Genomic DNA, 57,671 nt, shown 5'->3' with positions numbered 1-57,671 from the left:
GTGTGGTGTGTGTGGTGTGTGTGGTGTGTGTGGTGTGTGTGGTGTGTGTGGTGTGTGTGGTGTGTGTGGTGTGTGTGGTGTCTGGTGTGTGGTGTCTGGTGTGTGGTGTGTGGTGTCCACTGCCTGGTGCTTAATACCTAATGCCTTTCCATACAGCTTTGCACGATTATCCCTTTGGATCAGAATGCGGGGGTTGAAGGTTGGGGGGCCTAGGGGAAGGAATAACGAGAAAAGAGAAAAGAAAAAAAGAGGCAGCTCAAGTGAAGCTCAACTGGGATGTTCAGCTTGAAATAAGAACATATGTTTTGTATAATGAAAAAAAGAACTTATGTTCGTGGATTACGGATTCGGAGGCGAGCAGACATGGAAGTCCAAGCGGAAACGGAACATCAACCCTTTAGCCGTCGTTATCACAACGAGCAGGCCTGCATGGAGGCATTGATCACGATGAAGTGGCCGAACGGCTTCGTCTGCCCGCGTTGCGCCCATACCCGCTGCAGTCGTCTGACTTCCCGACGTGTCCCTTTGTTCGAGTGCGCCAGGTGTGCGCATCAAACGTCGGCTTTGGTGGGCACGATGTTTGAACGAACGCATCTCCCCCTGACCAAGTGGTTCCAGGCGCTGGAGTTGTTCCTGCTCCCCGACGGCATCTCGGCGATGCGGCTGAGCCAGGTGATCCAGGTCACCTACAAAACTGCCTGGGTAATGCTGCAAAAAATCCGCCATGCCCTCGGGGAGTTCAATTCCCGGGAGCTGCTCTGCGGAGACGTGAAGGTGAACAGCGATCTGTATGGGTGTAATCCGTCCCGGCCTCAGTTTCCTCATCCGCATGCTTCGGCGGTCGTAGCCGGGTGCACGGTCACGGAGTCGGGCGAGCCGGAGCAGGTCAAAATCCGCCTGGTGCCGCAGATGAGGGGAGATGGGCACGGAGCGAATCGTCACGAACTCGCTGTGTTCATCAACGAACAGGTAGATGTTCGTGCATCGGCGGTACAATCGTTCCCTCAAGCCTATCGGCTATATAGACCCTTGCGGAAAGTGGTGAGAGAGGCGTGGACATCGCTGAAAAGTACGTATGTAGCCTTGGGTCCGAAGCATCTGCAGGCGTATCTCAACGAGTACACCGGACGCCGCCGACTGCGCCTGTCCGAAGCGGAAGGAACAATGTGGAAGAAGTTACTATACATCGGTGTGGCGATTCCGGCGATTACCTACCGTCGGCTGATCGCGCGCCAACCGGATCAGCCTCTTGCGGCTGCGTCCTGATCACGATACATTTGAAGGGCTACGTGCAATCACCTCAAAAAAGGTAAAGTGTTTGAACGAGGAAAGGTGAGCGTAACAACAGGCATTTTTGTGCCTCGTTTGATCCGTTATTTACTTTAACGTGCCTAAAGTATATTTTCGGTTCCCGGATTTCTGTTTTCCTGTACCTGATCCAACGGGATAATCGTGCAAGGCTCCTGAAAAGCGAGTATCACATGTCTTGCCACGATCGGCTCGCGGCTTGATTGTCCAGCACTGGAAGGGAATTCGAATTCCTCAGAACCCAGTAGCTATAGCTACAAAGGTTTAACTGGATTTGGGCCCTGCGAAAGTTGTGTTATTAATGCCGTGGCAGCAGGTTTTCCAGCAGTGTGCGCAAATGGCGGTCCTCCCGGTACACCTCTTCCCCCGTATCCAGCTCCGTAATCCGGATATACCGGTAATCGGCTCCGCCATCCGCCGGCCTGAACACAAGCTCATCCGCAGAGTCCTGGCGAACCTCGTAGCCCATATGGCCGAGCATGGCAATAATCTGCTGCACGCTTGGCTGGCTGCCTTGCTCTACCAGAATCAATCCGCGCAGCTCCTTCGTCTCCTGCTCATGCACAACACGAAAATGAACGATACACTCCATTCTGCCCAGCCCCTTTATCCACGTTATTGCCCTGATTATTACCAGTTTACCCTACCCGATTCGGAATATTACGCCTCCGTCTACCAGGCTCTGCTGAAGCTGGAGCGTTGAAGACGGGGGAACGCCGGAATGTCAGACGCTGCGCGGTCCGCCGGAAACATATTTGCCGATGATGTTCTCGTACCGCCACCCATAACGGACGGACAGCTCAGCACCCATGTCGTTTTCCATTTCGTAGAGAACGATATCCTGGGCAAATTGATTCAGCAGCAGCTCTGTCATGACAGGATGCTCCGTGACAACAGCCTGCGCAGCTCCAATGTCTCCCCTCATGCCGAGCATGCACCAGCGGCGGTCAACGACAAACGAAAATTTGCGGCCCCCCGGTATTGGCTCCGTTTCGAAGGCGCTGCGCGGTAGCCATTGACCGAGCGCCGCTTCGCCGCTGTCACAGGCCCAGAGCACCTTGACTCCACGCTGCTCCGCCTGTTCCAGCATGTCGAGCACCAGCGCCACTTCTTCGCGCCTTACATCCACGACGATTTCATGTCTCGCCCCGCCGAGCTCACGCGCAAGGCTGGTCATCACATCCCTGTCCCCTTCCAGGTTATGGAACGGAGCCTGCTCACGCTCTTGCCGCGGCATCTTTCGTTCCACCGTCTGCAGCGATTCCTGCAGCCGGCCGGAAATGATGCGTGTCAACTCTTCCACCGGCAGCATGCTGTACCGGGCAGGCTCCCCTTCACCGACACGCAGGAAGCCCTGGCCTGCCAGCCTCTGCAGTGCCGCATATACATTGGAGCGGGAGGCTCCTGTCCTCTTGGATACCTCGTAGCCTGAAGCCGCTCCACCCTGTGCCAGCTCAACCATCACCTTGGCTTCCAGATCCGTAAAGCCGAGATTTTTCAAATGATGCAGCAATTGTTCCATACTTTCCGTCCCCCCATGCTGTCGAGAACCTGCCAGCTAGCATAGGGCTGCCGGCGCGGCTGCATTAAATCTGTTCCGCTCCGCATCGCGGACACCATTTGGAACCTTTCGGCAGCTCGGCCGTACAGATTTGGCATTTCACCAATCCCCTTGCCGAGTGAGTCTCCACAGACTCCTGTTCCTCATTTTGATTGTTGGATTTCCAGTAGCGGATACGCTCATCCAGCTCCTGCTGACGTTCATGCTCCTGTTCCTCGTGGCGGCGGCGCTCCCATTCCGCATCAAATTCCGCTTTTTCCTCCGGAGTGAAATCCGATTGCGTAAGATCATCCCCATCCAGCTCAGGCGTCTCGAACGGCTTCTTCTCCAATGGGTGCTCTGCCTCATGATCCGCATAACTGAAAATAGCGCTGTCCTTGAACTGGGGAGCCTGCTCACGCGCGGCGGCCGCTTGATGCGACGCGTTCTCGTCCACGAGCTTGCGTCCGCATTTCGGACAGAAGTTGGCATCCCGCGGCACAGAAGCGCCGCATTCGCACAGACGTTCATTTTTAAGCTCCGCGATGCGGCTGCGAATGCTGTCGATTTCTTCCTGCAGCTCATCACAGGTTCTCGACAGCTGGGTCATTTCGGTTTCAGCAACCGACATATCCCTGAGACGGTAGCCCTCGTAGAATACTTGGCCCATTTTCAAAAAATGTACATCCATTTCCTGCTGTATCGTGGCGATTTGTGAGTTCATTTTTTGGATTTCCACAGCATGCTGGGCTTTTTCAGTGGCTTTGTTGGCGCCGTCTTTAATCTTTTGCAACAGATTCATACAAATCCTCCTATCAGCTAATGGGGTGGTCGACAGACAGCTGCCGCAGCCTGATCTTAATTCCCATAAACAGCTAAATTTCTTTAGTTAAAATTATAGATTTTATAAATTTCTATAATCTACTATAATAGATAACTTTGCTGCTGGAAACTTCTTTGTGCCCAATAATGTCTCTTCCATGTCGGAAAAGAGTGAAGAAGCCTGTCGGGACAGGTCGATCTCCGGTATAATAGAGTTCTAAAAAAATGACTTCAAGGCAATCATGTCTATCATAACAAAAACGGATATCGACGTACATTCACAGAGATATTAGAATGAGTGAGGTTTCACCGTATGGATTCAAATACCAGTTTCTACCCCCGTCCTCTCGGGGTTTCATATCATCTGCCCCTCCCTGAGGCAGGGCTTGCTTCGACGGATACAAGCCTTCAGCTTGTCGGAGAGCATGAACCGGACGCCTTCTATTTCCGCTCCCTTGAACAGGCAGGCATTCTGCTGAACAGGCCGCAGCTTGAAGCCGTCCGTTACGGCCAGGGCCCGCTGCTGACCCTGGCCGGGGCCGGCTGTGGAAAGACGACCGTGCTGGCCGCCCGCGCCGGTTATCTGATGGCGGTACGCAACGTATCGCCTTCGTCCATTCTGCTGGTGACGTTCACCAGCAAAGCCGCTGCCGAGATGAAGGAACGGATCGCGGCCCTTCCCGGCATACGGCCGGCTGCAGCACGGGCGGTGCAGGCGCGCACCTTCCATTCCTTTGCCCTCGCCCTGCTCCGCCATCAAGGAGTGACGGAGGACATCTTCGGGGAGACCCAGGCCCAGCATACTGTCATGAAAATGCTGCTGCGCCAGCTTCGCCTCAGTGAGGCTTATCAGCCGGAAACCCTGCTGTCCGCATTATCGGCATGGAAAGCGGAAGGGCGCTCCGCCCTTGAGCTGCCAGAGAACAATCAGGAGGAAAGGGACGCGAAACAGGCTCTGCTTGCTTATGAGGACTGGAAGAAGGAACGTCAGAAGATGGATTTTGACGACATTATGCTGCGTGCATCCAGACTGCTGCACGATCCTGCGGTGCTTGTTCCGCTGCAGAAGCGGTTTGCCTATATTATGGTGGATGAGTTCCAGGACACCAATACGCTGCAATACGAGATGGTACGCAGGCTGGCCGCCAAGCACCGCAATCTGATGGTGGTGGGTGATGACGACCAGACGATCTACACGTTTAACGGGGCTCGCCAGGAATCCATACTGCAGTTTGACAAGGTCTATAAGGACGCCAAAGTCATTACGCTGAACATCAATTACCGCAGTGACGCAAGAATTCTGGGCCTCGGTTCCAGCATCGTGGCCAAAAACCGCAAGCGTCGTGCCAAGAGGCTTGTCTCCGCCGGCAGGCAAGGACTGGAGCCGCAATTCTTTACTCCGTCCAACCCGGAAGAAGAGGCCATTCACGTCGTGTCCCATCTGCTGCACCAGGTGGAGGAAGGAACTCTGCGCTACAGCGATATTGCCATTTTGCACCGCACGGCCAGCGGCAGCCGCTCCATCTTCGAGCAGCTGGTGATGCGGGATGTTCCCTTTATCCAGTATGGGGCCGGAACTGTTTTCTACGATCAGTCCCTGATCCGGCCTTTGATGGACCATCTGCGCCTGGCGCTTGACCCCCGCCGCATGGAATGCATACCGAGCACGCTCGGACCGCTTTATGTTCCGCGCGAAACCGGCATGGAGCATATCCAGAAGGAAGAGAAGCAGCAGCCCAAGAAGTACCCGCTGATTCACCTCGCCCGCTGGGAACGGCTGCGCGACTTCCAGCAGGAGCAGGTCAAGGAGCGTATCCGGCTGATCAAAAGCCTGACAGCAATGAAACCGTTGCTGGCGATTCAGGAGATGCGCAGGGTATTTTATGATAAATATTTGGAAAGCGGGGACCCCGGGACCTGGACACACTTTAAAGAAACACTACAGGAAAGCCTTGAGGAGCTGGAGACTGCCGCACGCCGCTTTGATACGGTGGAGGAATTTGTCGCTTTTGCGGACGAGCTGTCCGCACGCCACCGAGATATGGAATCGCTGCGCACTGCGGCCGATGGCGACGCTGTCAGCCTGATGACCATCCACCGGGCCAAAGGGCTGGAGTTCCCCTGCGTCTACCTGATCGGCGCCAGCGAGGGCATTCTTCCCCACAGCACCGCTCTAGGCAAGGAGCCCCCGGAGGATCTGCTGACCTCTGTCACACCCGGCGCCCAGGCCGATCCGGAGCAGCTCCTGGAGGAAGAACGGCGGCTGGCGTATGTGGCAGTTACAAGGGCGAAACAGATGCTGTACATCACATCACCTGCCGCCAATCACGGCAAGCCTGCCGCACTGTCGCGCTTTTTGCTGGAAGCTTATGGCGTGAAGCCATCCGCCCCCTCCGGGGACCCGCATGCCCAGCGCCCCGGTACTCACGCCAGATCCGGCACCCAGGGACGTGATCAGCATAACAAGGCACGAATGATCACCGTCCCGGTGTGGAACTGCTCCTCTTCCGGCTGCAGCGCATGGATCAGAAAGGACATCAAGCATACCGGCTACGGGCGGAAAGAAGTATCAACAGCTGCTGAGACTCCCCCTTTATGCCCATTATGTTCTTCACCCATGCAGGAGGGAACACGCAGCGTGCCGGCACGCTGACCGGTTATGCTCGTGTGCGGAGTCCGCAGAAGAATGCACGTCTGGGCCAAATGAATGAGAAAGAGCGAGTATTGATGGCAAGCGGCCACCGATACTCGCTCTTTTTACATAAATAGCTACATTAAAAATGTGCCGATAACCAGCGAAACGCCGATGATAATCGAGCGAAGCAGTTGGGCCAGGGCCATATTGCCTCCTGCAATTTCTTCGCAAATTTTCGTACGCGGCGTCACCCAGTCGAAAACAATATACACCAGGGACAGGATCACGATGCCAATGACCGACCAGATCAGCATATCCACCCAGGAATGAGTGCTGAAGGACACCATGCCGACAATAATGCACAGGCCCAGCATTTTGCTGCCCATGTAGATGCCTGCCGCTTCATTGCCACGCGCCATTTCCTCGTTATCGTTATAACGGGTGATTTTACTGAATACAAAATAACCGGCAACCAGCACAACAAATAAAAGAACGATGCCGATCCCCAAATTAACCATGGATAATCCGAATTGATTCAAGTGTTCTCCTCCTCCTCTTCATCTGGCTCAACCGCCGCCGCGCAGTAATAGGCCATATCTCCAGTGACCTTCTCCCCGATCCTTGGCAGCACCCCCGCAAATCTGCCTCCTGCAACAAAAATGCCTGTCAGAAGATGTCCCTTGTAAAGCCCTTCCTCCGTAGCGGCTGCGGCTTCCTGCATCGGCCAAAAGCGCTGATAAATCTTGGGCTGTTCATTGTAATAAGCTGCTGTTGCAGCCGCTTCAGCCACCTCTTCAGCTGTTAAAGCCTTCTTTTCAACCGGGGAACGTTCCTCCGCAGCCGCTTCGCCAGAGGCATTCATCAGCTGTGTTCCCTTGCCTTCCCGTCCCCACATGCCTTTGGCCGCATAGGCGGTTCCGGTCTGCTCAAAAGGCGAGGCATCAAAATAAGTTGGCAGCAGGTATGTACGGATGATTTCCTGCTCCCTGTCATCGAATAGCTGGAACCCGCAAAACTGCAGGGTTTGCTCATTCCGTTCATACAGCGACCAGACCGTGGCCATAAAGCCTTTACTCTGGCTGATCATGTGCTGAGGCGGGTTCATCAGGCCGAGCTTGCCCTGCTCCACCAAACGAATGAGCTCATACCCGACTTCAAGACCGCTTTCCTGCTCCCGGTCATGAATTAAATATTCCAGCGGATACAAACGGTACAGGATGCGGATCGGCTCCTCCCGGTGAAACAGTCCTTCCTCCGGAATGATCTCCAGCTCCTCAAGCGGCGCATAAGCTGCGGCAAAACCAGCCTCCTCGCACATCCTCATCAGATAGTGAGTGTTCATGCGGTCCTCGAGATGCCAGTCATAACATGTAAAGAAGACTTTTCCATCCAGACCTTGTTGCCTGTAAAATCCGATCAGCGCCGACAGCGTCTCTTGCAGCCTTATGTTCATCTCTTGAGAGGGGGCTGTCAAACCCGGAACTGCTGCCAATCGCGCCAGTTCACCTTCGAGATAAGCCGCCTCCGGAATACCTGTCGGGGTATCCGTATTGTTTTCGATACATTTCATGCCCTGCTCGCCAATAATCCAATCCTGGCGGGTAATGCCGCCACAGGGAACAGGCATGCGCGCCGCGCGCAGCAGACCGGGATGCATGCCCAGGGGGTCGGTCAGATAACTGTCCGGCATATACTCCTGCACAAATGCCAGCACTTTACGATAAATGGCATCAACCGCTTCCGATGCATAGATTAGCTCATCCATTTCCCTGCGCCCGTACACAGTTAATGCGGGCAGGCAATACTGCTTGCCATACATCCGGTGATAAGGAATTTGTCCGGCAATCCTGCCGGTAAACAAGTCATCATGCCGGATGGACAGCTGTAAAATCCGGCGCATTCCTCAACCTCCCGAAAAAAAGCCGCTGACAGCGCCGCCGCTGCCGAAGCCGCTGTGTGACGAGCCTGATTTGTAGGAGGAGCCGCTTTTTGGGGAGCCTCCATAGTAGGAGCCACCATAATACGAACCGCCATTTGAATTGGAATTACAGGCGTTCGAATTATAATGATCCGGGTCATTGCAGTCATCATCATTACCGCAGCCTGTCAGTGCAGCCGGGACGACCAGCATCAGGGCGAAGGCCGCCATTTTCACCCTGGAGCCCGGCTTGGCAGCGTGGCCTTCGTCCCTATTGGTTGTCAGGCTTTCGGCCCGGACGAAAGGCAGCCCGCTCGCACCTGCGCCGGGGTCTGACTGCACCTCCATCTTGAACTCCTCACGCATCATAGATCGACCTCCTCCAGGAAGAAATGCACGCTGTTGCGCCCAGTATCCAGCACGGAAAATAAATATTGATAAGTTCTGCCGTCCAGCACGGTATAGTGGTCCAGCAGTCGCTGCGCCAGCTCCAGCGTGAATACCGAAGCTTCATTTCGCTCCATAGGATGGAAGCCGTGTCCGTTCCATAACCAGTATGTGGGCTTTACTATCGACGATACGGATCGTTCTCCGGATACGACATCTGTAATCGCTGAAGCATATGGCTCAGACACCTGCTCCTTAAACGGCGTCACATAGATGGAATGAGCCAGGTTGTCTTCATTTTCATGAGAGGTATGTCCCCACAAGCGCCCGTTCAGGTATGTTGCATCCACAAGCTTTCTTAAGAAAAGCTCATCGCCTGATACGGATTCATGCGCCAAACTGCGGACCTCCCTCTTTTTTTCCTCAGACCATTCCCGGTACATAAGTGAATAATAAATAGCTGTTCCCTTCCTTTCTTCATTTGCAGTGTCTGCTTGCTTCGTCACAGACCGATACAGACGCGCGCATCAGCAACTGTTGATTATGGCATTATTTACAACTATACGCGATTTGCTGCCCCGCAGGTTCATTCTGGAAAAAAATTGCGCAAAAAAACCGCCTTCAGCCGAAGACGGTTCTTGAAACGGGCGGACAGGCAGCATCAATCCGTACCATTACAGCTTGATATTGACCTCATCAAAGTACTCTTCCAGGGTCAGTTGCTTGCTTGCCGCATCCTTCGCCAGATCGATGCCGATGTAACGGATGTGCCACGGTTCATATATGTAACCGGTGATATCTTGCTTCCCTTTCGGATAACGAATGACAAAGCCGTATTCCGGAGCATGCTTTGCCAGCCATTTGCCTTCCTTGGAGCTGCCGAAGGACTGCTCCAAGGCGTTGCCTACACTCGGGCTGGAAACGTCGATGGCAAGGCCTGTCTGATGCTCGCTCATGCCGGGAACGGCACTGACTTTTGACGCATACTCCAAACCCTTGGTTTTTACATTGTTATTGTAGATCGTTTTCTGCCGCGCATAGGAACGATAGCCGGACACCGCGCGCAGCTTGATGCCGTCCTGCTTCGCAGCCGCGAACAGCTGTTTCAGCGCCCCTGCCGCTTTCTTGCGCATATGCCGCTTTTCATGCGGGCCGTCGAAGGAAAACGGAACATCCGGCACCACCAGATCGGAAGGCTCATACCCTTTGGGCAGGCTGCGCTGTTTATTGACGATCACCGTCTGGGCGGTGGCATTGGTAACGACCGCGACTCCATTCACTTTTTTGGCGGTCGTCTGCAGCGAGCTTGCAGCCCGCTCCGCCAGAACCGGATCGGCGGTTTCCGCACCCTGCTTGTTGTCATCAGCATCCTTACTGCTGTCATCGGCACCGGCCTTCCCTTCACCAACAGTGTTCGGGGCCGACTGGTCCGTATCTGCTTCCTTCTCCCCGGCGGATGTGTCCGGCTGTGCAGGCTTCACAGTCTGGCCGTCAGCGGCCGGGGGATTAGCTTGCGGGCTGTCCTGAGCTCCCACGCCGCCCGTTCCGCAGCCTGCCAGCAGCAGGCCCGGCAGCAGCAGCGCCGGAAACAGCAGCTTTGTTCCATATAATAGGGTTTCTTTATTTCGTTTCATAGCGTTTCTCCGTTCCTTATCATGTAAATTAGACAACCAGCTTCCATTTTACACGAAAAGGGCGACAGGATGAAACACTCATGAAGGCTCTTCACGCACATCTCCGCTTCACTGCTCAGGTATACGGCCTTATACGGCGTTATTCGTTGTTTTTAGACAAATACACCTCTCTGGCGCGGGCGGCAGCCTTCTCCCGGATCAGCTCCAGCGCCTGTGCAGCGCGTGGCAAACCGGGCAGCAGCTTCGCCGCATCAGGCCCGCCGCCGCCTGCTCCAAGCTCCTGCGGCAGTTTGACCTCAAACGAATGGAAGCCCGGCCCGGGCCTGTGCAGCGTGCCCTCCGCGGCCGCCCCGGCGATCCATTCGTTGATGGCCGCGCCACCACGTGAGCTGGTGCTACGAGCGCCGGCTCCCGCTGTGGCCGCAGCGGAGGAGGCCCCCTCCGGCTCCTGCGGCCATGCAGCGAAGACCCCGCGCAACAGCTCTTCCCGCGGCAGGCCCGCCAGCTCCAGCCGCTGCAGCGGCGAAGCGGCCAGCGTCTGCGCCACGGCGGCCGCGTGCCGGCAGGCCGCGTCTCCGCAGGAGCATGTCTCAGCCTTCACAGGCGGCAGACCGTGCGCGGCCAGCAAGGGACTGTCCTCGCCCTGGAGCAGCTTGTACAGCTCCAGCGGACAGTCCCTGAGCTCTGCCAGCAGCTCTTCCTTCCGCTCCGCTGTAAGGAGCGAAGCGGTCCCGGCAACCCGGCATGCGGCTGATGCAGCCGAATCCGGGCCATTGCCGCCCGCAGGCATGACCTCCGCTTCCCAGTGCCCTGCGGATATTTGCAGCTTGACTTGCATAACGCGCCCCCTTATACCCAGATGTCGTTTTGCAGGGAAATCAGTCCGCGCAGCTCTTCGTCCGACATTTCCGTCAGCCAGTTCTCGCCGGAGCCGACAACCTGCTCGGAGAGCGCCTTTTTGCTCTCTATCAATTCATCGATCCGCTCCTCCAGCGTCCCTTGGCAGATCAGCTTGTGCACCTGCACGTTCCGGCTCTGCCCGATGCGGAAGACACGATCTGTAGCCTGGTTTTCCACCGCCGGATTCCACCAGCGGTCATAATGCACCACATGGCTGGCCCGGGTCAGATTCAAGCCCACGCCGCCGGCACGCAGGGACAGCACGAACAAATCGGGACCGTCGCCATTCTGAAAGCGCTGAACCATTTCGTCCCGCTGTGCTTTGGGCAGCCCGCCGTACAGGAAGAACGGCTTTTGTCCACATACACGCTCCAGCCGGGATACGAGCAGCTCCCCCATCCCTACATACTGCGTGAAGATGAGCGCGGCTTCGCCATTCTCCCGGATCGCCTCCACCAGCTCCAGCAGCCGCTGCATTTTGCCGGAGGACTCCGGCTTGGCCAGATCGTTCCGCCCCGGAGCCAGCAGCGCAGGATGATCGCAAATCTGCTTCAGCTTGGTCAGCGAAGACAGCACAAGACCTTTGCGGGCGATGCCGATCTGTCCGTCAATGCGGCCCATCAGCTGATCCACCACGCCCCGGTACATACCGGCCTGCTCAGGCGTCAGCGCACAGTATGATTTAAGCTCAAGCTTCTCCGGCAGATCCTTGCGGATGTCGGGATCACTCTTGAGCCTGCGCAGCATAAAGGGTGACACCAGCCGGTGCAGCTCACGCACCGCCACCCCTCGCTCCTCCCCGGCCATCGTATAACGATGACGGAAGGATGAAGCAGTCCCGAGATATCCGGGATTCAAAAACTGGAATATCGACCACAGCTCGCTCAGTCTGTTCTCGACAGGTGTGCCCGTCATGGCAATACGGTGCGGGGCGGACAGCTTCATGACGCTCTGTGACTGCTTGGTGCGGGCATTTTTAATATACTGCGCTTCATCAAGCACAATCGACGACCAGGTGATCGACGACAGATCCGGCCCATCCCGGCCTGCCAGATGATAGGTCGTCAGCACAATGTCATGCATTCGCGCCTGCTCCTGAAAATCCGTCCCATGCACCCGCTGCCCTCCGTGATGGATATAGAGCGACAGGTCGGGGGCAAACCGCTGCAGCTCACGATGCCAGTTGCCCAGCAGGGAAGTGGGGCAGACAATCAGGGCGGGCCCGTTCTCTGTGCGGATTTTCCTGTAATCCAGCAGACAGGTAATCACCTGCACGGTTTTGCCAAGCCCCATATCATCCGCAAGGCACACCCCGAAGCCCAGGTCACGCATCGCCGCCAGCCACTGGTAACCCCGTTCCTGGTAAGGACGGAGCTGCCCGTGCAGCTCGGCAGGCACAGGACGCGGTCTGACGGAACGCAGACTCCCGCCCTCGGCAAGCGAGGCCAGCAGGCCGAAAGACTGCGTTCCGTAGATGGACAGCCCTTTCCATACGGCTTCGCCCGCCGTATCCTGCTCTGCTGCCAGGTGCAGCCACTCGGAGAAGGACATCTCGCCCTCCTCCTGTTTCTTCATAAAACGAAGCACCTGCCGGATTTCCTTCGGGTCCACCTCGACCCATTCGCCACGCAGCTTGACATAAGGCAGATTAGCGGCAGCAATAGCCTCAAGCTCCTCCACGGACAGCTTCGCTCCACCCAGGACCGCCTCCGCGTCAAAAGCGACGACCTGGCCCATGCCCAGCGGTGAGGAAGGTCCTTCCGCCTGTCCTGCTTCTCTCATCCGCAGCCTGAGTCCGGCCCGGCGTCGTCCTTCACGGCTCCAGCGTGAGGGCATCTGCACGGTAGCCCCGCTTTTTTGCAGCCGCGGAATCACCTCTGCAAGGAAATGGAAGAAATCCTCCGGCTCCAGCAGAAAGCCTTCCGGACGGGATTGCCGCAAGGCCTCCCGAATGTGCGCTGACAGCTCGGATGCCCGGCCCAGCACCATGAGGAGCTGTACATGGACATCACGGTACACGACGTCCCCGCGCATCAGGTCCCGCTCCGGATAGGACCAAATGGCCCCTGCAGGCAGCCGCATGCCCGGCTCAACGTCGCTTTCGATCCAGAAGGACACACGCCATTCCTTCAGCTCCTCCAGCGGGGGCTCCAGCCGCAGACATAACCGCAGACTGCCCTTCTCCGGCTCCTTCTCTTCCCGTTCAATATATGGAATCGCTGCGCCCGGCAGCGAAGAGACCTGTTTCGTCAGGTCTTCCAGCTCAACTGCTGTGCCCTGCACCGGCAGGGGGCGCGAGCCTGTGAGCAGACTGTTCCACCACAGCTCTGCCAGCGGGGATCTGCCACGGCGGTAATCCGCCCGGTATTTGCCGAGCTCCCGCTCTGCCTGAGCGATGGCGGCTGTCGTCTCCGCATGGATCACCGCGGACATAAAGGAATGCAGTACTGTACAGGCAGCCTCCTCGCGCGATCCCGGCTCACTCCCGGCAAAAGCGGCCGGCGCCGCCAGGCCGACGGCCGGCATGGCCATGGCCAGCTCACGGAACCGGGCGATGTTCTCTTCCCCTTTCAACCACGGAAGCCATACCCCCACTGCGGTCTCCTTTCCACCGCGCCGTCTTGCCCCGCTCTGCTGCGGCTCCCTCAAGCCGGGGACGATCTCTCCCCGCTGCATCAGTTCCAGCGCAAACAGCGCTGCTTTCTGCCAATATCTGATCTCCTCGCCTAGACGGACGCCGGCAGCCGCGCAATCCCGCTCGTTCAGCCGCAGCAGCAAGGCAGCCGTCTCTTTCTGGTCAATCGCAAGCCCCTCCAGCATCCGGCCCAGCATGGCCCGCCGCTTGCCTCCATTGACCGGCTCCTGCCGCGATGGGCCGGCCAGGCGCAGCTCCGCCAGCCGAAGGGCAGCCTGACGGAAGGGCTGTGAGCCGTCCTTCAGCTTCATTTTGCGTATAATACTGCTCCATGCGTCTACACGTGGTTCCGACGTTTCACCGGAAAAACAAAAAAACACATCTCCAAGCCAAATTCCATATAGCGGTTGATCCATGTCTGTCTCCCGTCCAGCCTTTCGAATTGTTACCTTCCATCATATACGAAAACCCAATCTTTTCAAAACCCTTTTGTAAAAAGTTAACGTCACGGGACATTATCCCACCTCTGTCCGTCTGCGACAAAAAGCCGCGACCCAAGAGCCGCGGCTTCCTTTATGCTGTGCACCAATTATATTCCAACCATTACTTCGCCTTCAGATTATTCCATGTGTTCTGGAACTCTTCCAGCAGCTGCGCCTTATCCAGCTTGCCCGCAGCGTACGCCTGCATGGAGCTTCCGAATTCCTGGGCCGCCCCTTCAGGATAGTTGCTGAAGTTCCAGTTCATGACCTTGTTTTGCGTGCTGTAGTTCACGACCTCTGCCCCCAAATCGCCCATATCCTCGGGTGACGCTTCAATACTCTTCAGCGCAGGAATAAACTTGAACTCCTTGGTGATATAACGCTTGCCCTCTGCGGACGTGGCCAGCCAATTCAGGAATTCCTTGGCCTCGTCCTTCACCTGCGAATTTTTATTGACAACCCAGTTGTTGGCGACACCGACGAACAATTTGTCGTTACGGGCTGAATCATCATTAATCGGCATCGGCAGAATGCCCAGATTCAGATCGGGGCTGATGCCGTCAATCTGCACCTGCGTCCAGTTGCCCTGCTGCATCATGGCTGCCTGACCGGTGGCAAAGTTCGTTACCTGTGTGTTGTAGTCTGTCGTCAGCGGATTTTCGTTACCGTATTTCAACGTCAGGTCAAACAGCTTGAACCACTCTTCAAAGACGGGATTGCCTGCAAATTGCTGCGAGCCGTCATTCAGGCCGGCAACGAACGCCGCCGGATCGTCCTGGTTGGCAAAGGCTACATTCAGCAAATGGTTGCCGAACACCCACCATTCCTGATACCCGTTGGAGAACGGGGTAATTCCGGCTGCCTGCAGCTTCTGCGCCACAGCCTCCAGCTCCGTCAGCGTCGTCGGTATCTCAGCAATGCCTGCCTTGGCAAACAAATCCTTGTTATAAATAAATCCGTAGCCCTCCAGATTCATCGGCTGTCCATACAGCTTGCCGTCCTTGGTCATCGGTTCCTTGGCGACATCTACGACGTCAGCAACCCACGGCTGGTCGGACAAATCCTCCAGATATTCAAGCCAGGTGTCCAGCTCCCGGTATCCGCCTACGTTAAAAATATCCGGCTGCTCGCCTGCCGCAAATTTGGCCTTCAGGGCTGCGCCGTAATCGCTCCCCCCGCCGACGGTCTGAATGTCCAGCTTGATGCCGGGATGGGACGCTTCATACTCTTCCTTGAGTTTATTCAGCGCTTCGGCAATTTCCACTTTGAACTGGAAAATATGAATTGTTTTTTCTCCGCCCCCGCCGCTTCCACCATCTGTCGCGTTGCCGCCTCCCTGCTGGCCCCCACCGCAGCCAGTCAGCATCAGAGCCATGGCCATAACGAGCATGAACACCATTGTACCGATTTTTTTCATATGCCAAATCCTCCTTGAATGTGTCTTGATGAAAACGCTTGCTTTTTTTATGATAACAGAAAGAATTATTTTCAGCCCTTCACCGATCCTGCAGTAATGCCGTGGATAATGTATTTTTGCATGAGCAGGAAAAACACGATCACCGGCAAGATGCCAAGCACGAGGGCGGGCAGGGCCAGATCCCACTGCTTCGTATACTGGCCGAAGAACGCATAGGTTGCGATCGGAATGGTACGCAGATCCGCGCTCTGCAGCACCAGTGAAGGCAGGAGGTAATCGTTCCAGATCCAGAGCGTGTTCAGGATGATGACCGTAACGAGCATCGGCTTCATAAGCGGGTACACGATGCGGAAGAACACCCCGTAAGGGTTGCAGCCGTCGACACGGGCGGCCTCCTCGATCTCCACGGGAACCGACTTGACGAAGCCGTGAAAAAGGAAGATGGACATCGGAGCGCCAAAGCCGAGATAACAGATTACCAAGCCCCATATGCTGTTCATCATGCCAAGGCTGCTTGTCACCTTGACGAGCGGAATCATGACGGATTGGAACGGAATCACCATCGCCGCCACGAAGAGGGCGAACAGAATCCGGTTATACCGCGAGTTGTGCCGTACCATCCGGTAAGCGGCCATGGAGCTGATCAGGACAAGCAGCAGATTGCTGAGCACTGTAACCAGCAGCGAGTTCCAGAACACTTGCGGAAAACGGGTAATGCTCCAGGCCCGTGCATAGTTATTCCATTCAATCGCCTTCGGCCATGCTGCTGAGTCCATCAGCAGATCCCCGAATGTTTTGACAGAATTCACAGCCAGAAAATAAAAGGGGATCAGGAACAGCAGCCCTGCCGCGATCATGATCAATTCGACGGCAAACGTGACCGGTCGGTAGCTTTTGCCCATATGCATCAGGCCTCCACCTCCCTGCTTTTGGTAAGACGGACCTGCAGGCTTGTGACCAGGGCGACAATGATGAAAAAGATGAACGCCTTGGCCGTGCCCAGCCCGTAACGGTTGTTCACGAACGCTTCATTGTAAATGTTCAGCGCGACGGATTCCGTTGATCCGAATGGGCCGCCCTTGGTCAGGGACAGATTGAGATCGAACATTTTGAAGGACCAGGATATGGCCAGAAAAAGACACACCGTCACCGCAGGCATGATGAGCGGGATCATAATTTGCCGCAGCACCTGCATCCTGCTTGCCCCATCAATGGAGGCCGCCTCCAGAATATCCTGCGGCACATGGGTCAGGGATGAGATGTAAATGACCATCAAATAACCCGCCGTCTGCCATATAAATACAATGATAATACCCCAGAAGGCGGTGGCCTCATCTCCGAGCCACGGCAGCTTGAAGAAGGAAAGACCTGTGGCGGCGCCTAGGGACGAAAACCCTTTCACAAATATGAACTGCCAAATAAAACCGAGTAAAAGACCACCGATGACGTTAGGCATAAAAAAGATGGTACGCAGCACATTGCGTGATTTCAGCGGTTTGGTCAGGAAATAAGCCAGGATAAAACCCAGCACATTGCTCAGCACGACCCCCGCCACGGTGAAGCGTACGGTGAACCAGAAGGCGGTGCGGAATTTCGCGTCCTCCAGCAGAATCCGCCGGAAGTTGTCGAGTCCTACCCAGCCCGCCTGGTTGGAGACACCGTTCCAATCCGTGAACGAATAGTACATTCCCAGCAGAAAAGGGATGACAATGATGATGGCAAAAAACAGTGTGGAGGGTCCCACAAATACAAGCTGCTGCTGCAGCTGTGATATTTTGGCCCGGTGCATTCGCATCTCCCCTTTTGTGTATGGCTTGCCGCAAGCTTATTATGAATGACCGTCGCATGGATGAATATGGAGAATCCTGCTCCCTTAGGGGGAAAATATTGACTTCCTACGCCGCCTTCGGGAACAAAGACGCAATCACTACTGCTGAAAGGGGAATACAACCGTGAAGTTCCGCAGCATCCGTTTCCGGCTCAGCGCCTTCATGCTTGCAGCAGTCGCTATTCCGCTGCTGCTGTCGATGACCATCACCTTCCTGGTGACCAAGCAATCGCTGCGGGAGCAGACGACCGGGGAGAATGAACGGCTTATTTTCCAGGGAGCCGCAAACCTTGAAAACTACCTGCAGAGCGTGAACAAGGCTTCCATTGCCGTGTACAAGGACCCACATTTTCTCACGAATCTCACCCGGATTCCGAACGATTACCGGGCGGCCGCTGAACTCTATACGTCGCTGGATACGATCCGCAACACCGTGCCGGGAATCGTCAGCGTATATATGCATTCTTATGAGGCTGGCCAGTCCACACTTGTCACGGGCAGCGCACCCAAGCGTGGGCAGCGGGAGCACTCTTATACCGAAGACGTACCTTACCGGAGCAACGCCCTGTATATTGAAGCATCCCATCCCGTCCATCTTTACGGCTTTTCTTCCCCGGGACCCGCTTACGGAAAGGATGTGAAGGTGTTTACACTTCACCGCTCGATTCAGAATATCCCCTCCCCGCGCAGGCTGGCCGATCTCTCCATTGACGTCAGTCTGGATACAGTCCGCAGCATCTGCGGGGAGCTGTACCAGGGAGGAAGCGAGCAGTTGTATCTGCTGGATGCCACCGGTGTCGTGATTTATAGCAGCAATGAGACGCTGATCGGACAGAAGCTGGAAAACTCGGACCTCATCAGCGGAATCAACGGCGAGCAGAAGCAGGGGTATTTTGAAGCCGATGAGGCTATGCATGTATACCGGAAGCTGAATGCGGAGCTGTCCGGCTGGACGCTGGTCAAGCAGATTCCGTACGAAACGCTGTATGCGCGCGCAACACGCCTGACCGAGATCAATGCGGGCATTACAGGTGCCGCGCTCTCTGTTGCCATCATCGGCACGCTGCTGATCTCCATCCGGATTACACAGCCAATCAGGCAGTTGCTGCGGTATATGGAGAAAATTCAGGCAGGGCAGCTGGATGTTGACATCCAGGTAACGAGCCGGGATGAAATCGGGATGGTCTTCCGCCGCTTCCGCCGGATGATGGATACCGTCAATAACCTTATTCTGCGGGAATACCGGCTGGAGCTGGCCAACAAAACCAATCAGCTGAAGGCGCTGCAGGCGCAGATCAATCCCCATTTTCTATACAACACCCTGCAGTCTGTCGGCACGCTGGCATTACAGCATGAGGTGCCGCGCATCTACTCCCTGCTCTCCTCCCTCTCCAGGATTATGCGCTACAGCATGAAGGACAGCACGCTTGTTCATCTGAAGGACGAAGCCGAGCATATACGGATGTATCTTGATCTGCAAAAGGAACGGTTCGACGACCAGTTTGACGTGATCTTCGACTGGGAGCCAGGGGTGCTGGAGGAGCAGGTGCCCAAAATGATTCTGCAGCCGATTGTGGAAAATTACTTCAAGCACGGGATGGACGCCCGCCTCGGCAGAACGTTGCTGCGGATTTCCGGAACCCGGCCGGCCCCAGGCCGACTGCGCCTGATGATTGAAAACACCGGCCTATCCATACCGCACGACAGGCTGGAGCAGCTGCGGAGCCTGCTGTCCTGCAAGCCGGACGCTGCTGTGCCGGAGGAATTGGCCGCTCCGGATAAGTCTGTCGGGCTGCGCAACGTTCTGCTGCGGGTCCGCTTGCATTCAGGAGAAGCGGGCCGCATGGACATCACGAATATTGAGCCGCATGGCGTTCGGGTTATTCTGGACATCAAGACAGAGGAGCGTGAGTGAATATGAAAGCCTTGATCGTGGATGATGAAAAGCACGGAAGAGCCGCCATCCGGCTCCTGGCCGATTGGCAGGCGCACGGCATCACCGAGGTGCTCGAAGCGGAGGACGGTGGCCGGGCGATTCAGCTGGCAGAAGCAGAGCAGCCTCAGATTGTCATCACCGATATACGTATGCCCGGACATGACGGCACCGAGCTGATGGATTGGCTGCAGGCCCATGCGCCGCATACGAAGGTGCTGGTCGTCAGCGGACACGATGATTTCCGGTTCGTCCGCCACACCATCCGCTGCGGCGGCACCGACTACATTCTCAAGCCTGTCGAGCAGGACGAGATTAACGAAGCTTTGTCCAAAGCGGTGGCGGCCTGGGAGGCGGAAGAACAGCAGCGGAACCGTCTGACTCTGCAGGCCATTGAGGTTAATCAGATGCGGCCGCACTATGCCGACAAGCTGCTGACCGAGCTCGTGCAAGCCTCCGCAGGCTCCATCGACGCCCTGCCCCGTCTGGCGGAGGAGCTGCGTTTGCCGCCGCAGGATGCCGCCGTATGCTGTGCCGCCGTGCTCAGCCTGGCTCATCTGGATGAGGCTGTTCTGGCTAAATACCGTTCGAGGCGGCAGCTCCTGTTATTCACCATCCTGAATATCTGCAGTGAAATTCTGGCCCGGTCCGATGCAGGGATTGCCTTCAGACATCTGGAGAACACGGATGAAGTCGTCATCCTGTATTGGGGCGAACCGGAGAGGATCGGGGAGCGGCTGAACGCTATGAATACGGGATTTTGTATGGCGCTCGGCAGGCGGATGCATTTTGGCATCGGGTCAGCCGTCCCTTTCCCACAGGGTGTGACCGCCTCGTATCAAGCGGCCCGCCAGGCCTTGTGGCGGCGCAGGCTTATTCATGCGGCAGATGGTCATCAGGCAGACGGTCATCAGGCAGACGGTAATCAGGCGGCGGACGGTCTTCATGCGGCGGACAGTTTACACTATGCGGAGAGATGCACCGAAGCGCAGTCCAGGGCGCTCCGGCTGACGGACGCGGAGGAGAAGCTGCGGCTAGTCGTGTTCAGCGGCAATCCGGACAGAATAGCCGCGGCCGCAGCGGAGTGGATCGAAGAAGCCGTCTCCCGGCTGCCGGATCTGACTGCCGAACAGATGCGGGGCTGGAACCGGGAGCTGGGCTGGATGCTCGGCCGCTGGCTGGACGACCGGCCGGAGGATACGGTCGGGGAAGATCCGGAGCAGACAGACGCGGCTGCGGCCGTCCTGCCTGTCGACGAGGAGGGCATGCTCTCCCTCCCCGTCTGGAAAAGCAGCTTCGCCAAGCGGCTGCAGGCCGCAGGCCGGGCACTTGCGCTCGCGCAGGCTCAAGCAGCGGAAAATCATATCATCCGCGACATTGCCGCATATCTGGATGTCCATTTTGCCGATGAAATTACCCTGCAGGATATTTCAAGCAGGTTCTATCTCAGCCGGGAATACATTTCCCGCAAGTTCAAGCAGGAGTTCGGCGTGAATCTGTCGGAATATCTGACCCGGCTCCGCATCCGCCAGGCCAAGCTGCTTCTGCTTGATCCCCGGCTGCGTCTGCAGCAGGTTGCAGAGATGGTCGGCTATCAGGACGAGAAATATTTCGGCAAGGTGTTCAAGAAACTGGAGGGCATGACACCGGGAGAATACAGGAAGACCGAGGGGCAAGCAAATCAGACATAGAGGCATCCGGCAGGTAATCAACAAGCTTAAAGCGATAGTCAGCCAGGGAGGCGTCGTAAGAGCAAGGCACTAGTCAGCAGTTAGGCGTAAGGCAACGGATAGGCGTGAAGGCAGCATTAGGCATAATTTACAGGCAGACGTGAGGCAGCTTATAAGCACGAGATAACAGGTAGGACTAAGTGGAAACTGACAGGGATAAGTGGATTCCAACGTTCTGGCGGACTGAGATGACGCTATTCACACAACTCAGCCTCTCCCGAGCTAGTTTGCGGACCGTAAAGCCCTTATCGACCCACTTTTCTTGCAAAACAGTGCAAATTTACTCTAATAGCGGCAGCTGTGTCCGCAACCAAGCAAAAAAACCGTTTTTTACTGAAATAAGGGCTCTTCAGTCCGGTTCAACTGCTCCCTATTCAGAAAAACGTCTATCGACGCACTTGCACAGAAGACAGACCACATCTAGCGAATGTTTTCTTACAATCTCAGGAAGTTTGTGCTTTGGGGCTCATACTTTCCGACATCTTATTTTAAAAAACGGCGGCTCCACATATTACCGAAGTGATTTTGGAACCGCCGCTTATGACATACATATTCAAGCTGCATATTTAAGCTACATATTCAAAAAGCCCGGCAGAGCATCAGCCATTCATTATGCAAACTGCTTTCACTATGCAGACTGCTTGTGCTCCTCCCGGCGTGCGAACCAGGTGGCCAGCAGAGAGCCGGAGATATTGTGCCATACACTGAAGATTGCGCTTGGTACGGCGGCAACCGGGTTAAAGTGCGCGGCAGCCAGAGCCGCGCCCAGACCGGAGTTCTGCATGCCTGTCTCCAGCGTAACGGCCTTGCGCTTCGCCAGATTCATGCCGAACAGCTTCGCGAACCAGAAGCCGAGCAGGTATCCCAGCCCGTTGTGCAAAATGACGACTGCGAAAATGAGTGGGCCAGTCTCAATAATTTTGGCCTTGCTGCCAGCCACTACAATAGCCACAATCAGCACGATGGCAATCGTCGATACGAGCGGCAGCGCCTTGACGCTCGCTTCAGCCTGTCTGCGGAAGAGCGCCTTCACAACGACGCCGAGCACAATCGGGATGATAACTACCATCAGGATGTCCTTGATGAGCGATCCGGCGTCAATATTCATCCAGCGGCCAGCCAGCAGGCTGATCATGGCAGGTGTAGCCAGCGGAGCAATCAAAGTCGATACGGACGCGATGGATACGCCAAGCGCCACATCCCCTTTGGCCAACAGTGTCATCACGTTGGAGGCGGTACCGCTCGGACAGCAGCCAACCAGAATGACGCCAACGGCGATATCCGGCGGCAACTGCAGCAGTACAGCCAGTCCAAACGCCAGCAGAGGCATGATCAGGTAGTGCCCCACAACACCGATCGCCACATCCAGCGGTCTGCGGAACACCTCGCGGAAGTCGGCCGAAGACAGGGTCAACCCCATACCAAACATGACGATGCCGAGGAAAATCTGTATATACCCCTTTAACCCCGTAAAAGCATCAGGAATGAAAAAACCGAGCAAAGCAAACAGGATCACCCAGACGGAAAATGTGCTCCCCACAAACTTGCTTATCTTTTCTACTGTGTTCACTACCTTACATCCCCTCTACACATTATGTTAGTTTAAATTTTTAATATGTATTGTACTACATATTTATACGGCATGACCACTAAAGCTCACAAAAGAGTCAATATCCAGCTGCTGAGCATAATGTGTGAAGTAGTATGGCGCTCTTCCCGCGGCGAGGCTTTGAATATGATGTGTAGTATATAACGTATATCGGAAAGAGGGGTACTCATGAGGCACCTTGTGAAATTGAACCCTGAACATAAGACAACCGGACAAATGATTACGGAACATCTGGAAAGAATAAATCAACGGATTAATCATCTGATTCAAGAGACAGAGAGAGCTTTGCATCAAACAAAAACGGACAGCGGGAACTGACCCGCTGTCCGTTTCGTTTATCTATGATATGTAGGATTTGTAGGATTAAGCCCTGGGATTTTGATTTTTCAAATCGTTTAAATACGATTGGGTTCTGCGAATGACTTCATTGGTACGGTCGTTGGATTTCTTAACCTGTTCACGGATGAGCTGCGAAGTGGCAGTTACCTTTTTGGCGGTTAATGCTTTCATAACAGGTACACCTCTTATCATTATTAGGATCGTTCATCATTATTAGGACCGTTCATCGTCATCCTGACCGGTGACCCCTGAAGCCTCAGTTCTCATGCTTTCAAATCTGACAACCAAATCCAGACTTAGCCAGATATGTTCAAATATCAGAGCCAATTCGATCTTAGCATATTCCTGACTGCTCATCAGCGCTTCCCGGCGTGTATCATCGAGCATAATACGAATCCCCCACGTACTGCCATCATGCAGAGTCACACACTGACTTGCTTCTCCTCTCTCTAAATCTATGTAAATTTCACCGTCTTCCATCGATTTGACAATCCCGTCCTGGTGATGATCTATAGGTATTGCTTTAATTTTACGGGAGTTTAAACCTTGGGAATGTTTATCCACGAACTCATCGTCATCCAATTTATAAATAATATAACAACAATCGAACGACAATGAATCCAGAAATTGAAGGTTAGGGTAGCGGACAAAGGAGGATAGGTTGTTTCTGATTTTATCCAGGAATGCACTGGTTTCCTCCACCCTATTCGCATAATAACCTATATCAGCCTGGGTATGTTTAAGCTCTTCGATGTGAAGCTTCAGAAGTTGGCTCAGTTCCATGATTTTCTCTTCGTTTTTGTTTTTCACCTCTAACAGCTCATCAATCCTGTCCTGATAGCTCTTTATCACTTTTTCGTCCAGGGAGGACTTCTTAAGTCTTTCTTTAAGCTTTGAAAATTTGAAATATTCATCCCGGATAAATGGAGATAATGCATCATACATAACTTTATGATTTTGCGCAAAAGACTGGATGTGAAATAATTCATTTTGCGGGGTAGCCATATACCGAATCGTTTCCCGCCGCACGAACATATAGATGGCTGCTGCTGTGATGACAATTCCCAAAGTTTTCTGTCCCCAGCCCAGGCTTTGCCATACGGTGTACCCAAAAACACCAGTTAAAACAACACCAATCATAGGGGTAATAATAACCTTCCAGTTCTTGAATGCCCTGAATCCAACCTTGAGCATATTTTTATGAAGCAGCCATTCATTGTATTCCTCATTCCGATGTGTGTCCTCAGCAGTATTCAAATAACCAAGCAGTTTATCCCATCTTTCGGACAGTAAATCCAGCTGCTCTTCCGGCGTTTTTCCCGAGTTATTCGTCATCGGCATCTCTATCCCTTTCAGATTGGGAATCAATTCCTTTTCCCTTAGAATATGAATATGCTCGGTATAGTAAAAAAATCAGCAAAAAAGCGTGCTGAATACAACGTATTTTCAGCACGCTTAAATATCTCCTTTTGTTAACCCGTTAGACTTTCTGCTGCCAATCCGCTACTTCCTGCCGTAATCCGCCTTGATTTCGCCCCATTCCCTGGTCTGCCACTTCAAAATTCGGTTCTGGTATGTATTGGTCCGCAGCCAATGCTCCGCCCGGTCCACAAGCTCCCAGATTTCCTTCGTCGATTCGTCGCGCTTCAGCGTGGTGGCCACTTGTTTTTGCCGCACCCACTTGAGTGCGTTGACCGAATCGCTGTAAATGGTCTTGTTGCTTCCTTGCTTCTTCAGATAAGCAAGAGCATGTACAATGGCCAAAAACTCGCCGAGATTGTTGGTTCCCTTAGATATAGGACCGCAGGAAAAAAGCACTTCACCGGTTCGCGTGTCCACTCCTTTGTACTCCACGGGTCCGGGGTTGCCCCTCGTGCCGACATCCACGGAAATGCTGTCATAATCGATCTCTTCCTGCGTACTGGCGGCAGCTCGCGGTGAGCGTGCGGCTGATGCGCCAGCGGTTTTGGGCGAGCCGCTCTTGGCGGACTGGCTGGACTGGCTGGACTGGCTCCCCCAATATCCCTTCCAGCCTCGCGCATACGCCTTCTCCGCCTCCGCCCTGGATTCGAACGCTTTATATTTGGCGCCAGCGACGCCGTTCACCTGGGACTGGCACTCCCCCCAGCTTCCGTAAATGCCCGTTTTTTTGCCAACCCATACCACATAATATTTTTGCTTTGCCATATGTCCTCCATTCTCCGGCAATCGCTTGCCCGAACAACCTTTGCATTTCGTATTTTACCGTTATAAACCTAAATTTCAAACTCTATCATATCCCGCTTTGTTGTCCGGCTCCAAGTAGGGATTAAAATATGGGGTCTGGGGTCTGGCGTTTGGTGTTTGGTGTTTGGTGTTTGGTGTTTGGTGTTTGGTGTTTGGTGTTTGGTGTTTGGTGTTTGGTGTTTGGTGCCTGATGCCTAATGCCTTTCCATGCAGCTTTGCACGATTATCCCTTTTAATCAGAATGCGGGGGGTGGAGGTTCGGGGGCCTGGGGTAAGGAATAACGAGAAAAGAGATAACAGGAAAGAGAAAAGAGATAAGAAAAAAAGTGGCAGCTCAAATGGGACGTCGGCTTGAAACAGGAACACATGTTTGGTATAATAAAAAAAGAACCTATGTTCGTGGATTACGGATTCGGAGGCGAGCAAACATGGAAGTCCAAGCGGAAACGGAACATCAACCCTTTAGCCGTCGTTATCACAACGAGCAGGCCTGCATGGAGGCATTGATCACGATGAAGTGGCCGAACGGCTTCGTCTGCCCGCGTTGCGCCCATACCCGCTGCAGTCGTCTGACTTCCCGACGTGTCCCTTTGTTCGAGTGCGCCAGGTGTGCGCATCAAACGTCGGCTTTGGTTGGCACGATTTTTGAACGAACTCATCTCCCCCTGACCAAGTGGTTCCAGGCGCTGGAGTTGTTCCTGCTGCCCGACGGTATCTCAGCGATGCGGCTGAGCCAGGTGATCCAGGTCACCTACAAGACCGCCTGGGTAATGCTTCACAAAATCCGCCATGCCATCGGAGAGTTCGACGCCCGGGAGCTGCTCTGCGGAGACGTGAAGGTGAACAGCGATCTGTATGGGTGTAATCCGTCCCGGCCTCAGTTTCCTCATCCGCATGCTTCGGCGGTCGTAGCGGGGTGCACGGTCACGGAGTCGGGCGAGCCGGAGCAGGTCAAAATCCGCCTGGTGCCGCAGATGAGGGGAGATGGGTACGGAGCGAATCGTCACGAACTCGCTGTGTTCATCAACGAACAGGTAGATGTTCGTGCATCGGCGGTACAATCGTTCCCTCAAGCCTATCGGCTGTATAGACCCTTGCGGAAAGTGGTAAGAGAGGCGTGGACATCGCTGAAGAGTACGTATGTAGCCTTAGGAACAAAGCATCTCCAGGCGTACCTCAACGAGTACACCGGCCGCCGCCAACTGCGCCTGTCCGAAGGGGAAGCAACGATGTGGCAGAAGTTGCTGTACATGGGCGTGGCGATTCCGGCGATTACCTACCGTCGGCTGATCGCGCGCCAACCGGATCAGCCTCTTGCGGCTGCGGCTGCGGCCTGATCGCAGGGCTTGAACGAGGAAAGGTGAGCATAACAACAGGCATTTTTGTGCCTCATTTGATCCGTTATTTTCTTTAACGTGCCTAAAGTATATTTTCGGTTCCCGGTTTTCTGTTTTTCTTAACCTGATTACCTGATTACCTGATTACCTGATCCAACGGGATAATCGTGCAAAGCCACTGAAAAGCGAGTATCACATGTCTTGCCACGATCGACGGGCGGCTTGACTGTCAAACCCTAGAAGGGGATTCGAACTCCTCAGAACCCAGCAGCTATAAAGGTTGAAGTGGATTTGGGCTCTGTGCAAGTTGAGTTAATAATCTTACTTTGTCACAAACTAGTCTCCTGTTTTGTCTTTATTTTTAGAGCCTGAGTTCAGCAGGCCAGAATCAACAAAACTTGGAGGCGAACAATCATGACCCAATTACGAGTAAATCACAGCAAGGTGCGGCCAGGCACTTATAAAGCTATGATGGCAATGGAAGAATACACAAGCGGGCTTTTTACAGACAAGGTGCTGTATGAGCTGCTCAAAATTCGTGTGTCCCAAATTAACGGCTGTGCCTTCTGTCTGGATATGCATGCGAAAGACCTGATGAAGCTTGGGGACTATGCGGACCATATTTTGCTGCTGTCGGTATGGCGGGAGGTTCCTTTATTTACGGAAAAAGAACGTGCCATGCTGGAATTGGCCGAAGCGGTGGCCCGCATTTCCGAGCAAGGGGTCCCAGTAGAGCTGTATAATAGGGTCAGAGAGCATTTTGACGAAGGGGAATATGTCGACCTGATCGCAGCGGTCAATACGATTAGCAGCTGGAACCGGCTCGCGATTGCCACCGGCATGTACCCAGGCTGCTTCAAATCCTAAAATATTTCGGCAAGGGGGCGCGCAAGTTGAAGGGCGGCAAACACCCGAATCAACAAAATACAGTAGCTGCAGCAGAGAAAGCGGCAGAGGTGGAGGAATGGTACCGAGAATACCGGGACTACGCCTTCGCCATCGCTTACCGTATGCTGGGAACGGCGGCGGACGCCGAAGATGTGGTGCAGGACTGTTTCGCCGCACTTCAACAGACGCTGCCGGAAGAGGTGCACAACTCCAAAGCTTATATCACGCGCATCACGGTCAACCGCTGCCTGAACCTGCTTCATTCCGCGCGCAAGCAGCGGGAGACGTATGTCGGCGAGTGGCTCCCCGAGCCGGTTGGCAGTGCCGCACCGGCAGACCAGCCTGAAGAATGGGCGGAACGCAGAAGCATGGTGTCCTATGCCTTCCTGGTGCTGCTGGAGCGCTTGAAGCCGCTGGAGCGGGCGGTGTTTGTCCTGCGTGAGGCTTTCCAGTATGAATATAAGGAAATTGCCGAACTACTCGGGCTGACGGACACGAATTGCCGTCAGTTGTACAGCCGTTCCCGCAAGCGCCTGGCGCAAGCCACCCCCTCGGATGCGGACAGCAGCAGCGCTGATGATATGCCTCTGCCGTCTATGACTCCTGTTGGCGATCTTGCCCGCAAGCGGATGCTGGACAGGTTCACTGCCGCTTTTATGAGCTATGACGTGCCTTCCATGCTGGAGCTGCTGGCCGAGCAGCCTGTCTTTATCTCGGATGGCGGCGGCATCGTGCATACGGTGATGCGTCCGATGACGGTGCGCAAGGGTGTGCTGGCCCTGCTCACCTCCCGCCGTGTATTGACAAGACTGCGGGAGACGGAGATATCCACCGTCATGCTGAACGGCGAAGAGCAGCTCGTGTTCCGGCATGATGGGCAGGTGGTTGCCGCGCTCTGCCTCGATTTTACAACAGAGGGTGAGCACATTCAGGGCGTGTACCTGATGGTCAACCCGCAAAAGCTCGGTTATATCCATTAAGCTCTGCCCAGCTTGCGGGGCGGGCGGGCGTCTGGACAAAGTAAAGGGTGCGTCCCTCACAACCGCAAAGGAGGAGGCCAACCATAGTTTTATGGGGCTCCTCCTCTGACTAGTTACTGCATTTTGCAAAACTTCGTACTGCGTATAAGCTTTACTCGCTCTTCAGCGCAATCGCTTCAATCTCCACAAGTGCATCCTTGGGCAGACGGGCCACCTCTACCGCGCTGCGAGCCGGGTAAGGCTGTTCGAAGAACGAGCTGTACACTTCATTCACACGCGCAAAATCGTTCATATCCTTCAGGAAAACCGTTGTTTTGACAATTTGGCTCATGCTGCTGCCGGCCTCTTCCAGAATGGCTTTGACATTGTTCAGCGACAAACGCGCCTGCTCTTCGACATCCTTGCCGAATTCCCCTGTCGCAGGGTTCAGGCCAAGCTGCCCTGATGTGAAAATAAAGCCGCCGACCTGCATGGCCTGGCTGTACGGTCCGATGGCGCCCGGCGCCTTGTCGGTTGAGACTGGTTTCATATGAACATTCTCCCTTCGCGGTCATATTACCGCTACATTATATCACAACAGCAAAAAGCACCGGAATTCCGGTGCTTTTTGCAACATGTTCTAGCCTGGCTTGTCCGGCAGGCTGCCCCTTAATAACCGCCTGCGCCGTGTGTCAATGTGGAGATCCCGCCTACCACCGAGAATACAAGAGGAGTCAGGGAGAGAAGGCCCACACTAAGCGAAAGTAACAAACAGGTTTTCGTTTTCCGCATTTTTACGCACTCCTTTGATCATATTTTCATATTCCCGCTGGTTTTCGACACGTGTGCAGCTTCTATATTCCTCAAATAATGTCACGCATTTAATAAAACCAGCTTTGTTATTCATTTTAATGGATGATGACAAACTTTGCAGGATAAATTTTACACCATTTTCAAAATTCGATCTTTGGAAATGATATAACGCCGTTTCATAACAAAAATTTACAAAACGTTCCATGCTGAACTGCTTGTGATAGTAGCTATTTGTTACATTTTGGCTGTCGGTATATGACTCAATTTGGCCCTTGAAGTGATGTAGAATCAGGTCGACATCCAGGTTGAATTCATTCGCAGCCCCCATAATTTTCTCCAACGCAGGCAAAATCTCATCCGGGTCATGCTCGATATGCCTGATGTATTCCCACATGACATTCGCTTTGCCAAGCATCAGTTCATAAGCAAGCATATTTGCCTTCGCCCATGTCTTAAAGCGCTGCACCTCCTGCAAGCCCGCAGGGCCGAGCCCCTTGAACCAGCTCAAATCAGCATACTTTTCCGTATACCTTTTGGCCTCGGCATATTTCTTCAGTTTGTCGTATACAGCAGCCTTCATCAGATACGCATATCCGTAGTACACGACGAGCGGGTATTTCGTTTTGCGCTCATTTTCATCATAGGCCTGTTTTTCATAATCATATGTATAGATACTTGTTGTAAAAGAGCTCAGTTCATCGGTCAGCTCAAGCACCCGCTCCCATTGGTTTAACGAGTAATACACGTTAATCAGCTGCAACAGCGCATCCAGTTGGTCGTCCTCCGGCAGCCTTTTGCGAAAAGGATCGAAACGGATGACCGCTCGCAGGCTCTCTTCCTGATCGGTCTCGGTATGAATATGAAACAACCGGTAATGGCTGACCGCCAGTCTTTCCGAGTGCTGGAACTGCTCGCTTTCCGCCACCGCCTCAAAGAACAGGGCCGCCTGCGCCATCTCCCCTTCTTTAAATAACTCCTCCCCTGCCGCAAAAATGACAGGAATGCTGCTTAGATCATCCAGGATAAGGGGAAGCGCTGCCACAATACAGTCGGTTCGCCCCAGACGGGCACAGCTTAGCAAATAAGCTTTGACACGGGACAGCTTCCACTTCTGATCAATCAGACATTCGTCCAAATATAACGGATACAGCCATCCGGCAGGATGACCCATAGCTTCCGTAATGGCATCCAGCGCCTTGAGTGAAAGAGGCTTCGGGTCGCGGTATCTCAAAATTGCGCTGAGTGTCCCTTTATTCAGTCCTGTGAGCCTGCTGAAGTCTTGAAGCGAACAGTTGGAGCGTTCCAAATATGACGTAATTTCTGAACGCAGCATATTCATATGTTCCAATAAAGTCCCCTCCCCGCTCAAAATCGCCTAGGATTCTTTGCCTCATCTTATACTAGGAAGTTAAATGCTCGAATATTGGAATGTTGAATGCTTGAATTTATTGAAATTATATGTAAAAATTATCCATAGGTCAATACTCTATTAGGCTATTTTTCTAGGTATTAAGTCTCTCAAGACAAAATTTCAGCGCAAATGTTGCAAAAAACACGAAAAAAAGAGCGAAGGAATGCTGTAGATTCCCTGCTCTTCTCGTCGTTTCCCGTCCACACGTTATACGGTTTTTTTCAATTTTCTTTTGGCATACCAGTAAATGTTGAGAAGATGATCCAGTTGCTGTGAAGTTTTCAGCACCCGTTCATCATTCCGGCCAAAAGCTGCGGCCGACTTCAACAGGGTCTCGCGCATGCCCTCGATCCTGTTCTCCATCTCGCGTAAATTCATTATTATACACTCCATTTCAAAATTTGTATAAGTCCAACTTCTGTACTTACTCTGATATCTCTAGTATGGCACCGGTTTATTTTTCATAGGGGCTCCTAAAAAAATTTTTTTTATTTCGACCGAATAAGCGATATAACGACCATTAGCAAAGAAATGTGCCGGATAAACATCCACACAAGAAGCATAAAGCCGGTGCCCGATCGCCAGGCACCAGCTTTGTAGTCCAAATCAGCTATTCTTTTCCTTATGTGCCTCTGCTTTGCGGCGTGCCCTGTGCCTGCGCACCTTCATCAGATTGCCGCACAGCTTGTCATCACAGTACCGTTTTGTCCTGCTGCGGGTATCGTCATAAAAGACCCACCGGCAGTCCGGATTATCACAGCAGCGGATGCGGGATATGTCCTGTTCTGAGAGCATACCGGCAAAGTCCGCCGCGACGTCCGCAAGCACCTGCCCCCAGCCGCTGCCGGCCGGCTCCAGCACCCTCCGCAGTGCCGGGCCGTCAGCCATCAGCCGGCGTACCACAGGCCCTCCAGCCATCACTTTATTTAAGTATTCGATGTCCGAACCCTCCAATAGCTCACCCGCTGCCAAATTCCCGGCATACCGGAGTAGCCGGTCGCGCAGCAGCCGCGCCCTTTCAAGCTCTTCCTGGTCCGCTTCGTTCACTGCATATTGCAATTTTGTTGTAAAAGACTGCCGCCATTGCGGCTGCTCCAAACGGTCCACAGAAGGTCCTCCGCTTTTCCAGTCCCGCCACATGCTGTTGGCGAAGTCCATCCACAGTGACTCCATGTATATCTCTCTCCTCATTTATGCATTCGATTATTATTTCTATGGATCCGATTATTATTTGTAACCACTAAATTATAAAATAGATAGTTACAAACAAGCTGATTTTGTATATAGTATGAGTGTAACCTTTATTTATAAGGTTTGCTAGTTACCACATTAAGATGACCATTCACAGGAAAGTAAGTGCTTTAGGACAAATCGTGCTGCTACGCAAGCTGCAAGGCTGCTGGAGGTAAGCAGAGCCAAACATAGACAGTCTCCAAAGTAAATTCTCAGGTTGAAGAATCGTTCCCTTTTTCTATTCACAAACACATAAAGGTCAAGAACAGAAGGCAACCTCGCTCCTGTTCTTGACCTTTTCCTAAAAATAGAAATAACGGAAGTCCATTTTGAATGGCGCCCGAACTTCCGTTATTTCCCGCTCACCTTCAACCGCTTGTTCAACCCTCCGGGGGAGGAAATCCGTGATTGCAACGTGTACAGCACCATGATCATAACGGCTACACCGGCCAGTACAAAGAAAATATTGCTGTACACATAAGCGTTATCCTTCAGGGCGAACGGATTCAAATGGAAGGATGAAGAGCCTACATCCAGCATTTTACCGATCACGCTGGTCGTCACCGCACCCGCAATGAAGTTGAGCAGGGAGAAGAGCCCCATGCCCACCCCCACCTGATCCTTGGTCAAGGTCCGTGAAATGGTATTCGACATGGCGATTTGCAGGAAGGTCTGCCCCAAATTGCCGAAGACCAGCAGGAACATGATCAGATAAGGGGACAAGCCCACGAATATGGACAGCGTGATAAAGCAGACCAGGATCAGCCCCACTGCCGTATACACAAGAAAGGCATTGCCTCGCTCATCAGCCAGTTTGCCGCCCTGCCGTCCCATGAAGGCCGAGATTATGGCCGCAGGGAACATGATCAACCCGATCATAGCCGGTGAAAGCTGATTCACCCCGCTCAAAAACTGCGGAGCCAGGAACGGGAGGCCAAAGTTCATTCCAGTCGCCAGGAAAGCGATGAATAAACCGTAGGAGTACAGCTTGTTTTTGAACAAAGCCGGCTGTATAAAAGGCTCCTCGGCAGTGCGTACCCGAATGATAAAGAGAATCAGCACTCCCGCCCCGATTAGAGCCAACAGCCAGTTCCCCATGGAAATGGCCATCAGCAGCAATGCTACCGTAACCCCCAGCAGCAGTCCCCCGATAAAATCGATCTTCTTCGCCGCGCCTGTCTGGTCATCAAGATATTTGCGGAAGAACGGCAGGACGAGCAGCGGCAGGACTGACAGCAGAAACAGAAACCGCCAGCTGGCAAACCCGGTAATTAACCCGGATACGATCGGCGCCAACGCCGTTCCCAGAGCCAAACCGGTGGCTACCGTGCCAAGCGCTCTTCCTCTCTTCTCAGGCGGAAAATAGCGTACCGGAACGATCATCGCCGTAGCCGGGATAACCGACGCCCCCGCAGCCTGAAGCACACGGGCCAAAATAATCATCCAGTAATGTGTGGCCACAAGCCCCACAATCGATCCCAAAGCAAAAAAGATGAGCCCAAAGGTTAGCAGATCCTTCAGCCGGTATTTATCAGCCAGCTTGCCGAATGCCACCGAGCCGATCGCGTACACGATCATGTATGCGGTAAGCAGCCAGCTTACCTGTGACGCGCTTACCCCGAATTCCTCCCGAATGATCGGCATCACCACATTAAACATGGTGGCGTTCATAACGGAGAACACGAGTGTGAACGCCAGCACCAGCATAAGCTTGTCGGCATTCGACCGTGCTTGTACATTATCCATTTTTCATATCCTTTCTTTAGCTGTACTGTTCATATATTAATCGTATTTCAAAAAGAGGCTATGCTTCGTAATATTAAAATTTAAAACAAGCATATGTCAATGATTATACTCCTCCAACGGCAAGTACAGAGAAAATGTGCTGCCCGCGCCTTCCTTGCTTTCCAGACGGATGAATCCGCCCAATAAGCGTGCCAGATCCCGGCTGATGGACAGCCCCAGGCCGGTTCCGCCATATTTGCGGCTGATGGATCCATCCGCCTGCTGAAAAGCTTCAAATATAGAATGCTGCTTGCCCTTCGAGATGCCGATGCCCGTATCGATCACCGACAGCACAAGCCACTCCCCTTCTCTTCCAGGTTCCGCCAGCCGTTCCGGGCGGGCTTCCAGCGTAATGCTTCCCGAATGGGTAAATTTGAACGCATTGGATAGCAGATTGCGCAGAATCTGCTGCACCCGCTGCGAATCCGAATACAGTTGGTGCGGCACTCCCTTCCCGTGTTGCAGCTTGAATTCCAGATTTTTGTTGCGAGCAGTCATCTCGAACTGCATGAACATGATCTGCAGCAGTTCCTCGACACTTGTGTAATCTTTCATAATTTCCATTTTGCCCGCCTCAACCTTGGACAGATCCAGGATGTCGTTAATGAGCTGCAACAGATCCTGACCGGAAGCATAAATAATGCTGCTGTACTGCTTCAGCTCCTCCTCGTCCAGTTCCTTCCCCTGTTCAGCAAGCATCTGTGCCAGGTTAATAATGCTGTTGAGCGGTGTACGTAGCTCATGCGACATCGTCGCCATAAACTCTGATTTATACTGTGATGCCGTCATGAGCTGCTGCGCCCGTTCTTCCAAGGCCAGCTTTGCTTTCTGCAGCTGCTCCTTCTGCTTCGACAGCTTCCGGTTGGCCTGAATGATCTGGGATTTCCGCCTTTGCTCAAGCTGGAAATCACGCAGAATGAAGGCGATTAGATAGCTTAGCGCAATCCCCAGCGGGAGTGTGAACGGTACAGCTTTCGTCAGATAGTAATAAAAAGGAGTGACATCAAAAATAGCAAGGTTGAGGACATTAACCAGATTGATGGCCAGTATGCTGACCGATGCCTTGATGATCAAACGGTAATCCGTCTTTCTCATCCAATAGTTGACCCCGGCCGCCAGCAAGCCAAGGATGGACAAGTTGACAAATCCCGCGACAGAAGCCTCGTTGAATCCGAAGACAAATAAGGCAAGGCCGGTTGCCACGCCGATGATAACAAGCGAGGAAGCGCGGGGATAGACCAGTGAGGCGATAATTAAAGGAACGAATCTTAAATCGAATACAACCTGGCCATCAAAGCTGAAGCCGAATACCGAGCAGATCCAGCCGCAGAATACGGTAAGCACTATAGAGGAAATATATTGTACTCTGGCCGATACTCTGCTCAGCACGTATTTAAAAGTAACATTAGCCAAATAAGCAACAGCGATCAGCATGCCGAGATTCATGAGGAACATTTTAGTAAACTCCATAACTTCACTCCCGCTGTAACATATTCTGTTGTTGACCAGGACTCACTGCTTGATATATCATAAACGAATTTTCCATCTTTCGACAACAAAAATACCAATTTTTCCAATAAAGTGCTCAGTAATTTGATAGAAAAAATAATGACTATTTACTTTATGTAACAAACTTGCTATAATAAAAAAGTGTTTTTTAACCCCATATGATTCCACGCAATAAGTAACTCCTAATCACCGTGAGGAGCATCTTCAAATTTTATCGATAACCCTAAGTGTAGAATTTTGAGCTTTTGCAGTTTGTTTTGCATTCACACTGGCGCGGTCATCGGAGCCGCAAGGATGGAAGAGAGGCAGGGCTTTCATCGTTTGGAAAACCATTTATGGAATCAGCTTCCCTAATTGCAGGGGTTAACTATACGGCAGCGCCACACAATGGTGTGTACGTACTGAGCGTTGTCATCAGCCTCCGGAGTATAACTCCGGGGGCTTTTCTAATGTATATAAAAGAATGGCCCTACCAAACTGCGGCAGGGCCCAAAAGCACTTGATGAAAAAGGGGTTAATACAGTCATTATAGGGCCCCAACCTTAAATTTATATGATATGAATCTTAAGATTACATTAATTTCCGGAAATCTCTCGACATTCGACATCCGCCATTCGAGACGGGGGTAGGCTAGTATTCCGTCCAATACCTTGTTCCGTCCTCCACGACAGCTGTCCTGCGGCTGCCTCTCTCCATTTGGGCAGGATGAGACTGGCGTAGCTCCGGACGTTCCCATGCCTCCAGTATGACGACATGCTGGGTCGAAGACCGATCATCCCATTGAATATATCTCTCTTGCTCCAGGTGCAGCAGACCGGGCGTGATATCACGCGGCTGCCGCCCCGTCCTGACCGATAACTCCGCCGCCGTTGGCATCCGCCTGTGCTGGGCAAAGAAGTTATACAGGATACGCAGCAGCTTGCGTTCAAAATCAGGCAGCATACGAAACTCCTCCTTTGCTGTCCGTTCCCAATAATCAGAACACTTGTTCTTATTATATACAAAATTATGCGTTTTATTCAAGCCCCCGGATAAAAAAAAGCCAACCAGAAATCTCTGATTGACCTAATCATACGAAAGCGCAAGCCTCCGGATGGAAATGTGTCTGTACTCAGTATGATTTGTCAGCCTCTGTCTTTCTCCTTGCGGCCGATAGAAATCATCCACCAGCCAATCAAGCCGATGCCGCCAAGCGCTAGAACTGATAAAAAGATAATGTACAGCAAATGGGACATTTGTTCTGACATCACACTCGCCTCCTTACCACTTTTATACCCACAGCGAAGCCTGCATTAAACACCGAGCAAAAAAAATATTGCTGGCTTTATTATTATTCTCATGCCGTACCTTTTATGTGAAAAAAAAGGACTCGTCCCGCAGCAGAAAAAATACTGCTCGGAACAGCCCTTCACCTCTTAAGAACTTCTATTCCTGCGCTTTAGCAACCACATCACTGCAGCAAGGATAAACAGCAGCGCTGTAATCGCCCATATCAGGAACACTGTAAGCCCCAAACCGATATTCGCATCCTGCCCCTTATAGCTAGCGGTTTGCACTAACAGCAGGGTGCAGAATAAAACAATCGGAGCAAGAATAATCAGACTGGCAACCCTTTTTTTGCCCGCAACAGCAACCACGCAGGCCGCCGCGGCAAGCAGCAAAAGCCAGTACAGCAAGATTTCCAACAACATGTTAACCTCCTAATGATAAGACCTTTTAAAAATGCGTCCGGCAGGTTCAGCCTAATTGTACCAAATCGGTCGGCAGGACACCAACAAACGCTGCCCAGTGTCACCAAAAAGTCAAACATGCGGCCATAAGAAAAACCTCTATTGACGTAATTCAAACTCAACTTTCGCAGAGCCCAAATCCACTTCAACCTTTGTAGCTATACCTAATCATCCGTGCTTGACAGTCAAGCTATCAGCGATCGTGGCAAGACATGTGATACTCGCTTTTCAGTGGCTTTGCACGATTATCCCGTTGGATCAGGTACAGAAAAACAGAAAACTGGGAACCAATGCCTCCATGCAGGCCTGCTTGTTGTAATAACGACGGCTAAAGGGTTGAAGTTCCGTTTCCGCTTGGACTTCCATGTCTGCTCGCCTCCGAATCCATAATCCACAAACATAAGTTCTTTTTATTATACCAAACACCACACACACCACCCTAGAAGACCGATGTCTCATCCGGCACCGGTCTTCTATGCAGAATTAATGAGCTTGCTTCTTCGTAAAGCTTCCCCCGGACACATCAGCCACATCCTCAACGGCGATGAAGGCTTTCGGGTCGATTTCACGCACGACGGTCTTCAGCGTGGATAATTCCACCCTGCTCACGACGCAGTAAATCACCTGAGTGTCTTCTTTGGTGAAGCCGCCTCTAGCGTACATGTAAGTGGTACTTCGTCCCAGCCGGGCCATAATCGCTTCGGCCACTTCTTCATAATCGTTCGTAATAATGGTAACCGACTTCGATTCATCCAGACCTTCAACGACAATATCCATCACCTTTGAGGCGATATAAAACGTAAAGATCGAATACATGGCCGCATCCCAGCCCAAAATGAAGCCAGCGGCGATAAAAATGATCACATTGATCCCCAGAATGACCTGTCCGACGGATGCGTTCGTTCTCCGTGAAATCAGAATGGCTACAATTTCAGCACCGTCTGTAGTCCCTCCTGCCCGCAACACCAGGCCGACGCCAATACCAAGCAGCAAAGCCCCGAAAAATACCGCCAGAAGCGGCTCCTTGGTAAAAGCCTCCACATGGTGCAATAATGTAGTTGTAGTGGACAGCACGATGATCCCGTACAGCGCGGAAATGGCAAAACCCTTGCCTACCTGCTTGTAGCCAATCGCCAGAAACGGCAGGTTGATAATAAACAGAAAGATCCCCAGAGGCAGGCTGGTCACATTTGTTAACATCAGCGAGATCCCTGTGATTCCCCCGTCAATGATTTCGTTCGGAACAAGAAATAACTCCAGCGCCACACCTGCCAGCACAGCACCTGCCGTGATATAAACAAATTTCAGCAACAGATCGACAGGTTTCATCTTTTTGCGAGTTTTCCCCATGAATCCAATCCTTTCTATGTAGTGAATTACCTATAATTTTAATAGTTAGATAATGTATAATCAACCTTTGACAGTAAGCCTTGATCCTGCCCTCAGTATATCCAGCGTAACGTCCTGAATTCATTCAGGTGACAACTATTGTCATAGTCAATGAGAAAAGGAGAAATCAAATGTCCAAATCGAAGCGGTTGATGGAATTAATGATGACGGTGAATCGAAAAAGGAAGTTTACCGTCAAGGAATTGGCTAACGAATTCGGGGTATCTGCGAGGACGATTCTGCGGGATCTGCAGGAGCTGAGCGAGTTGGGTGTTCCTTTATATTCGGAAGTGGGGCCTCATGGCGGCTATCAGGTGCTGAGGGAAAGAATACTGCCTCCCATCGCGTTTACAGAGCACGAGGCTGTCGCCATTTTTTTCGCCATTCATGCCCTGCGCCACTATGTGTCCCTTCCCTTTGAAACGGAATCCGCCTCTGTGCTGAACAAGTTCTACAATTATATGTCCGGCGACATCAGGGACCGGATCGATCAAATGAAGAACCGGGTTGATTTCGTAACGCCGGCAAGACAGGCGGATGCACCCTTTTTAGCTGTCCTGCTCGATGCTGCCATTCAGCAAAAGATCGTGGTTATAGATTATGAAGCAAAGGAAAGAAAATCCTGCCGGAAAATACAGCCCATCGGCATCTACGCCAACAATGGCTTATGGTATTGCCCTGCTTACTGCTTTCTGCGCAAAGATATGCGTGTGTTCCGCTGCGACAAAATTCAGGCTGCCGAGTGCGATGATTCCGGTACGCAACCTGTGGATCTTCGGCATATTCATCTGGGCAACAGATGGACGCTGGCGCGGCAGGAGGACGCTGGTGCAAGTCTGTATGCGGAGCTGAGCAAGGAAGGTGTACGGCGGTCGGAGACGGAATTGTGGCTGGCTGCTTCCCTGCTGCATGTGCGGGAAGACGGGAGCGGCTGGATTGAGGGTGAGGTTCCAAAATCAGAGATTCCCTACTTGGCCCGGTTGTTTATTGCTTGGGGAAATGAAGCGACGGTAAAAAGCCCTCCGGAACTGATCGAGTGTATGAAGCAGATGCTTGCTGAATTGCTAGCCAAATATGAAGCTTTATAAATGGCTCAATATAATAGTAGGAATTATTCATGTCCCCTCGTCCCCTTCGCATTCGGCCCAGCGTACGAGCGTCGAAAAAAAGGCCACCCCTCAAGTAACATTACTTGAAGGGCAGCCTTTTTAAACTTTGCTCTTATGCTTTCTTTCTTCTCAGCAGGAACAGGCCTGCAAGCAGGATAATGAATCCAACCAACAGATAGCCGTACATATTCGTTGCCGTTGCCGGCAGCTTGCTGCCATGGCCACCCCCGTTGCCGGAGTTTCCTCCGTTCGCCGAGTCACCCGAGGTGCCGGATTGTCCCGTGCCTCCAGTCCCACCTGATCCGCCGGATTGGCCGGAATCCGTGGAACCGGAATCAGAACCTCCCCAGCCCGGGTTGTTCGTGCCGCCATAAGAAGGACCATTGCCCGCTTCTCCTGGTACGCCGGAGTTGCTTCCGCTTCCGCCGCCAATGACGATGTCTTCAGACGGCTGATCCGGGTTGTTCAGGTTATCCCCGGTCACTTCAGCGGTGTTGCGGATCGTTTGGCCGTTCTGCCCTGCGATCAGCTTCGCCTGGAACACAACCGTATGCCAGTCCGTATCTGTCACGTCGCCGAATTGACCGCTTACGTTACCGTCAACATAATGCCCTTTATCGCTGTCCTGTGCATCCGTTACGGTAACGCCATCCACCTTCAGCGAGCCTGGCACATATTGCAGTTCAGTGCGCAGGACGTCGGAAATTTTCAGATTCGTGACCACACTGTCCGCGACAGTGTTACGCGTACGGATCGAGTACTCAATCACGTCACCGATCTGGATCGTGCCACCATTGAGGTCGTTCGCTGCTTTCTCGGATTCCATGACAGGAACTGTGTCGCCGACTGTAATCTCTTCACTTGGTTTGTCCGGGGTATTCACGTTACCCCCGGTTACTTCGCCAACGTTCTTGATCTTGTCGCCCTTTTCGCCCTTGACAACCTTCGCTTCGAATACCAGCGTATGCCAGTCGGTGTCCGTTACGGTGCCAAGGCTGCCTGTTACCGTGCCATCAACATATTTGCCTTTGTCGCTATCGTTGCTATCCGTTACCGTTGCGCCATCCACCTTCAGCGTACCAGGCACGTATTCCAGCTCTTCCGGCAGATCGTCGGAAATGACCATGTTCGTTACACTGCTGTTTGAAACGGTGTTGCGGGCGCGGATCGTATACTCGATCGTATCACCGACTTCGATGCTGCCCCCGTTCACATCTTTCGCCGATTTCTCGGATTCAAGTTTTGGAGAGCTAGAATCATTGTCGTCATCATCATCCGAGCCGCCACCGCCGCCACCTGAGCCTCCATCATCCGGATCTTGTGGATCAGTAGGAGGGTCTACTGGTGGTACTGGCGGGAGTTCAACCACAACCTTGTCGGTCGGTTCGCCCGGTTGATTAATGTTGTCTCCGGTTACTTTTCCGGTATTCTGGATCGTTTTGCCGCCTTGACCGTCCTGGATGACCGCCTTGAACTCCAGCGTATGCCAGTTCAGATCGTTGACATTGCCGAATGAACCGTATACTTCACCGGAGACGGAATGTCCGGCATCACCATCTTGCGCGTCCGACACAGACACGCCATCCACCTTCAAGCTATCCGGTACATACTGCAAGCCTGCAGGGAGCGTATCCGTGATTGTCAGATTTTCCAGGTACGTATCGTTGATTACGCCTCTCGTACGAATCGTGTAAGAGATGGTGTCCCCCACATCATACGTAGCCTTGCTTGCATCCACATTGGATGCGAACTTCTCCGATTCAATCTGCGGGTTCCGCGGGTAGACCTGAACTTCTTCTCTTGGTCTGTCCGGCGTGTCCACATTGTCGCCTCCTACAGCAGCAATGTTGATAATATCCTTACCGGCTTGTCCCGGTTGTACGGTGGCTTCAAACTGCACCGTATGCCAATTCTGGTCCGAGACATCGCCAAGCTGCCCGACAGCCTTACCACCGGCATAATGACCCTTGTCATCCCCTTCGGCATCCGTTACGGCTACGCCATCTACCGTCAGACTGCCTGGGACATATTTCAGCTCGGAAGGAATCGCATCGGAAATCTCCAGATTTTTCACGATGCTCTTAGCAACTGTATTGCGGGATTGAATCGTGTACCGCAGCGTATCTCCTACTTCAGGATGCTCTGCGTCCGTATTGCCGGCCGCTTTTTCCTGAAGGGTCATCGTTTTGCTGGATTCAAGCTTAGGGAAAATGACCGATGAGTCCGTTCCATTGGTTTCAGTCTGTTCTTTTTCCCCAGACAATAAGTTGTCATAGTCGATTTGTGCCTTGTTGTTAATGGATTTCACTGAATAATCCGAAAGCACTTTCACTTTGAATTGTACAGTGATTCCACCCGGCAATTGGCTGGCATTTTGCAGGTCCCCTAACTTAATGCTGACCTGTTTGCCTTCAAACTGGCCTTCATCCGTATCGGCCTCATCCGTAAGTTTCTTGGTTGTTGATCCATTAATCAGGACCATCGAGCCAGGGACATATTCCGTGCCTGCAGGGATCGCGTCGGTAACGACCGTATCCCCTGCGATGTCTCCGCCCTCATTTTTGGTATTGATCGTATACGTTAATTCCGTACCCACGCCAATTTCCCCTGGTGGATTAACGGTCTTGGTCGAGGTTACACACGGCTCTGTTCCCAGGAAGATATCATCCAGCAAATTCCCGAATGCAATCGCACCATTTGAAGTTGAAACTGCCTCAAAACCAAACCTTGTTAACGTCTGTCCCTCAGGGACTGTGTACTCTCCGGTATAATACGTCCATTTGTTAAATTCACTACTCATCTGTTCAATAACCGGCAGGCGATCCGTTGGAATATCAGGTGAACCTATGCGGACCTGCATCGTATCCGTCCCATATTCCCCGCGGTGAGCCAGCCTCCAATAAATGGTTTGGCCCGGTACGGTTGCAACATCCTGATATAACATCGCTGCTTCATGGGCATTCAATTCGGCAAATTGTGTTCCCTCAGCAGCAACAACAGGAATGGTTTGACCGTTCCCCCCCTGTACGGGGCCAAGTAACTCATTAGAGTTTTGCATGATTTGTATTCGATTATCAGATGCGTCAGTTTCCCAACCCGGGACCTCATCACCATAAAAATACATCCAATATTGCTCGGAACCTGGGGACCCTTTATCCCCTACATTTCTCGCTTTCGGCTGCTCAAAGCCTCCATTAATCATCGCAACCGGAGCAGGGCAGGCATTCCCTTCTGCCGCCTGGGTCACAGGAGTAAGAGCCGGTTGTGAAACAGGCAATATGCCGACAATCAGCATAAATACAGCAAATTTAACAAAAAGACGCTTCAACAGGCTTGTTCGCCTTGTGGAACGGGTATCGTGCAATGGTCTCCCCCCCAAAAATTGTTTATTCCAATCCACTAACTTTGACAATTAGACTATTACCTTCCCCAAAGCCGATGTCATGACATGATCGGTGCTGGATTCGACATTCGACCCTCCTTCACTCCAACATCTTTCAAATTTTAATGATTTCCCTGTTAATATAATCCATGCCCTAAAATTAGACAATAATTTTACAGCATCAAATTAAATTTGCATAAATGATCGAAAATAGCACGAATAATGATCTAACCCCTGTGGAATCAACCCTCTAAAATGCCTACTTCAATCACTTTGTTGGTTTCAATTAATACTACATATATAATAGAAGGAATTTTTCTCATCCCGGGTGAAATCCATCTATTTGAAGTGTTAGCCGTTTATCCACATGGTGCTAAATTCCTAAAAAACGACAGCTGCCCCTCAAATCATTTGCCTTGAGAGGCAGCTGTTTTTTCGCTGTATTGTTTTAAGCTTTCTTCCTTCTCAGCAGGAACAGGCCTGCAAGCAGAATGATGAGTCCAGCCAGCAGATAGCCGTACATATTCGTTGCCGTTGCCGGCAGCTTGCTGCCATGGCCATCCCCGTTGCCGGAGTTACCTCCATTCACCGAGTCACCGGACGTGTCGGATTGTCCTGTGCCTCCAGCTCCACCTGATCCGCCGGATTGGCCGGAGTCTGTGGAACCAGAATCAGAACCTCCCCAGCCCGGATTGTTCGTGCCGCCGTAAGAAGGACCATTGCCCGCTTCTCCTGGTACGCCGGAGTTGCTTCCGCTTCCGCCACCAACGACGATGTCTTCAGACGGCTGATCCGGGTTGTTCAGATTATCCCCGGTTACTTCAGCGGTATTGCGGATCGTCTGGCCATTCTGGCCTGCGATCAGCTTCGCCTGGAATACAACCGTATGCCAGTCCGTATTCGTTACGGTGCCAAGGCTACCTGTTACCGTGCCATCCACATACTTGCCTTTGTCGCTATCATTGCTATCCGTTACCGTTGCGCCATCCACTTTCAGCGTCCCCGGTACATATTCCAGCTCTTCCGGCAGGTCGTCGGAAATGACCATGTTCGTTACACTGCTGTTCGAAACGGTGTTGCGGGCACGGATTGTATACTCGATCGAATCACCAACTTCGATGCTGCCTCCATTTATATCCTTCGCCGATTTCTCGGATTCAAGTTTTGGAGAGCTAGAGTCATTGTCGTCGTCATCATCCGAGCCGCCACCGCCGCCACCTGAGCCTCCATCATCCGGATCTTGTGGATCTGTAGGAGGATCTACTGGTGGTGTTGGCGGTATTTCAACCACTACCTTATCGGTCGGTTCGCCCGGTTGATTAATGTTGTCTCCGGTTACTTTCCCGGTATTCTGGATCGTCTTGCCGCCCTGACCGTCCTGGATTACCGCCTGGAACTCCAGCGTATGCCAGCTCGTATCCTCGACATTGCCAAATGAACCATACACTTCACCAGATACGGAATGTCCGGCATCACCATCTTGCGCGTCTGACACAGACACGCCATCCACCTTCAAGCTGCCTGACACGTATTGCAGTCCCGCAGGAAGAGTATCGGTAATCGTCAGATTTTCCAGATAGGTATCGTTCACAACACCTCTCGCACGAATCGTGTAAGAAATGGTGTCTCCCACTTCATACGTTGCCTTGCTTGCATCCACATTCGATGCGAACTTCTCCGATTCAATTTGCGGATTGCGCGGATACACCTGTACTTCCTCTCTTGGGCGGTCCGGAGTATCCACATTGTCGCCTTCTACAGCAGCGATGTTGATAATATCCTTCCCGGCTTGGCCCGGTTTGACGACAGCTTGGAATGCCACTGTATGCGCATTCGTATCCGTGATATCTCCAAGTTTGCCAACAACCTCACCGCCGACATGATGACCAGCATCGTCGTCTTCACTATCGGTAACGGATTTGCCATCTACAGTCAAACTGCCTAGCACATACTCCAGCTCTGCCGGAACCATGTCTGAAATGGTGAGATTTTTCACCGTAGTACCCGCATTATCATTACGGGTCTGAATGGTGTACAGCAGCGTGTCTCCTACTTCAGGATGCTCCGTGTCGGTATTTCCGGATGCTTTTTCCTGAAGAGTTACCGTTTTATTGGATACCAGCATAGGAAACGTAATGGGTGTTGTCGTTAAATTGGTTTCCGTCTGCTCTTCTTCTTCTGTCAACAAGTTTTCGTAGTTGACTTGCGCCTTGTTGTTAACAGATTTCACTGCGTAATCATTCAGCACTTTCACCTTAAATTGCACAGTAACTCCATTGCCTAGCTTGCCGGTATTCGCCAGATCCCCAATTTTGATGTTAATCTGATTTCCGTCAAAATCACCTTCATCGGTATCGTTGGCATCCGTCAGATTTTTGGTCGCAGAACCATTATTCAAGACCATCGATCCAGGGACATATTCCGTTCCAGCCGGGATGGCATCCGTAATGGTTGCATCGGCCGCGATGTCCCCGCCTTCGTTCTTGACATTAATCGTATACGTCAGCTCACTGCCGGCTTTGACCTCACCCGGCGGATTAACCGTCTTGTTGGAGGTTACGCATGGCTCTGTTCCGAGGAAGATGTCATCGAGGAAGTTACCGTTGCCCAGGCCTCCGACGGCACTAACTGCCTCGAAACCAAAGCGTGTTACCGTTTGCCCTGCCGGAACCGTATAACTGCCCGTATAAGTTCCCCATGCCCTGTTTCCGTCACTCATTTGTTCTTGTACAACAGCATCGTATGGGTTAGCGGTAGCTGCTCCAATACGAAGCTGCATGGTGTCAACCCCGCTTCGCCCCATATGGGACAAGCGCCAGTGGATGGTTTGTCCAGGTACAGTTTTCACATCCTGGTATAACATACCGTTTTCAAAGGCATTTAATTCTGCCCATCTGTTACCCTCAGGTGGTGCGGGATAGCTTTTTGTTCCCGCAGGAAGATTATCCTTCCAATTCCAGATCTCAATGGCTTTCTCACCAATGGCATCGTCCGTAGTCTTCCATGAAGGTACCTCGGCTTCCTTGAAATAGAAACCTCCTGCACCGTTGTTCGCAGTCCCTCTGGCGGGCCCTTCCTCAAAGCTGCCGTTCAGCAGCGCTACCGGAGCTGAGCAAGGGCTATCCGCCGCCTGGGTCGCAGGGGTCAGGGATGGTTGCGAAAAAGGCAACATGCCGAAGACCAGCATAAATACAGAAAATTTAATAAAAAGACGCTTGAATACGCTTGTTTGTCGTGCGGAGCGGGTATTCACCAATTGTCTCCCCCCAAATTGTTGTTATTCCAGATCACAGGTGCCCGGTTTGACAGTGTCGTTCCCTTCTCCCCAGCACCGGTCTTTTCTGATTTTGACAAGTACCCGGTTGTATGTATATGTTTGCTCTAGTTGTCCAACGGGTGAATAGCAAACAATCCTCCCTCCGGAAACAAGTTATACCAGATTGCCGGCAACTATAGCGCAACTTCGTCCCTCCTTTTCTCCGGCATCATATTTCAATTTTTAACCAATGTTCAGGGCATAGTATAATTCAGCAGGCAAATATAGACAATATTTTTGCCTAAACATGCGCAATTTGTCATAAGTCCCAGAACTAAAAAGCATCCCCAGAATGATACAAACGTCCCGAAAATCATCCTTACGTCTCACACCGCAGCAGACTTGACCTAAAATCCGCATGATAGACTTGCCATAGATACTACTTTTTGCGCTGGATTTGCTCAGGAAGAAAGAGTAAGATCGTATTGTGAAAATATAGAAAATAAAAGCACTATATTTCAGAATTTCAGATTTGCATTTTTATGTAAAACCCAGGAGGGAAGGCATATGCGCAAAGTCGCAGGTATTTTACTAGCAGTGGCTGGAGCGGGCCTGCTGGCTGTCGGGGGCATGCAATATGTCCAGCATCAAGCCAGCCTGAAAGAAGCGATGGCCGAAGCCAATGCGCTGGTCGGCCAGGGTATAAGTGTGTCGGAAGAGACACGGCTGACTAAAGTATCAAGCCCCACTCCCCTGATCGATAGAAGTGAATTTAAGCCGCAGCAGAATGACGTGATTGGATTGCTGGAAATCCCGAAGCTGAATGAAGACCTTCCAATTATTGAAGGCACAGATGAGGAGATGCTTGCGCGCGGAGTCGGGCATTACGGCACTACTGCGTTTCCTTCGGACAACGAACAGATTCTGCTGTCCGGTCATCGGGACACCGTGTTCCGTAATTTCGGTAAGCTGGCGGTCGGGGACCGTTTTATCGTCAAGCTGCCCTATGGTACATATGAATATGAGATCAAAAGCACCGATATTGTGGATAAAGACGATACAACCGTGATTCGCAAGATGGGCACCGAGGTGCTGGTGGTCTCCACCTGCTATCCGTTTCATTATGTAGGCAGTGCGCCTGAGCGATACATTTTGTATGCTTATCCGGTCGATCACGTGAATTCTTGAACCACAGCTCACAAGCATGGATATATACGTACATTGTAAATACGACGTGAATAATTTATAATACATCGTAAATAATACCAAATGGAAGGAGTGTTTAAAATGGGGCAAACCAATATCAACATTCGGATGGATGAAGACTTGAAAAAAGAAGCGGAATCCCTCTTTTCCGAGCTTGGGTTAAATATGACGACAGCAGTAAATATCTTCGTTCGCCAATCGCTTCGGCAAGGCGGAATCCCATTTGAGATTACCACACAATCCGATCCTTTTTATAACCCGGATAATATTAAAAGGTTAAAGGAATCCATACAGCAAATGGAGCAAGGAAAGACAGTGCGCAAGTCGATGAACGACACCCATTATGGTGATAAGTAACGTAATACTAAAAAAGCGAAGCGCCGCGACCCGTACATGGGTTCGGCGCTTCTTTCGCTTGACCCATCGGCGGTGGGCCACTGCTAATGAATCAATTTCCAGCACATTCTTATTCCGGCTTTGACAACAAAGAAATCGAACGAAATAGTCAATAAATCGAAATAATTGATCGTTAAAACGCGAAAAAAGTGCATTTATAATCACATTTAGGATAAAATGATTTTATGAATTTATTCATACTTGAAAGCGAGGCTTGAGCATGGCAAGAGCACCTTTTACACCTGATCCATTACCCTTAAGCAATGAGCAAATAGATCCATTGTTTTTTCTAAAGGAACTTATTGAAGCACATAAAAAAATTGCACAATATCAAGTTTTACTTCAGAACACCAAACTTCCATCACATTTATTGTTAAACCCAGTCATGCTTAATGAAGCAGTACAATCCACTAAAATTGAAGGGACCCAGGTAACTTTAGATGAGGTTTTGGAGGTTGAGACTCATAGCAGAAAAAATAACAAAGACGTACAGGAAGTTCTGAATTACTATCATGCTCTTCGCGAAAGTATGGATAGATTAAGTATATTACCGATATCAACAAGGTTGTTTAAATCAATGCACCTGACCCTCATGTCAAATGGTGTACGCGGAAGTAACCGTTCTCCTGGAGAATACAGAAAAATCCAGAACTTTATTGGTCCCGAAGGATGTACTATGGAAACAGCAACGTTCATCCCTCCCCAACCTCAATCGGTTGACAATTACATGAATAACCTTGAAATCTATATTAATGATCCACAAGATAAACTTGATGAACTCATCAGAATTGCCATTGTGCACGCCCAATTCGAAACCATACATCCGTTCCTCGATGGAAACGGAAGGATTGGTCGTATATTAATCCCTCTTTACTTGTTCAATAAAAAAGTTATTGATTACCCAAATTTCTTTTTAAGCGAGGCCCTGGAACGAGATAAACACAAGTACTATCGCTATTTAAATGATACAAGATACAAAGGCGATTGGAATCAATGGATTCAATTTTTCCTGGAAGCCATCATCCATCAGGCAGACAAGAATATCAAATTGATTAACGATGTGAATGAACTATATGACCGCGATCTTGATTTAGCCCAATCTTTAATTAACAGTAGTGGAATAAAAAAATTGGTTGATGCTATTTTCCAAAAACCCATCTTCACAGTTCCAACGATTTCGCTATCTTCAGAACTTTCAGAGGCAACTTGCAGGAGATATCTGTCCACTCTGGAAGCCAACAGAATCGTTTTTTCCGATGGAAAGCAAAGATTCAAAACCTATTATTACTACAGCCTGCTTGATAAATTGAGGTAATAGTTACCAACCTGGTTTGCAAGAACTTCCACTTCCTTCTTCAACTCGCCCTGGAGGACTTCTTACGGAAGTACTATACTAAGACACAAGCTCCTTTTCGGAAATGGAAGCAATACCCCGATGCTCTCCCAATACAAGCGTCGGGCTATTTAGTGCAGGGGGTGGTTTAGAGTGGCTTAAAGTTTTCGATGATAACTGTAGGTTGGGCCCTGATCATACAAGGGCCGTTTTCTACATAATCATACAGGTCGGAGGAAAAAGAGAAAAAAGAGTCCGATTATGCTCAGACTCCTTTACGATTAACACGATTAATATGTTCTTGTATACGGCGTGTGGCTTCACGTACAGCATCAGAGTCCTGCTCCTCCATCAGCTTGCGCCGACCTTCCCTCATAATGGAACCAAGCGTCTCTTCTGGCAAGTTGGAGGGGACAGCAACCAATCCCTGAAAAGGATCTTTAATTCGTGGCATAATATCATCTCCTTAACTATAGTATAACTCAATAAGGTGACTTGTAACAGATCGATTAATCCCGTAAACTCCACGATTCATATGTCTGGCGTTATATTTCGTTTCATAATGGTGCCTCAGACCGCTCTTTGGCGGAGTTGTTCTTGATCACTTCAATGGGAGATCGAATACAAATATTATAGAATATATGTTCGCTTTTTGAAAGCAACAATGTTATTGATCTACTTGCTTCAAGAACAACGAGACTTCAAGCCAAAGTGAAACTAAATTCCTCATCTTAACGAGGGATTTTTGTTTGGCTTTGGGAATAGAAGTTTATTCACCAAAAAAGCCCACTCGTTATTTGAAATGAGTGGGCTTCACTACAATTTTCGTTTATACTAAGACACAAGCTCCTTTTCGGAAATGGAAGCAATACCCCGATGCTCCCCCAATACAAGCGTCGGGCTATTTATTTAATGGGAGGGACAAAGAAGATGCCAGGACATAATGACGCCACGGAACTTTGGCTGCAAGCGCTTGAAACTGTTAAAAAGACTGTTGAACCTATTCAATTTCAAACTTGGTTTAAAGAGACCTCTGCAACGTTTGACGGCGAAATTTTCGTTATTATTTGCCCCACCTCTTTCGGGAAGGAATGGCTTTGTTCCCGCTATTCAAACGTCGTACTAAGCGCAGTTGAACTGGCGACCGGGAATAATGCAATAAAGATCTCGTTTCGATCGTTGAAGCGCCCAGTCGAGGCCATCGATAAGTCACATGTAACGCTAGTTGAAAGTACACCAGAAGACGTTGGTGCCTTACTGCAAAATATTAACAAAAAACTGGATGATCTAAAAAAAGACGTAGAAATTATCTTTCATAAAGTATCTCAACAGGAGTTAGAGATCAACCGTTTAAAACATGGCGGCTATTCCATCAGATTAAAAGAGTAGTACATGAATTGAATATGTCTATGTACAGCTTTGAGTAGGGGATGAATCTCGGTTAGGCGAAGCCTAAATGCACTTGTCTATTGTATGAGGCGCGTGCTTTCCTAGTCGAATGTTTGTGTGGTATGATGGGAATAAGCCTCTTCAGGCGGGGGGAACATTCACTTGATGTATACTTATCGTGAAGGCGGTGGATAATATGCATAAGAAGCGTCCATTCAAACGATATGAAGTGTCTCCCATCCTCCCCGGTCTTGACAGTGAAGATCGCCAAGAAGAAGTAAACCGGGCTATTGCAGAATATAAAGCAAATAGAGCTACGACTCGCTAATAAGCGGGTCTTTTTTTATGCTTCTCCCTACAAAATAAAATAACTCACTCTGGGGAGGTTATTTTATTTTGTACACACCTTCAGATAGTAACCGTTCAACATAAGGAACGCTTTGGCACTCATATAGCCCGTCCTCTTGTTACCGTCAGAGAATATTTCAACCGCCTTGCGTTGATCGCTCTCGCTTGGCTCCAGTAACAGGACTGCGGCTTCCAAAACTGTATCGCTCATGTCGATGCTTTTTATAGTACTGGCATCTACACCATAATAACTTTGCGACCACCATGCTCCCTTTGATTCCGGCGATCTCCTGATGAATCTGTGGTATGATAAATGGAAGAAGAAGAGATTTTCCTTAGTAGAAACGGGACGTGGTCCTGATGCTGGAAATAGCTCAGATCAGGGAGATGGTGGGTATATCTAATTATCCATGACTCCAAAGGAGATGATGGAAAGGTGGAAGTCTTTGTTCAGGAACGATTGAAGGGGATGGATTTGTTGGATCGCCCTTCTTTTCTTAAGTTCGAAGTTCTTGAGATGGATCGCGTGGTGGCCAAAGTAACGGTTAACTACATCAGTCAAAAAGTAGACCTTTGGCAGGACCGGGGAGTAGATCCGATTTTCTTGCCATTCCCTACTAAGGAAACTATAGATGTCCTTGATGTATTGGACTACCTTGAATCCAGATGCTTTCCAAGAACAAGACATCATGCTGACAAATTGCTGAAGACCCTGGGTCTTACGGAATACGATCCAGTCGAGATTGTTAAGAAAACTCACGGTGTGATTTATGACGACTACGTCTGGATCAGATTTGACGGAGAGGAGTTGACTTGTAAGGATGTCCATCCCCGCCATCCCCGTTATGCACGTAAGAACCCGTGAGATCGTCCAGTTCCCAACAAGCAGCAAGGGAGATCAGTTGAAGTGGCGTGCAGGAAGCTTGTGGGTAAAAGCCAATAAGTTTGGCTACGAAGGTCTTGCTGAATGGGTGAGCTACGAGTTAATGCGAAGATCGAATGTGAATGAAGAATTAATAGTTCCCTATCAGATTTGTAAAATTGTAGATGAAGAGGGGACGGAGTATGACGGCTGTTATTCAGAAAACTTCGTAAGCCCCGGGGAAACTCTGGTAACCTTGGACAGGTTGTTGTCGTCATATGGATATTCATTCAACAGAATCGTTGAAAAGTTAAGTACAGAACGTGCGGTAGAAGCGATCGCTGTAGTTGTGGAGTCTTTGACAGGGTTGAATGTTTTTCAATATCTGACAGACCAGTTGACCTTTGATGCAGTCGTGTTGAATGAAGACCGTCATATCAACAACATTGCCTTCATACATAGAGCCGATGGTTATCGACTTTGCCCGTACTTTGATCATGGCTTGAGTTTGCTGTCAGACTTGAATGATTACCCTGCGAGCATGCCTGCGGATGTTGCAATGAGAAATGTAAAGGCCAGACCCTTCAGCGTTTCATTTAGAAAACAAGCATTGTCAACAAGTTTAAAGTTCAACCGAGACGCTGTAGTGGAGTTTCTGGACACCCATGAATTGGGTAGAGCAGGGAGAGTTCTGCGATCACAAGTCAGGGTGTATTCAAATTTGTTTGTATGAATAAAATAGGATCCCCTCATATTAACTAGAGGCGAAAGACCAGAGAGATATCAAAAATATTCAATAGTACAACGGAAGGGATAGGCTTGGCGTTGCTGGCTTCTGGGGGGCAGCCCCCGGAGTTCCTCCGGCATGACTCGTTCATAGTGGACTCGTTGGATCAACAGCTTCAGAATCTCGTTCTGCTTCTCGGCTGGAAGGGATTTGAAATGCTCGAACGATCCGGGCTGGTGCGCCTTGAGATTCACCGGAGAGGGCTGCCTTAGCTGCCGGATTTGCTGCAGAAGCTGCGCTCTGGACTCCTGCAGCACGGGATGTTGTTTCACCCGGGTATGCACTCTCTTGAGTAGTTCATACGGCAATTCCCTTGCCAGCGCGGGCTGCACGAGCTCCTCTTGCTCCTCTTTGTTCTCTTGCAGATGTTGTTCGATCAGCATGAGGCGCTCCAGTAGATCCTTCAGAACGCTTGTCTTCCCTTGCTGCTGCAAAAGCTCAGCCACCTGTTGCCCCTTATGTCTCTGGAGCTGCAACAGTACTTCTTCATTCAGCAACTGCAGCCTCATGCCTTGATTGTTGCATTTCATACGACTGTCAGGCAGCAGTTTTTTGCAATGTCTGATGAATATAGCACCGCTTTTTGTCTTGATCAGCTCCAGCTTTTTGCCGCAAATCCCACAGAACAGCAGATCTTTGAGCAGGGTGTCTCCCATCTTGTCGGCCGGCCTCTCGCGGGTGAGAGTGGTCGCCCCCCCCCGATCCATTTTATCCCAATTCACTCGTTCCCACTCTTCTACTGGAATGATCGCGGGATGAGCATCTTCCGTGACGATCGTCTCCACGGTCTTATAGTGGTACACCTGGCCTTTCTTGATTCGCTGGCGATTACGGAACACCAGGGTTCCTTTGTACACTGGATTGCGCAGGATCTGCTGGATGCCTGTCGGCTGGAAGGGATGTAGATGTTGGGTTTTGAAGCCATCCCCGTTAAGTCTATCGGCAATCTTGCGGCAGCTCATGCCTTGGAGGTACAGCTTAAATATATAACGAACCATCCCGGCCTCAGGCTCGTAGATTTCCAGCTTGCGGGTGTCCGGGTTACGCCAGTAACCGTAAGCCGCCTGCCCGCTGACATGCTCGCCCCGCCGGGCCCGCTGCATTTTATTGACTTTCGTGCGGCGGCCGATCATCTCATATTCCATCGAGGCGTATAGGGTGCTGACATCATACAAGGTACGGGAGGCCTGTGAACCCGCCAGGTCAAAGACTTGCGTCGGCGTAATGATTTTCACATCATGCTCAATACATTCTTTTTTAATGATCTGGGAGATCAGCCCATTGCGGGACAGACGGTCCAGCGATACGGCAAAAATGGCCTGGTAACGCCCAAGGTTGCGGAGCAGCTTCTGTAACTGAGGGCGGGTCTCCAACTGATGCTTTCCCCCGCTCACGATTTCTTCGTACACCTCGAAGGTATAATCATGCTCGCGGCAAAATTCCTCCATCAGCTCACGGTGATTCTGAAGTGTGTCTTCGTTTTCCCCCTTGGACCGTGATATGCGCAGGTAGAGTGCGCCGAAGATCCCGGTATTCCCATCCATCATGTGTAGATCACTCCCATCCGCCTTCACCAATACTCAATCGTGTAGCTGAACGGTGATTTCAGGCGTTCACGATTGTTGGCAGACAGCGCCTTGATCTCTTCGGGCAGCCTCCTCTTGTAATCGATCCGCCGGATGAACTGCTTCAACGTCTGGTTCTGGTCTTCCGGTGTCTGGTTGGGGAACTGATCCAGCATATCCAGGATACCCTCCATCTCTTCCACCCCGGAGGACTCGAGCTTCTGAATCTGCTGCAGGACCTTCTCCTTCATTTCCTGCAAAGCATGCTCCAGACGCAGCAGTCTATTGGCCTGCACCCCGATCTCCTCGTCCCCGAAAATCCCTGTCCCGGCCAGCTCCTCCAGTTCGCTCTGCAGTTGCTGCACTTCTTCCATCTGCTGCTCCGTATGCTCACGATGCTTCCGGAATCCGGGGAGCAGGTGAAGCGCGTCTTGCTGCTGTATATGTAATAGTCCTTGCCGCAGCCGTTCCCGGTGCGCCTGGAGCTTGCACAGCACTTCTTCTTCGAGCAATATCAGCCTCATGCCATGATTTCCGCATTTCTCCCCGCTGTCCGGCAGCAGATATTCACAGGGTTTAATGAGATACTTCCCGTTTCGCTCCTTTGTCACAAACAGCTTTCCTCCACATATGCCACAATACAGCAGATCCTTCAGCATCGTGGTTCCTGTCTTGACCGTCGCTTTCTCGCGCAGCGCCGCCGCCTTGGCTCCGCGTTCCGCACGCTCCCGTTTCGCTTGCTCCCATTCGTCAGGGGCAATGATGGCCGGATGGGCATCGTCCGTGATGATGGTGTCCACCACCTTGAAGGTATACTCGCCATTTTCCTTCGTATACTTGCGGTCGTGCAGGACAAGACAGCCTTTGTAGACCGGGTTATTGATGATCGCTTTCACGGTTGAAGGCTGGAAGCTACGCTGTCGCTGCGTTTTATAACCTTCGCTATTGAGGATATCGGCAATCTTCTGCTTACCCAGACCCTCACTGTGAAGCTTGAAGATATATCGAACCACTTCGGCTTCCGGCTCATAGATTTCCAGCTTACTGGTGGTCTCGTTTCTCCTGTAACCAAAAGCAGGTTTCCCGCTGACATACTCCCCCCGCCGGGCACGCTGCATTCTATTGTATTTATTCCTGCGCCCGATCATCTCATATTCCATCACGGCAAACATGGAGCTTACGTCATACAGGACACGGTCTTCCAGCGAATTGCATAAATCGAAGGTCTGGGAAGGGGTGATGATCTTGATTTCGTGATCTATGCATACCTGCTTGATCTGCTGGGAGATCACTCCATTACGCGCGAGACGGTCCAGCGACACGGTGAAGATCGCTTTGTATTGCTCGATATTTTGCAAAAGCTGCTGCAGCTGTGGCCTTTCCCCAAGGTCATATTTGCCTCCACTCACAATCTCTTCATACATTTCATAGGTATAACCGTTCTGTCTGCAGAACTCCGTCATGATCTCGCGATGATTCTGCAAGGTATCCTCGTTCTCGCCCTTATCCCGTGAAATACGCAGGTAGGTCGCCCCGAAACAACCCACTTCTATGCTGCCCATACAGGTCGCCAGCCTCCTTTGTACAGCTATACAGCATTCTGACCGATTACTGCTTGGCCCACTATTCTATTCTATGGAATAGGCTGTGGATTATGAGCCGGAAAAACATGCTGCTCACCCCAGAGCCCGATTTTCAAATTCGCTCCCGGATCACGTTTACGTTCTACATATTACATATTACGTGTTACATCTTATGTATTACGTCCTACGTCTACGTAAACGTAAACCAATGTTTCAGCGCATGGTCTCATCGGTCCTTTTCATTTGTAGATTCCGCCGCGCGAATCAATGCCTGTATATAAACCACTTTCTCGTCGTGATTGATTTCGAAAAGGATTCACAACGCACCGATCCGCAATCGATACAGGCCAATGGAGCCTTTCATACGTTTAATGTCTCCGGTCGGAGGAATAACAAGCAAACCTTGCAGCCCGTGCGCGATTCGTTCTTGAATCTGCTTCTCTTGCTTGGCGATAAATTTTAATGCAGCTTTATGGTAAATCAACTTGTAGCCCGAACTCACGCTTGGCTTCCTCCCCAGACACATACCCGGCATCGCTATTTAATTGGCGAAGCTCTTCTTCAGTCAACGGCTCATCATCAGGTTCTTGCCGGTCGATCTCTTCCCAGCCCAGTGGCTTTCTTGCTGATCGTTCGATCAAATATTGAAGAAAATCAAAAGCCGTTTTTTGATCGGGTTCTTGGAGCCGGTCAATTAGGCTGTACAAGTCCTTTTTACGAATTCCCATACAAGAATGCCTCCTCATTTCAAATGTCCGCTAATTTTTTATACGTACTCATGTAATTCGCCGTCACGGTCGGGCCTGTTGGACCTGTCACGCCCGTCATTCCGGTCATGCCAGTCACCGGATCAGATCATTTGATTCTCTTCAAGTCAGCCTCTTGTTGAATGGAGCGAGCAGAGAGAAGTTCAATAATTCTGTGCTGGTTCTCCAGAAAACCCTCTATCTCCATAACCCGTTCATTCGTATCCAGGACAGCTCGTTTCATTTCTTGCTGATCCACTCTCATTTCCCGAATCTCCAGCAGCTGCAGCTTCATTCCCTGATTGCTGCATTTTACACGGCTGTCAGGAAGTACATTTCTGCAAGGTTGGATGATGAGAACACCGCTTTTTTTCTTTTGAAATTCAAGTTTTTTCCGCATAACCCGCAGAATAGCAGGTCTTTAAGCATCGTGGCTCCGGTTTTGCGGGCTGGCTTCTCGCGGGTAATGGGGTCTTGCACCAGGTCTGAACCATCGTTCTGTGATGTGACCGTAAAAAAAGCCCACTCATGATTTGGAATGAGTGGGCTTCACTACAATTTTCTTTTAAAATCCCGAATATAGGAGTCCGTTTCAAGGGATTTAACAGAGAGCATTTCGAGAATACGGTCTTGCCTTTCTTGCCCTTGGATTAGTCCATTAACATTAATTTTGACCTCTCGCATATCTTCCTTCAACACGCCCACATCTTCCTTCAACACGCTCATGTCTTCCTTTAGCACGCTCACGTCTTCCTTCAACACGCTCATGTCTTCCTCAACTGTTCTGAGCCTGCTATTGTTTTCCCCAACCATTTTGATGAGTGTCTCCAGCATTTCTTCCACACGGTTTGATGGGTTGTCCTTCATGCTTTCAGCCTCCTATTACTGGTTTGAATATAAGCATACATGACGGAGCTTCGCCTGTAAACCCATTCTTGTTCACCCCATTTTTTTCTTGTTATCCCAGGAGATTACGATCAAGCTTCTCTGCATAGCCTGATGTGCCGTCGATACGATTTCAGGTTAAGCCAGTTTAACTACTGCTATACTTGAGCCTCCCCCAATATCATTGGTTCCCCCTGCAACGTTAAAAGTAGTAACATCTAGGGGACTTGCTACTCCACTTTGAGTACCTCCACCAGGAAATACTGATCATTTAATAGCTTTCGTGTAATTCCTCCTTTCCTTTGCGAATGAAATTCTACTGCTCCAAGTAGCCTTTATGCTCATTCTGACCATCCTCGTTCAACCTTCCAAAAAAATAGGGAGCAGTTGAATGATTCGATTGACTTTTCGGTCCACAATAATATAT

Annotated in this window: 49 protein-coding genes and 1 pseudogene; 14 read left to right on the top strand and 36 right to left on the bottom strand. The window is 51.3% G+C overall.

Annotation, left to right across the window (positions count from 1 at the left end):
* Positions 1 to 363: 363 nt before the first annotated feature.
* The gene (locus ACE5LO_RS18595) at positions 364 to 1,266 is read left to right on the top strand and encodes a transposase (protein WP_375521499.1); all 903 of its coding nucleotides are present in this window, start codon (positions 364 to 366) and stop codon (positions 1,264 to 1,266) included.
* 340 nt (positions 1,267 to 1,606) lie between these two features.
* Here ACE5LO_RS18595 and ACE5LO_RS18590 read toward each other — a convergent pair whose 3' ends face one another.
* From ACE5LO_RS18590 to ACE5LO_RS18580, 3 genes are all read right to left on the bottom strand, one after another.
* Positions 1,607 to 1,900, bottom strand: a complete 294-nt coding sequence (locus tag ACE5LO_RS18590; RefSeq protein WP_375521498.1) for a hypothetical protein — start codon at positions 1,898 to 1,900, stop codon at positions 1,607 to 1,609.
* A gap of 132 nt (positions 1,901 to 2,032) precedes the next feature.
* Positions 2,033 to 2,830, bottom strand: coding sequence for a TrmB family transcriptional regulator (locus tag ACE5LO_RS18585; RefSeq protein WP_375521497.1), 798 nt, complete (start codon positions 2,828 to 2,830; stop codon positions 2,033 to 2,035).
* 64 nt (positions 2,831 to 2,894) lie between these two features.
* Complete coding sequence (locus ACE5LO_RS18580; protein WP_375521496.1) at positions 2,895 to 3,650, bottom strand: zinc-ribbon domain-containing protein; 756 nt, start codon at positions 3,648 to 3,650, stop codon at positions 2,895 to 2,897.
* A gap of 333 nt (positions 3,651 to 3,983) precedes the next feature.
* Here ACE5LO_RS18580 and ACE5LO_RS18575 point away from each other — a divergent pair, with 333 nt between their 5' ends.
* Positions 3,984 to 6,323 (top strand): UvrD-helicase domain-containing protein, encoded by a 2,340-nt coding sequence (locus tag ACE5LO_RS18575; protein WP_375521495.1) that lies wholly within the window; start codon positions 3,984 to 3,986, stop codon positions 6,321 to 6,323.
* 116 nt (positions 6,324 to 6,439) lie between these two features.
* On the opposite strand, the gene ACE5LO_RS18570 is transcribed toward ACE5LO_RS18575, so the two are convergent.
* The 10 genes from ACE5LO_RS18570 to ACE5LO_RS18525 form a co-directional block, all read right to left on the bottom strand.
* Positions 6,440 to 6,823: a DUF350 domain-containing protein gene (locus tag ACE5LO_RS18570; protein ID WP_375521547.1), complete on the bottom strand. Its 384-nt coding sequence runs from the start codon at positions 6,821 to 6,823 to the stop codon at positions 6,440 to 6,442.
* A gap of 17 nt (positions 6,824 to 6,840) precedes the next feature.
* On the bottom strand, positions 6,841 to 8,205 hold the full coding sequence (locus tag ACE5LO_RS18565) for a glutathionylspermidine synthase family protein (protein WP_375521494.1): 1,365 nt from the start codon (positions 8,203 to 8,205) through the stop codon (positions 6,841 to 6,843).
* Positions 8,206 to 8,208: 3 nt separating this feature from the next.
* Positions 8,209 to 8,592, bottom strand: a complete 384-nt coding sequence (locus ACE5LO_RS18560) for a hypothetical protein (protein WP_375521493.1) — start codon at positions 8,590 to 8,592, stop codon at positions 8,209 to 8,211.
* Positions 8,589 to 9,008 (bottom strand): hypothetical protein, encoded by a 420-nt coding sequence (locus tag ACE5LO_RS18555; RefSeq protein WP_375521492.1) that lies wholly within the window; start codon positions 9,006 to 9,008, stop codon positions 8,589 to 8,591. Before ACE5LO_RS18555 ends, ACE5LO_RS18560 begins: the two co-directional genes overlap by 4 nt.
* A gap of 276 nt (positions 9,009 to 9,284) precedes the next feature.
* Complete coding sequence (locus ACE5LO_RS18550) at positions 9,285 to 10,244, bottom strand: M15 family metallopeptidase (RefSeq protein ID WP_375521491.1); 960 nt, start codon at positions 10,242 to 10,244, stop codon at positions 9,285 to 9,287.
* A gap of 139 nt (positions 10,245 to 10,383) precedes the next feature.
* A complete protein-coding gene (locus tag ACE5LO_RS18545) occupies positions 10,384 to 11,082 on the bottom strand; it encodes a phosphoribosylglycinamide synthetase (protein WP_375521490.1) in 699 nt (232 codons plus the stop codon).
* Positions 11,083 to 11,093: 11 nt separating this feature from the next.
* Positions 11,094 to 14,195 carry a DEAD/DEAH box helicase gene (locus tag ACE5LO_RS18540; RefSeq protein ID WP_375521489.1) on the bottom strand — a complete coding sequence of 1,034 codons (3,102 nt, stop codon included), beginning with the start codon at positions 14,193 to 14,195 and terminating at the stop codon, positions 11,094 to 11,096.
* Between the two features lie 187 nt (positions 14,196 to 14,382).
* The gene (locus ACE5LO_RS18535) at positions 14,383 to 15,678 is read right to left on the bottom strand and encodes an ABC transporter substrate-binding protein (RefSeq protein ID WP_375521488.1); all 1,296 of its coding nucleotides are present in this window, start codon (positions 15,676 to 15,678) and stop codon (positions 14,383 to 14,385) included.
* A gap of 71 nt (positions 15,679 to 15,749) precedes the next feature.
* Positions 15,750 to 16,586, bottom strand: a complete 837-nt coding sequence (locus ACE5LO_RS18530; RefSeq protein WP_375521487.1) for a carbohydrate ABC transporter permease — start codon at positions 16,584 to 16,586, stop codon at positions 15,750 to 15,752.
* On the bottom strand, positions 16,586 to 17,467 hold the full coding sequence (locus ACE5LO_RS18525) for a carbohydrate ABC transporter permease (protein ID WP_375521486.1): 882 nt from the start codon (positions 17,465 to 17,467) through the stop codon (positions 16,586 to 16,588). The genes ACE5LO_RS18530 and ACE5LO_RS18525 overlap by 1 nt, the downstream gene beginning before the upstream one ends.
* Before the next feature lie 163 nt (positions 17,468 to 17,630).
* On the opposite strand from ACE5LO_RS18525, the gene ACE5LO_RS18520 reads away from it, so the two are divergent.
* The gene (locus ACE5LO_RS18520; protein WP_375521485.1) at positions 17,631 to 19,421 is read left to right on the top strand and encodes a cache domain-containing sensor histidine kinase; all 1,791 of its coding nucleotides are present in this window, start codon (positions 17,631 to 17,633) and stop codon (positions 19,419 to 19,421) included.
* A gap of 2 nt (positions 19,422 to 19,423) precedes the next feature.
* Positions 19,424 to 21,130, top strand: coding sequence for a response regulator (locus ACE5LO_RS18515; protein WP_375521484.1), 1,707 nt, complete (start codon positions 19,424 to 19,426; stop codon positions 21,128 to 21,130).
* A gap of 667 nt (positions 21,131 to 21,797) precedes the next feature.
* Here ACE5LO_RS18515 and ACE5LO_RS18510 read toward each other — a convergent pair.
* The 4 genes from ACE5LO_RS18510 to rnhA all read right to left on the bottom strand — a co-directional run bounded on the left by ACE5LO_RS18510 (position 21,798) and on the right by rnhA (position 25,304).
* Positions 21,798 to 22,739, bottom strand: coding sequence for a bile acid:sodium symporter family protein (locus ACE5LO_RS18510; RefSeq protein ID WP_375521483.1), 942 nt, complete (start codon positions 22,737 to 22,739; stop codon positions 21,798 to 21,800).
* Positions 22,740 to 23,141: 402 nt separating this feature from the next.
* On the bottom strand, positions 23,142 to 23,288 hold the full coding sequence (locus ACE5LO_RS18505) for a hypothetical protein (RefSeq protein WP_375521482.1): 147 nt from the start codon (positions 23,286 to 23,288) through the stop codon (positions 23,142 to 23,144).
* A 42-nt stretch (positions 23,289 to 23,330) separates the two neighbouring features.
* Positions 23,331 to 24,374, bottom strand: a complete 1,044-nt coding sequence (locus ACE5LO_RS18500; protein WP_375521481.1) for a hypothetical protein — start codon at positions 24,372 to 24,374, stop codon at positions 23,331 to 23,333.
* Positions 24,375 to 24,620: 246 nt separating this feature from the next.
* Positions 24,621 to 25,304: a ribonuclease H gene (gene rnhA, locus ACE5LO_RS18495; protein ID WP_375521480.1), complete on the bottom strand. Its 684-nt coding sequence runs from the start codon at positions 25,302 to 25,304 to the stop codon at positions 24,621 to 24,623.
* Between the two features lie 467 nt (positions 25,305 to 25,771).
* Here rnhA and ACE5LO_RS18490 point away from each other — a divergent pair, with 467 nt between their 5' ends.
* The 3 genes from ACE5LO_RS18490 to ACE5LO_RS18480 all read left to right on the top strand — a co-directional run bounded on the left by ACE5LO_RS18490 (position 25,772) and on the right by ACE5LO_RS18480 (position 28,548).
* On the top strand, positions 25,772 to 26,680 hold the full coding sequence (locus ACE5LO_RS18490) for a transposase (RefSeq protein WP_375521479.1): 909 nt from the start codon (positions 25,772 to 25,774) through the stop codon (positions 26,678 to 26,680).
* 414 nt (positions 26,681 to 27,094) lie between these two features.
* On the top strand, positions 27,095 to 27,547 hold the full coding sequence (locus tag ACE5LO_RS18485; RefSeq protein ID WP_375521478.1) for a carboxymuconolactone decarboxylase family protein: 453 nt from the start codon (positions 27,095 to 27,097) through the stop codon (positions 27,545 to 27,547).
* 26 nt (positions 27,548 to 27,573) lie between these two features.
* Complete coding sequence (locus ACE5LO_RS18480) at positions 27,574 to 28,548, top strand: sigma-70 family RNA polymerase sigma factor (protein ID WP_375521477.1); 975 nt, start codon at positions 27,574 to 27,576, stop codon at positions 28,546 to 28,548.
* A gap of 151 nt (positions 28,549 to 28,699) precedes the next feature.
* Here ACE5LO_RS18480 and ACE5LO_RS18475 read toward each other — a convergent pair whose 3' ends face one another.
* The 10 genes from ACE5LO_RS18475 to ACE5LO_RS18430 all read right to left on the bottom strand — a co-directional run bounded on the left by ACE5LO_RS18475 (position 28,700) and on the right by ACE5LO_RS18430 (position 38,358).
* Positions 28,700 to 29,077 (bottom strand): RidA family protein, encoded by a 378-nt coding sequence (locus ACE5LO_RS18475; RefSeq protein WP_375357068.1) that lies wholly within the window; start codon positions 29,075 to 29,077, stop codon positions 28,700 to 28,702.
* Positions 29,078 to 29,281: 204 nt separating this feature from the next.
* Complete coding sequence (locus tag ACE5LO_RS18470; protein WP_375521476.1) at positions 29,282 to 30,688, bottom strand: helix-turn-helix domain-containing protein; 1,407 nt, start codon at positions 30,686 to 30,688, stop codon at positions 29,282 to 29,284.
* A 270-nt stretch (positions 30,689 to 30,958) separates the two neighbouring features.
* On the bottom strand, positions 30,959 to 31,129 hold the full coding sequence (locus tag ACE5LO_RS18465; protein WP_375521475.1) for a Spo0E family sporulation regulatory protein-aspartic acid phosphatase: 171 nt from the start codon (positions 31,127 to 31,129) through the stop codon (positions 30,959 to 30,961).
* 228 nt (positions 31,130 to 31,357) lie between these two features.
* Positions 31,358 to 31,924 (bottom strand): CGNR zinc finger domain-containing protein, encoded by a 567-nt coding sequence (locus ACE5LO_RS18460; protein ID WP_375521474.1) that lies wholly within the window; start codon positions 31,922 to 31,924, stop codon positions 31,358 to 31,360.
* A 411-nt stretch (positions 31,925 to 32,335) separates the two neighbouring features.
* Entirely contained in the window at positions 32,336 to 33,730 is a 1,395-nt protein-coding gene (locus tag ACE5LO_RS18455) for an MFS transporter (protein WP_375521473.1), read from the bottom strand.
* Between the two features lie 96 nt (positions 33,731 to 33,826).
* On the bottom strand, positions 33,827 to 35,239 hold the full coding sequence (locus tag ACE5LO_RS18450; protein ID WP_375521472.1) for an ATP-binding protein: 1,413 nt from the start codon (positions 35,237 to 35,239) through the stop codon (positions 33,827 to 33,829).
* A 669-nt stretch (positions 35,240 to 35,908) separates the two neighbouring features.
* Positions 35,909 to 36,220, bottom strand: coding sequence for a hypothetical protein (locus ACE5LO_RS18445; RefSeq protein ID WP_375521471.1), 312 nt, complete (start codon positions 36,218 to 36,220; stop codon positions 35,909 to 35,911).
* Positions 36,221 to 36,402: 182 nt separating this feature from the next.
* Positions 36,403 to 36,525, bottom strand: a complete 123-nt coding sequence (locus ACE5LO_RS18440) for a hypothetical protein (protein WP_375521470.1) — start codon at positions 36,523 to 36,525, stop codon at positions 36,403 to 36,405.
* Between the two features lie 168 nt (positions 36,526 to 36,693).
* Positions 36,694 to 36,969, bottom strand: a complete 276-nt coding sequence (locus ACE5LO_RS18435; protein ID WP_375521469.1) for a hypothetical protein — start codon at positions 36,967 to 36,969, stop codon at positions 36,694 to 36,696.
* 522 nt (positions 36,970 to 37,491) lie between these two features.
* Positions 37,492 to 38,358, bottom strand: a complete 867-nt coding sequence (locus ACE5LO_RS18430) for a YitT family protein (protein WP_375521468.1) — start codon at positions 38,356 to 38,358, stop codon at positions 37,492 to 37,494.
* 170 nt (positions 38,359 to 38,528) lie between these two features.
* Here ACE5LO_RS18430 and ACE5LO_RS18425 point away from each other — a divergent pair, with 170 nt between their 5' ends.
* Positions 38,529 to 39,485, top strand: coding sequence for a helix-turn-helix transcriptional regulator (locus tag ACE5LO_RS18425; protein ID WP_375521467.1), 957 nt, complete (start codon positions 38,529 to 38,531; stop codon positions 39,483 to 39,485).
* 133 nt (positions 39,486 to 39,618) lie between these two features.
* On the opposite strand, the gene ACE5LO_RS18420 is transcribed toward ACE5LO_RS18425, so the two are convergent.
* Together ACE5LO_RS18420 and ACE5LO_RS18415 are read right to left on the bottom strand one after the other, a co-directional pair.
* Entirely contained in the window at positions 39,619 to 42,870 is a 3,252-nt protein-coding gene (locus ACE5LO_RS18420) for an isopeptide-forming domain-containing fimbrial protein (protein WP_375521466.1), read from the bottom strand.
* Between the two features lie 466 nt (positions 42,871 to 43,336).
* On the bottom strand, positions 43,337 to 46,141 hold the full coding sequence (locus ACE5LO_RS18415) for an isopeptide-forming domain-containing fimbrial protein (RefSeq protein WP_375521546.1): 2,805 nt from the start codon (positions 46,139 to 46,141) through the stop codon (positions 43,337 to 43,339).
* Between the two features lie 570 nt (positions 46,142 to 46,711).
* On the opposite strand from ACE5LO_RS18415, the gene srtD reads away from it, so the two are divergent.
* The 3 genes from srtD (at position 46,712) to ACE5LO_RS18400 (ending at position 49,061) form a co-directional block, all read left to right on the top strand.
* Entirely contained in the window at positions 46,712 to 47,332 is a 621-nt protein-coding gene (srtD, locus tag ACE5LO_RS18410; RefSeq protein ID WP_375521465.1) for a class D sortase, LPxTATN-specific, read from the top strand.
* A gap of 99 nt (positions 47,333 to 47,431) precedes the next feature.
* Positions 47,432 to 47,707, top strand: a complete 276-nt coding sequence (locus ACE5LO_RS18405; protein ID WP_375521464.1) for a type II toxin-antitoxin system RelB/DinJ family antitoxin — start codon at positions 47,432 to 47,434, stop codon at positions 47,705 to 47,707.
* A 259-nt stretch (positions 47,708 to 47,966) separates the two neighbouring features.
* Positions 47,967 to 49,061, top strand: coding sequence for a Fic family protein (locus ACE5LO_RS18400; RefSeq protein WP_375521463.1), 1,095 nt, complete (start codon positions 47,967 to 47,969; stop codon positions 49,059 to 49,061).
* A gap of 283 nt (positions 49,062 to 49,344) precedes the next feature.
* Here the strand turns inward: ACE5LO_RS18400 and ACE5LO_RS18395 are convergent, their stop codons facing one another.
* Complete coding sequence (locus ACE5LO_RS18395; RefSeq protein ID WP_375521462.1) at positions 49,345 to 49,533, bottom strand: hypothetical protein; 189 nt, start codon at positions 49,531 to 49,533, stop codon at positions 49,345 to 49,347.
* 476 nt (positions 49,534 to 50,009) lie between these two features.
* On the opposite strand from ACE5LO_RS18395, the gene ACE5LO_RS18390 reads away from it, so the two are divergent.
* The 3 genes from ACE5LO_RS18390 (at position 50,010) to ACE5LO_RS18380 (ending at position 52,411) form a co-directional block, all read left to right on the top strand.
* Positions 50,010 to 50,468, top strand: a complete 459-nt coding sequence (locus ACE5LO_RS18390; RefSeq protein ID WP_375521461.1) for a DnaA N-terminal domain-containing protein — start codon at positions 50,010 to 50,012, stop codon at positions 50,466 to 50,468.
* A 784-nt stretch (positions 50,469 to 51,252) separates the two neighbouring features.
* Entirely contained in the window at positions 51,253 to 51,681 is a 429-nt protein-coding gene (locus ACE5LO_RS18385) for a hypothetical protein (protein ID WP_375521460.1), read from the top strand.
* A gap of 37 nt (positions 51,682 to 51,718) precedes the next feature.
* Positions 51,719 to 52,411, top strand: coding sequence for a HipA domain-containing protein (locus ACE5LO_RS18380; RefSeq protein ID WP_375521459.1), 693 nt, complete (start codon positions 51,719 to 51,721; stop codon positions 52,409 to 52,411).
* A gap of 50 nt (positions 52,412 to 52,461) precedes the next feature.
* On the opposite strand, the gene ACE5LO_RS18375 is transcribed toward ACE5LO_RS18380, so the two are convergent.
* The 6 genes and pseudogenes from ACE5LO_RS18375 to ACE5LO_RS18350 all read right to left on the bottom strand — a co-directional run bounded on the left by ACE5LO_RS18375 (position 52,462) and on the right by ACE5LO_RS18350 (position 57,226).
* Positions 52,462 to 54,012, bottom strand: coding sequence for a recombinase family protein (locus ACE5LO_RS18375; protein WP_375521458.1), 1,551 nt, complete (start codon positions 54,010 to 54,012; stop codon positions 52,462 to 52,464).
* Between the two features lie 23 nt (positions 54,013 to 54,035).
* Entirely contained in the window at positions 54,036 to 55,592 is a 1,557-nt protein-coding gene (locus ACE5LO_RS18370; RefSeq protein ID WP_375521457.1) for a recombinase family protein, read from the bottom strand.
* A 260-nt stretch (positions 55,593 to 55,852) separates the two neighbouring features.
* A pseudogene (locus ACE5LO_RS18365) lies at positions 55,853 to 56,115 on the bottom strand (type II toxin-antitoxin system RelE family toxin).
* Positions 56,084 to 56,341, bottom strand: a complete 258-nt coding sequence (locus ACE5LO_RS18360; RefSeq protein WP_375358133.1) for a hypothetical protein — start codon at positions 56,339 to 56,341, stop codon at positions 56,084 to 56,086. Before ACE5LO_RS18360 ends, ACE5LO_RS18365 begins: the two are co-directional and overlap by 32 nt.
* Positions 56,342 to 56,468: 127 nt before the next feature.
* Positions 56,469 to 56,654 carry a hypothetical protein gene (locus ACE5LO_RS18355; RefSeq protein ID WP_375358134.1) on the bottom strand — a complete coding sequence of 62 codons (186 nt, stop codon included), beginning with the start codon at positions 56,652 to 56,654 and terminating at the stop codon, positions 56,469 to 56,471.
* A gap of 257 nt (positions 56,655 to 56,911) precedes the next feature.
* Positions 56,912 to 57,226 carry a hypothetical protein gene (locus ACE5LO_RS18350; RefSeq protein ID WP_375358135.1) on the bottom strand — a complete coding sequence of 105 codons (315 nt, stop codon included), beginning with the start codon at positions 57,224 to 57,226 and terminating at the stop codon, positions 56,912 to 56,914.
* Positions 57,227 to 57,671: the final 445 nt, after the last annotated feature.

The sequence above is a fragment of the Paenibacillus medicaginis genome (genome assembly GCF_042138635.1).
In the GTDB taxonomy this organism is placed as follows: Bacteria; Bacillota; Bacilli; order Paenibacillales; family Paenibacillaceae; genus Paenibacillus; species Paenibacillus medicaginis.
Note: the sequence above shows the minus strand (reverse complement) of the source record. Positions and strands in the feature narration are given on the sequence as shown.

Excerpts from the sequence above, each read along its gene's own strand:
- rnhA (WP_375521480.1), bottom strand. The coding sequence starts at position 25,304 with ATGGCAAAGCAAAAATATTATGTGGTATGGGTTGGCAAAAAAACGGGC.
- ACE5LO_RS18580 (WP_375521496.1), bottom strand. The coding sequence starts at position 3,650 with ATGAATCTGTTGCAAAAGATTAAAGACGGCGCCAACAAAGCCACTGAA.
- ACE5LO_RS18485 (WP_375521478.1), top strand. The coding sequence starts at position 27,095 with ATGACCCAATTACGAGTAAATCACAGCAAGGTGCGGCCAGGCACTTAT.
- ACE5LO_RS18460 (WP_375521474.1), bottom strand. The coding sequence starts at position 31,924 with ATGGAGTCACTGTGGATGGACTTCGCCAACAGCATGTGGCGGGACTGG.
- ACE5LO_RS18535 (WP_375521488.1), bottom strand. The coding sequence starts at position 15,678 with ATGAAAAAAATCGGTACAATGGTGTTCATGCTCGTTATGGCCATGGCT.
- ACE5LO_RS18540 (WP_375521489.1), bottom strand. The coding sequence starts at position 14,195 with ATGGATCAACCGCTATATGGAATTTGGCTTGGAGATGTGTTTTTTTGT.
- ACE5LO_RS18350 (WP_375358135.1), bottom strand. The coding sequence starts at position 57,226 with ATGAAGGACAACCCATCAAACCGTGTGGAAGAAATGCTGGAGACACTC.
- ACE5LO_RS18575 (WP_375521495.1), top strand. The coding sequence starts at position 3,984 with ATGGATTCAAATACCAGTTTCTACCCCCGTCCTCTCGGGGTTTCATAT.
- ACE5LO_RS18400 (WP_375521463.1), top strand. The coding sequence starts at position 47,967 with ATGGCAAGAGCACCTTTTACACCTGATCCATTACCCTTAAGCAATGAG.
- ACE5LO_RS18355 (WP_375358134.1), bottom strand. The coding sequence starts at position 56,654 with ATGAAGCTGCAGCTGCTGGAGATTCGGGAAATGAGAGTGGATCAGCAA.
- ACE5LO_RS18370 (WP_375521457.1), bottom strand. The coding sequence starts at position 55,592 with ATGGGCAGCATAGAAGTGGGTTGTTTCGGGGCGACCTACCTGCGTATT.
- ACE5LO_RS18430 (WP_375521468.1), bottom strand. The coding sequence starts at position 38,358 with ATGGGGAAAACTCGCAAAAAGATGAAACCTGTCGATCTGTTGCTGAAA.
- ACE5LO_RS18505 (WP_375521482.1), bottom strand. The coding sequence starts at position 23,288 with ATGAAAGCATTAACCGCCAAAAAGGTAACTGCCACTTCGCAGCTCATC.
- ACE5LO_RS18375 (WP_375521458.1), bottom strand. The coding sequence starts at position 54,012 with ATGATGGATGGGAATACCGGGATCTTCGGCGCACTCTACCTGCGCATA.
- ACE5LO_RS18425 (WP_375521467.1), top strand. The coding sequence starts at position 38,529 with ATGTCCAAATCGAAGCGGTTGATGGAATTAATGATGACGGTGAATCGA.
- ACE5LO_RS18560 (WP_375521493.1), bottom strand. The coding sequence starts at position 8,592 with ATGATGCGTGAGGAGTTCAAGATGGAGGTGCAGTCAGACCCCGGCGCA.
- ACE5LO_RS18435 (WP_375521469.1), bottom strand. The coding sequence starts at position 36,969 with ATGTTGTTGGAAATCTTGCTGTACTGGCTTTTGCTGCTTGCCGCGGCG.
- ACE5LO_RS18530 (WP_375521487.1), bottom strand. The coding sequence starts at position 16,586 with ATGCATATGGGCAAAAGCTACCGACCGGTCACGTTTGCCGTCGAATTG.
- ACE5LO_RS18405 (WP_375521464.1), top strand. The coding sequence starts at position 47,432 with ATGGGGCAAACCAATATCAACATTCGGATGGATGAAGACTTGAAAAAA.
- ACE5LO_RS18450 (WP_375521472.1), bottom strand. The coding sequence starts at position 35,239 with ATGGAGTTTACTAAAATGTTCCTCATGAATCTCGGCATGCTGATCGCT.
- ACE5LO_RS18585 (WP_375521497.1), bottom strand. The coding sequence starts at position 2,830 with ATGGAACAATTGCTGCATCATTTGAAAAATCTCGGCTTTACGGATCTG.
- ACE5LO_RS18455 (WP_375521473.1), bottom strand. The coding sequence starts at position 33,730 with ATGGATAATGTACAAGCACGGTCGAATGCCGACAAGCTTATGCTGGTG.
- ACE5LO_RS18475 (WP_375357068.1), bottom strand. The coding sequence starts at position 29,077 with ATGAAACCAGTCTCAACCGACAAGGCGCCGGGCGCCATCGGACCGTAC.
- ACE5LO_RS18445 (WP_375521471.1), bottom strand. The coding sequence starts at position 36,220 with ATGCTGCCTGATTTTGAACGCAAGCTGCTGCGTATCCTGTATAACTTC.
- ACE5LO_RS18360 (WP_375358133.1), bottom strand. The coding sequence starts at position 56,341 with ATGGGAATTCGTAAAAAGGACTTGTACAGCCTAATTGACCGGCTCCAA.
- ACE5LO_RS18525 (WP_375521486.1), bottom strand. The coding sequence starts at position 17,467 with ATGCACCGGGCCAAAATATCACAGCTGCAGCAGCAGCTTGTATTTGTG.
- ACE5LO_RS18465 (WP_375521475.1), bottom strand. The coding sequence starts at position 31,129 with ATGAATTTACGCGAGATGGAGAACAGGATCGAGGGCATGCGCGAGACC.
- ACE5LO_RS18570 (WP_375521547.1), bottom strand. The coding sequence starts at position 6,823 with ATGGTTAATTTGGGGATCGGCATCGTTCTTTTATTTGTTGTGCTGGTT.
- ACE5LO_RS18590 (WP_375521498.1), bottom strand. The coding sequence starts at position 1,900 with ATGGAGTGTATCGTTCATTTTCGTGTTGTGCATGAGCAGGAGACGAAG.
- ACE5LO_RS18565 (WP_375521494.1), bottom strand. The coding sequence starts at position 8,205 with ATGCGCCGGATTTTACAGCTGTCCATCCGGCATGATGACTTGTTTACC.
- ACE5LO_RS18390 (WP_375521461.1), top strand. The coding sequence starts at position 50,010 with ATGCCAGGACATAATGACGCCACGGAACTTTGGCTGCAAGCGCTTGAA.
- ACE5LO_RS18395 (WP_375521462.1), bottom strand. The coding sequence starts at position 49,533 with ATGCCACGAATTAAAGATCCTTTTCAGGGATTGGTTGCTGTCCCCTCC.
- ACE5LO_RS18550 (WP_375521491.1), bottom strand. The coding sequence starts at position 10,244 with ATGAAACGAAATAAAGAAACCCTATTATATGGAACAAAGCTGCTGTTT.
- ACE5LO_RS18595 (WP_375521499.1), top strand. The coding sequence starts at position 364 with ATGGAAGTCCAAGCGGAAACGGAACATCAACCCTTTAGCCGTCGTTAT.
- srtD (WP_375521465.1), top strand. The coding sequence starts at position 46,712 with ATGCGCAAAGTCGCAGGTATTTTACTAGCAGTGGCTGGAGCGGGCCTG.
- ACE5LO_RS18515 (WP_375521484.1), top strand. The coding sequence starts at position 19,424 with ATGAAAGCCTTGATCGTGGATGATGAAAAGCACGGAAGAGCCGCCATC.
- ACE5LO_RS18490 (WP_375521479.1), top strand. The coding sequence starts at position 25,772 with ATGGAAGTCCAAGCGGAAACGGAACATCAACCCTTTAGCCGTCGTTAT.
- ACE5LO_RS18440 (WP_375521470.1), bottom strand. The coding sequence starts at position 36,525 with ATGTCAGAACAAATGTCCCATTTGCTGTACATTATCTTTTTATCAGTT.
- ACE5LO_RS18545 (WP_375521490.1), bottom strand. The coding sequence starts at position 11,082 with ATGCAAGTCAAGCTGCAAATATCCGCAGGGCACTGGGAAGCGGAGGTC.